At 61.0% G+C, this 51,432-nt stretch carries 50 protein-coding genes and 1 pseudogene (1 of these 51 cut by a window edge); 34 read left to right on the top strand and 17 right to left on the bottom strand.

Annotated features, from left to right (window positions below; all coding sequences use genetic code 11):
• From V6R85_RS23535 to V6R85_RS23505, 7 genes and pseudogenes are all read right to left on the bottom strand, one after another.
• A pseudogene (locus V6R85_RS23535) lies at window positions 1-143 on the bottom strand (sugar phosphate isomerase/epimerase); the annotation flags it as partial.
• 164 nt (window positions 144-307) lie between these two features.
• Window positions 308-1,237 carry a substrate-binding domain-containing protein gene (locus V6R85_RS23530; RefSeq protein ID WP_112295295.1) on the bottom strand — a complete coding sequence of 310 codons (930 nt, stop codon included), beginning with the start codon at window positions 1,235-1,237 and terminating at the stop codon, window positions 308-310.
• Between the two features lie 137 nt (window positions 1,238-1,374).
• Window positions 1,375-2,316, bottom strand: coding sequence for a sugar ABC transporter substrate-binding protein (locus tag V6R85_RS23525; RefSeq protein WP_112293959.1), 942 nt, complete (start codon window positions 2,314-2,316; stop codon window positions 1,375-1,377).
• A gap of 281 nt (window positions 2,317-2,597) precedes the next feature.
• Window positions 2,598-3,626: a LacI family DNA-binding transcriptional regulator gene (locus V6R85_RS23520; protein WP_003505520.1), complete on the bottom strand. Its 1,029-nt coding sequence runs from the start codon at window positions 3,624-3,626 to the stop codon at window positions 2,598-2,600.
• 434 nt (window positions 3,627-4,060) lie between these two features.
• Window positions 4,061-5,266, bottom strand: coding sequence for a 3-oxoadipyl-CoA thiolase (gene pcaF / locus V6R85_RS23515; RefSeq protein ID WP_020810194.1), 1,206 nt, complete (start codon window positions 5,264-5,266; stop codon window positions 4,061-4,063).
• A gap of 10 nt (window positions 5,267-5,276) precedes the next feature.
• On the bottom strand, window positions 5,277-5,972 hold the full coding sequence (locus V6R85_RS23510) for a CoA transferase subunit B (protein ID WP_003505518.1): 696 nt from the start codon (window positions 5,970-5,972) through the stop codon (window positions 5,277-5,279).
• Window positions 5,969-6,676: a 3-oxoacid CoA-transferase subunit A gene (locus V6R85_RS23505; protein WP_111791406.1), complete on the bottom strand. Its 708-nt coding sequence runs from the start codon at window positions 6,674-6,676 to the stop codon at window positions 5,969-5,971. Before V6R85_RS23505 ends, V6R85_RS23510 begins: the two co-directional genes overlap by 4 nt.
• A 136-nt stretch (window positions 6,677-6,812) precedes the next feature.
• On the opposite strand from V6R85_RS23505, the gene V6R85_RS23500 reads away from it, so the two are divergent.
• Window positions 6,813-7,574 carry an IclR family transcriptional regulator gene (locus V6R85_RS23500; RefSeq protein WP_003505516.1) on the top strand — a complete coding sequence of 254 codons (762 nt, stop codon included), beginning with the start codon at window positions 6,813-6,815 and terminating at the stop codon, window positions 7,572-7,574.
• Here V6R85_RS23500 and V6R85_RS23495 read toward each other — a convergent pair.
• Window positions 7,544-8,467: a helix-turn-helix domain-containing protein gene (locus tag V6R85_RS23495; RefSeq protein ID WP_003505515.1), complete on the bottom strand. Its 924-nt coding sequence runs from the start codon at window positions 8,465-8,467 to the stop codon at window positions 7,544-7,546. The genes V6R85_RS23500 and V6R85_RS23495 overlap by 31 nt on opposite strands.
• Before the next feature lie 117 nt (window positions 8,468-8,584).
• On the opposite strand from V6R85_RS23495, the gene pobA reads away from it, so the two are divergent.
• Window positions 8,585-9,757 carry a 4-hydroxybenzoate 3-monooxygenase gene (gene pobA / locus V6R85_RS23490; RefSeq protein ID WP_111791405.1) on the top strand — a complete coding sequence of 391 codons (1,173 nt, stop codon included), beginning with the start codon at window positions 8,585-8,587 and terminating at the stop codon, window positions 9,755-9,757.
• Window positions 9,758-9,885: 128 nt separating this feature from the next.
• On the opposite strand, the gene pcaQ is transcribed toward pobA, so the two are convergent.
• A complete protein-coding gene (gene pcaQ, locus V6R85_RS23485) occupies window positions 9,886-10,827 on the bottom strand; it encodes a pca operon transcription factor PcaQ (RefSeq protein ID WP_080864504.1) in 942 nt (313 codons plus the stop codon).
• A gap of 94 nt (window positions 10,828-10,921) precedes the next feature.
• Here pcaQ and pcaD point away from each other — a divergent pair, with 94 nt between their 5' ends.
• From pcaD to aroQ, 12 genes are all read left to right on the top strand, one after another.
• The gene (pcaD, locus tag V6R85_RS23480) at window positions 10,922-11,719 is read left to right on the top strand and encodes a 3-oxoadipate enol-lactonase (RefSeq protein ID WP_112207806.1); all 798 of its coding nucleotides are present in this window, start codon (window positions 10,922-10,924) and stop codon (window positions 11,717-11,719) included.
• 3 nt (window positions 11,720-11,722) lie between these two features.
• A complete protein-coding gene (gene pcaC / locus V6R85_RS23475; RefSeq protein WP_060724453.1) occupies window positions 11,723-12,142 on the top strand; it encodes a 4-carboxymuconolactone decarboxylase in 420 nt (139 codons plus the stop codon).
• Window positions 12,139-12,879 carry a protocatechuate 3,4-dioxygenase subunit beta gene (gene pcaH, locus V6R85_RS23470; protein WP_003505508.1) on the top strand — a complete coding sequence of 247 codons (741 nt, stop codon included), beginning with the start codon at window positions 12,139-12,141 and terminating at the stop codon, window positions 12,877-12,879. The genes pcaC and pcaH overlap by 4 nt, the downstream gene beginning before the upstream one ends.
• 2 nt (window positions 12,880-12,881) lie before the next feature.
• The gene (gene pcaG, locus V6R85_RS23465; RefSeq protein WP_111791791.1) at window positions 12,882-13,502 is read left to right on the top strand and encodes a protocatechuate 3,4-dioxygenase subunit alpha; all 621 of its coding nucleotides are present in this window, start codon (window positions 12,882-12,884) and stop codon (window positions 13,500-13,502) included.
• A gap of 12 nt (window positions 13,503-13,514) precedes the next feature.
• Window positions 13,515-14,576 (top strand): 3-carboxy-cis,cis-muconate cycloisomerase, encoded by a 1,062-nt coding sequence (locus V6R85_RS23460; RefSeq protein ID WP_111835009.1) that lies wholly within the window; start codon window positions 13,515-13,517, stop codon window positions 14,574-14,576.
• 364 nt (window positions 14,577-14,940) lie between these two features.
• Window positions 14,941-15,609, top strand: coding sequence for an amino acid ABC transporter permease (locus V6R85_RS23455; RefSeq protein ID WP_003505505.1), 669 nt, complete (start codon window positions 14,941-14,943; stop codon window positions 15,607-15,609).
• A 10-nt stretch (window positions 15,610-15,619) separates the two neighbouring features.
• On the top strand, window positions 15,620-16,270 hold the full coding sequence (locus tag V6R85_RS23450; RefSeq protein WP_020009039.1) for an amino acid ABC transporter permease: 651 nt from the start codon (window positions 15,620-15,622) through the stop codon (window positions 16,268-16,270).
• A gap of 40 nt (window positions 16,271-16,310) precedes the next feature.
• Entirely contained in the window at window positions 16,311-17,150 is an 840-nt protein-coding gene (locus tag V6R85_RS23445; protein ID WP_003505503.1) for a transporter substrate-binding domain-containing protein, read from the top strand.
• 30 nt (window positions 17,151-17,180) lie between these two features.
• Complete coding sequence (locus V6R85_RS23440) at window positions 17,181-18,020, top strand: transporter substrate-binding domain-containing protein (RefSeq protein ID WP_111791401.1); 840 nt, start codon at window positions 17,181-17,183, stop codon at window positions 18,018-18,020.
• A 29-nt stretch (window positions 18,021-18,049) separates the two neighbouring features.
• Window positions 18,050-18,808, top strand: coding sequence for an amino acid ABC transporter ATP-binding protein (locus tag V6R85_RS23435; RefSeq protein ID WP_026363367.1), 759 nt, complete (start codon window positions 18,050-18,052; stop codon window positions 18,806-18,808).
• 72 nt (window positions 18,809-18,880) lie between these two features.
• Window positions 18,881-19,750: a shikimate dehydrogenase gene (locus V6R85_RS23430; RefSeq protein ID WP_111829596.1), complete on the top strand. Its 870-nt coding sequence runs from the start codon at window positions 18,881-18,883 to the stop codon at window positions 19,748-19,750.
• Window positions 19,747-20,190, top strand: a complete 444-nt coding sequence (gene aroQ / locus V6R85_RS23425; RefSeq protein WP_080864508.1) for a type II 3-dehydroquinate dehydratase — start codon at window positions 19,747-19,749, stop codon at window positions 20,188-20,190. Before V6R85_RS23430 ends, aroQ begins: the two co-directional genes overlap by 4 nt.
• Here the strand turns inward: aroQ and V6R85_RS23420 are convergent.
• Window positions 20,162-20,857: a TetR/AcrR family transcriptional regulator gene (locus V6R85_RS23420; RefSeq protein WP_060724461.1), complete on the bottom strand. Its 696-nt coding sequence runs from the start codon at window positions 20,855-20,857 to the stop codon at window positions 20,162-20,164. The two genes, aroQ and V6R85_RS23420, sit on opposite strands and share 29 nt — an antisense overlap.
• A gap of 119 nt (window positions 20,858-20,976) precedes the next feature.
• On the opposite strand from V6R85_RS23420, the gene V6R85_RS23415 reads away from it, so the two are divergent.
• A complete protein-coding gene (locus tag V6R85_RS23415) occupies window positions 20,977-22,878 on the top strand; it encodes a bifunctional sugar phosphate isomerase/epimerase/4-hydroxyphenylpyruvate dioxygenase family protein (protein WP_111829595.1) in 1,902 nt (633 codons plus the stop codon).
• Window positions 22,879-22,941: 63 nt separating this feature from the next.
• Here V6R85_RS23415 and V6R85_RS23410 read toward each other — a convergent pair whose 3' ends face one another.
• Complete coding sequence (locus V6R85_RS23410; RefSeq protein ID WP_112207808.1) at window positions 22,942-23,244, bottom strand: putative quinol monooxygenase; 303 nt, start codon at window positions 23,242-23,244, stop codon at window positions 22,942-22,944.
• A 256-nt stretch (window positions 23,245-23,500) separates the two neighbouring features.
• Window positions 23,501-23,863, bottom strand: coding sequence for a hypothetical protein (locus tag V6R85_RS23405; RefSeq protein ID WP_162686954.1), 363 nt, complete (start codon window positions 23,861-23,863; stop codon window positions 23,501-23,503).
• Here V6R85_RS23405 and V6R85_RS23400 point away from each other — a divergent pair.
• From V6R85_RS23400 to V6R85_RS23380, 5 genes are all read left to right on the top strand, one after another.
• Window positions 23,849-25,669: an ABC transporter ATP-binding protein gene (locus V6R85_RS23400; protein ID WP_099087106.1), complete on the top strand. Its 1,821-nt coding sequence runs from the start codon at window positions 23,849-23,851 to the stop codon at window positions 25,667-25,669. The genes V6R85_RS23405 and V6R85_RS23400 overlap by 15 nt on opposite strands.
• A gap of 44 nt (window positions 25,670-25,713) precedes the next feature.
• Window positions 25,714-27,249, top strand: a complete 1,536-nt coding sequence (locus tag V6R85_RS23395; RefSeq protein ID WP_112207810.1) for an ABC transporter substrate-binding protein — start codon at window positions 25,714-25,716, stop codon at window positions 27,247-27,249.
• 89 nt (window positions 27,250-27,338) lie between these two features.
• Window positions 27,339-28,262, top strand: coding sequence for an ABC transporter permease (locus V6R85_RS23390; protein WP_162692644.1), 924 nt, complete (start codon window positions 27,339-27,341; stop codon window positions 28,260-28,262).
• Window positions 28,263-28,268: 6 nt separating this feature from the next.
• A complete protein-coding gene (locus V6R85_RS23385) occupies window positions 28,269-29,117 on the top strand; it encodes an ABC transporter permease (protein WP_003505486.1) in 849 nt (282 codons plus the stop codon).
• Window positions 29,118-29,122: 5 nt separating this feature from the next.
• Complete coding sequence (locus V6R85_RS23380) at window positions 29,123-30,856, top strand: M14 family metallopeptidase (RefSeq protein WP_112293962.1); 1,734 nt, start codon at window positions 29,123-29,125, stop codon at window positions 30,854-30,856.
• Between the two features lie 27 nt (window positions 30,857-30,883).
• Here the strand turns inward: V6R85_RS23380 and V6R85_RS23375 are convergent, their stop codons facing one another.
• Window positions 30,884-31,255, bottom strand: coding sequence for a hypothetical protein (locus V6R85_RS23375; protein WP_112951241.1), 372 nt, complete (start codon window positions 31,253-31,255; stop codon window positions 30,884-30,886).
• A 377-nt stretch (window positions 31,256-31,632) separates the two neighbouring features.
• Here V6R85_RS23375 and V6R85_RS23370 point away from each other — a divergent pair, with 377 nt between their 5' ends.
• The 11 genes from V6R85_RS23370 (at window position 31,633) to V6R85_RS23320 (ending at window position 44,552) form a co-directional block, all read left to right on the top strand.
• Complete coding sequence (locus V6R85_RS23370) at window positions 31,633-32,805, top strand: ABC transporter substrate-binding protein (RefSeq protein WP_060727298.1); 1,173 nt, start codon at window positions 31,633-31,635, stop codon at window positions 32,803-32,805.
• An 89-nt stretch (window positions 32,806-32,894) separates the two neighbouring features.
• Window positions 32,895-33,758, top strand: coding sequence for a branched-chain amino acid ABC transporter permease (locus V6R85_RS23365; protein ID WP_060727299.1), 864 nt, complete (start codon window positions 32,895-32,897; stop codon window positions 33,756-33,758).
• Window position 33,759: 1 nt separating this feature from the next.
• Entirely contained in the window at window positions 33,760-34,767 is a 1,008-nt protein-coding gene (locus V6R85_RS23360; RefSeq protein WP_111784734.1) for a branched-chain amino acid ABC transporter permease, read from the top strand.
• Window positions 34,764-35,528 carry an ABC transporter ATP-binding protein gene (locus V6R85_RS23355; RefSeq protein ID WP_112951240.1) on the top strand — a complete coding sequence of 255 codons (765 nt, stop codon included), beginning with the start codon at window positions 34,764-34,766 and terminating at the stop codon, window positions 35,526-35,528. The genes V6R85_RS23360 and V6R85_RS23355 overlap by 4 nt, the downstream gene beginning before the upstream one ends.
• Window positions 35,509-36,225, top strand: a complete 717-nt coding sequence (locus V6R85_RS23350; protein WP_003505478.1) for an ABC transporter ATP-binding protein — start codon at window positions 35,509-35,511, stop codon at window positions 36,223-36,225. Before V6R85_RS23355 ends, V6R85_RS23350 begins: the two co-directional genes overlap by 20 nt.
• A 274-nt stretch (window positions 36,226-36,499) precedes the next feature.
• Window positions 36,500-37,315 carry a MurR/RpiR family transcriptional regulator gene (locus V6R85_RS23345; protein WP_003505477.1) on the top strand — a complete coding sequence of 272 codons (816 nt, stop codon included), beginning with the start codon at window positions 36,500-36,502 and terminating at the stop codon, window positions 37,313-37,315.
• 203 nt (window positions 37,316-37,518) lie between these two features.
• A complete protein-coding gene (locus V6R85_RS23340; protein ID WP_003505476.1) occupies window positions 37,519-39,435 on the top strand; it encodes a bifunctional 5-dehydro-2-deoxygluconokinase/5-dehydro-2-deoxyphosphogluconate aldolase in 1,917 nt (638 codons plus the stop codon).
• On the top strand, window positions 39,432-41,258 hold the full coding sequence (gene iolD, locus V6R85_RS23335; RefSeq protein ID WP_336377227.1) for a 3D-(3,5/4)-trihydroxycyclohexane-1,2-dione acylhydrolase (decyclizing): 1,827 nt from the start codon (window positions 39,432-39,434) through the stop codon (window positions 41,256-41,258). Before V6R85_RS23340 ends, iolD begins: the two co-directional genes overlap by 4 nt.
• Before the next feature lies 1 nt (window position 41,259).
• A complete protein-coding gene (gene iolE / locus V6R85_RS23330) occupies window positions 41,260-42,168 on the top strand; it encodes a myo-inosose-2 dehydratase (protein ID WP_087746782.1) in 909 nt (302 codons plus the stop codon).
• Window positions 42,169-42,374: 206 nt separating this feature from the next.
• Entirely contained in the window at window positions 42,375-43,187 is an 813-nt protein-coding gene (gene iolB / locus V6R85_RS23325) for a 5-deoxy-glucuronate isomerase (RefSeq protein WP_087746780.1), read from the top strand.
• Between the two features lie 237 nt (window positions 43,188-43,424).
• The gene (locus V6R85_RS23320; RefSeq protein WP_112207819.1) at window positions 43,425-44,552 is read left to right on the top strand and encodes a Gfo/Idh/MocA family protein; all 1,128 of its coding nucleotides are present in this window, start codon (window positions 43,425-43,427) and stop codon (window positions 44,550-44,552) included.
• Between the two features lie 184 nt (window positions 44,553-44,736).
• On the opposite strand, the gene V6R85_RS23315 is transcribed toward V6R85_RS23320, so the two are convergent.
• The 3 genes from V6R85_RS23315 to V6R85_RS23305 form a co-directional block, all read right to left on the bottom strand.
• On the bottom strand, window positions 44,737-45,699 hold the full coding sequence (locus V6R85_RS23315; RefSeq protein WP_112207821.1) for a 2-hydroxyacid dehydrogenase: 963 nt from the start codon (window positions 45,697-45,699) through the stop codon (window positions 44,737-44,739).
• A 363-nt stretch (window positions 45,700-46,062) separates the two neighbouring features.
• Window positions 46,063-47,085 carry a LacI family DNA-binding transcriptional regulator gene (locus V6R85_RS23310; protein WP_003505469.1) on the bottom strand — a complete coding sequence of 341 codons (1,023 nt, stop codon included), beginning with the start codon at window positions 47,083-47,085 and terminating at the stop codon, window positions 46,063-46,065.
• 133 nt (window positions 47,086-47,218) lie between these two features.
• Window positions 47,219-47,728: a MarR family winged helix-turn-helix transcriptional regulator gene (locus tag V6R85_RS23305; RefSeq protein WP_060724477.1), complete on the bottom strand. Its 510-nt coding sequence runs from the start codon at window positions 47,726-47,728 to the stop codon at window positions 47,219-47,221.
• A 79-nt stretch (window positions 47,729-47,807) separates the two neighbouring features.
• Here V6R85_RS23305 and V6R85_RS23300 point away from each other — a divergent pair, with 79 nt between their 5' ends.
• The 3 genes from V6R85_RS23300 (at window position 47,808) to V6R85_RS23290 (ending at window position 51,216) form a co-directional block, all read left to right on the top strand.
• Window positions 47,808-48,608, top strand: a complete 801-nt coding sequence (locus tag V6R85_RS23300; protein ID WP_112207823.1) for a creatininase family protein — start codon at window positions 47,808-47,810, stop codon at window positions 48,606-48,608.
• Between the two features lie 113 nt (window positions 48,609-48,721).
• Window positions 48,722-49,816 (top strand): CobW family GTP-binding protein, encoded by a 1,095-nt coding sequence (locus V6R85_RS23295; protein WP_112292653.1) that lies wholly within the window; start codon window positions 48,722-48,724, stop codon window positions 49,814-49,816.
• A gap of 407 nt (window positions 49,817-50,223) precedes the next feature.
• Window positions 50,224-51,216 carry a WD40 repeat domain-containing protein gene (locus V6R85_RS23290; protein WP_003505463.1) on the top strand — a complete coding sequence of 331 codons (993 nt, stop codon included), beginning with the start codon at window positions 50,224-50,226 and terminating at the stop codon, window positions 51,214-51,216.
• Window positions 51,217-51,315: 99 nt separating this feature from the next.
• On the opposite strand, the gene V6R85_RS23285 is transcribed toward V6R85_RS23290, so the two are convergent.
• A protein-coding gene (locus tag V6R85_RS23285; RefSeq protein ID WP_162692489.1) for an MFS transporter crosses the window boundary here: on the bottom strand, window positions 51,316-51,432 show its 3' end. Its footprint extends 1,065 nt past the window's final position; only the last 117 of its 1,182 coding nucleotides appear in the window; its start codon lies off the right edge, out of view — the gene reads right to left on this strand; it ends in the stop codon at window positions 51,316-51,318.

Genomic DNA, 51,432 nt, shown 5'->3' with positions numbered 1-51,432 from the left:
AACACACGCGGCGCCTTGAACCATTCGAGGAAATCGGCGCGCGGGCTGAGCTCGATCCAGTCGAAGCCGAGTTCCTTTACTTTGGCCGGGAGGGCTTCGAGGCTGAGATGCCGGTGCATGAAAGGGTCGATGGCGATGCGCATATACGCTTCCTTCTCTTATTGTCTGTCGAAAGGCCCTTGCGGGCCGGTTATGCGAGGCCGCGGTCCGAGAGAGGAGACCGCGGCTTTTGGCCGGCTTTTTCGTGGGCGGCCATGTTTGTGCTCTGCTGACGGCATTCGGTCAGCATTCCGGCCAAAACTCCGGTTCAGTTCCGGGCCTGATAGTCCCCGAGGTTTTCGGGCATCACCAGTTCGAAGGGCACCCAGAGGGTCTTTTCGACTTTTTCACCGGCAGCGGCTTTCACCGCCGTCTGAACGGATACTTCGCCCTGCTTCGTTGCGTTCTGGTAGACGGTGATATCGAGATCACCCGTCTGCATGGCGGCAAGACCGTCAGGCGTGGCGTCGATGCCGGCGATGACGACGTCCTTCATGGAAACGCCCGCCGCCTTCAGCGCCTGCGCGGCCCCGATCGCCATTTCATCATTGTTGGCAATCACCGCATCAAACTGCACACCCGCCGTCAGCCAGGAGGAGACGAGATCCTGCGCCTGCGTGCGACTCCAGTTCGCCGTCTGCTTTTCGAGGATTTCGATCTTGCAGTCCGGCCGGGAAAACACCGTTTCCACATCCTTGGTGCGCACCAGCGCCGCATGGTTTTCCAATGGCCCCATCAGGATGACGGCCTTCCCCTTGCCGCCCATCAGCTTGCAGGCCGCTTCCGCCTCCATGGTGCCGGAATCGAGTTCGTTGGAGCCGACAAAGGCAGTACCATCAGGCAGGCCGGTTTCCAGTTCGGCCGGAGGATGATTGACATAAACGAGAGGGATTTTTGCGGCGGACGCGGCTTTGGTGATCGCCGCCGTGGCGTCACCGTCAACGGCATTGACGATGATCGCGTCGACGCCATTAGCGATAAAATTCTGCACCTGATTGAGCTGCTTCGAGGGATCGAGCTGGGCGTCTTCCACCAGAAGCTCGATATTTTTATCGCGCCCGGCCTCGGCCCTGATGCCGTTGAGCAGGATCGTCAGAAACGGGTTGTCGAAAGACGTCATCGAGACTGCGATGCGGGTATCGGCAAGGGCCGGCGTCGCGAAGATGCAGAGCGCCGTCGCCATCAGTAATTTTTTCAAGGTTTCCTCCCGCGGAAATCGCCGCTGGTTGCATCATTCTGTGTCGCCGGAGCCGGCCATTCCGCCGGCTCCGGCGCGTTCGGCCCGCCCGGCGGCGCTCCCCGGGAGCGGAGAAGCCGCCTGGGCGAGGCCATGGCTCAATTCTTGGCCTGATAGTTCTTGAGGTTCGCCGGCGTCACCAGTTCGAAGGGAACGAAGACCTTCTTGTCGACCGCATCGCCCTTGGCGAGTTTCAGCGCCGCATCCAGGGCACCCTTGCCCTGCCCGGCGGCATTCTGGAAAACGCTCACATCCAGATCACCCGCCGCCATGGCGGCAAGCGCGTCCTGCGTGGCGTCGATGCCGGCGATGATGACGCTGTCCATCGACCGGCCGGCCGCCTTCAGAGATTGAATAGCGCCGATGGCCATTTCGTCATTGTTGGAAATGACGGCATCGAACTGCACCCCGGCAGAGAGCCAGTTGGTCATCAGATCCGACCCTTGAGTACGCGACCAGTTGGCGGATTGTTCCTCGACAAGCTTGATGAAGCTGCAATCGGGGGTGGCCACCACATCCTTGATATCCTGCGTGCGCATGCGGGCCGCCTGGTTGGAAAGCTCGCCCATCATCACCACCGCCTTCGCTTCCGTCTTGCCGGCCGCCTTCAGCAAACGGCAGACTTCCTGCGTCTGCAGGGTGCCCGACTGTTTTTCATCGGAGGCAACGAAGGCCTGTTTTTCCGGCAGGCTGTCGAGATTGACCGGCTGGCGGTTGACATAGACGAGCGGAATGCCGGCGGCAGCGGCGGCCTGCGAAAGGGCCACGGTCGCATCCGTATCCACCGGGTTGACGATGATGGCGGCGACGCCGGCGGCGACGAAGTTCTGCACCTGGCTCAGCTGTTTGCCGACATCGTTCTGCGCATCCTCGATCTGCAGCGAAACGCCGCTCATGCCCTTGGAATAATCGACCATGCCATTGCGCAGCACGGTCAGGAAATTGTCATCGAACAGGGCCATCGAAACGCCGATGGTCTCAGCCGACGCGGTGGTCGCCAGCATGGTGGCAAGCGTTGCAATCGCTAAATGTCTTTTCATGTCGTTCTCCTCCAAAACCCTTGAAAAGAAGCCGGCCACGCAACCTTCGTCACATCGTGCTGCAACCGCGCACCGGCAAAGGAATACCGGTCACCGGAGACGGTCATCTGCGGCGTGCGGCAATCCTGAAACATCGTTGGTGTCGTGGACCAGCCTCCTGCCTGCTCCACATGCGGGCAAGATTTCCCAGTACGCGCCCGGCGTCAACGGGTCAGCGGCAGCCGAAACCATCAAGGCTGATAGAAAGAGACACGGAATTTATGATGGAATCTATCAAACCATCAAAGGCTTTCAGGAACCCACAGATGGGCGGGCACAAACCGCTGCCCCGGCGTTTCCGCCATGCCATGTTCTATGGTGTGCACCATGGTCGCGACAAGGTCAGTGCATAATTCGCGAAGCGGCGTCTGGAATATGCCGCTGATACGCTTTTCCAGCAGCGCCTGACGTGACTCGGGCGTCAGTTCGTTGACGAGACAGACAATGCTCTCCTGCCGGTTTTCCTGCTGCAGCGCCTCGATCACGCCTTCCATGCCGCCGCCGACGCAATAGATGCCGACCAGATCCTTGTGTTTGGCGATGGTGTCCATGACAAGCTCATAGGTCAGCCGCCGGGTTTCCAGCGTGATCAGCGCGTCCATCACCTCGAATTCCGGCGCATATTCGCGCATATAGCTGCGAAAGCCGGTTTCGCGCAGCGAATGGCCGTGAAAACGGTGACCGCCAAGTAGCAAAAGCACCTTGCCCCTGCTGCGCGCCAGCCGCGAGATCATCCAGGCCGCCGTGCGCCCCACTTTCATGTTGTTGGCGCCGAGATAGGCTTCCCGCACCCCCTGGGCGAAATCCGAAAGCAGCGAAAATGTAGGAATGCCCTTCGCCTTCAGGGCCTCGACGGCGGCAGTGACATCGTGATGGTCCGGCCCGGTGGCGGCGACGGCCTGCACGCGGCCCTTCATCCCCGTCAAAAGGGCTGCAAGCTCGCTCGGCTCGCCCGACTGGGCAAATTCGATGCGCAGATTGAGATGGCGATCCCGGACGTTGCGCGCCGCAAGCTCCAGCTCGTCGGCAAAGGTCTGGTAGAAGGCGTGCCGTTCCTTGCGCAGGATGATGCCGAGACTATAGGAAGGCAGATCGGCCAGCATGCGCTGGCGAATGATGTTGGTTGCGTGAAAACCGATCTTCTCCGCCGCGTCGAACACCCGCCGGGAGGTTTCCTCACGCACTGGCAGCCGACCGTTCAGCACGCGGTCAACGGTGGCGACGCTGACGCCTGCGGCCTTTGCCACATCTGTGATGGTCGGACGTTTCATGCGAGCACCCCATAGACGGAAAGATTCCTGTCATGTCTTGCAAAACATGTCACGGATGGTGATGGAATCCAACATGTGCGAAGGGATAAGGGCGTGGAGCACTTTATCAGGGAATAATCGACCGGGGCCTGCATCGCAGGGCCGGCTTGCTTGGCCCAGCACGCCTCCTCCCCTCATCTCTGTGCTTGTCACAGAGATCCAGCCAGCCCAAGTCCTTGGGCTGAAAGGAGTCCTTCCGCCGCGCAGACGCGCGTCGGCTGGATTCCTGTGACAAGCACAGGAATGAGGGGGCTGGGATGTGTCAGAGCGAAAAAATCACCTGCCGAGTAACCTGAATGGCCACTGTCACACGTAAGGAAGCTGCGGCAGCGAGCATTCGTACCGTTTTACGGCGGTATTCGTACCGTATCACGATGCCGAATGCCGCTATCCCGTCAGACCCGCTCCAGCGCCACGGCAATACCCTGCCCGACGCCGATGCACATGGTGGCGAGCGCAAGGCGCTTGCCGGTCAGCGAAAGTTCAAGCGCCGCGGTGCCGGCAATGCGCGCACCGGACATGCCGAGCGGATGGCCAAGCGCGATGGCGCCGCCATTCGCATTCACCCGTGCATCGTCATCCGCAATGCCGAGTTGCCTGAGCGTCGCAAGGCCCTGGCTGGCGAAAGCCTCGTTCAGCTCGATCACGTCAAGCTGTTCCTGCTTCAGCCCCAGCCGCGCCAAAAGCTTGGCCGAGGCCGGGGCCGGGCCGATGCCCATCACGCGCGGCGGCACGCCTGCGGCGGCACCGCCGAGAATGCGGGCAATCGGCGTCAGCCCGTATTTCTTCGCGGCTTCCGCCGATGCGACGATGAGTGCGGCCGCACCGTCATTGACGCCTGATGCATTGCCCGCCGTCACCGTCGCGCCTTCGCGCCTGTTGACCGGCTTCAGCTTCGCCAGCGATTCGAGGCTTGTGGCGCGCGGATGCTCATCCTTCGATACCACCAACGGATCGCCCTTGCGCTGCGGGATCGTCACGGGCACGATTTCCCTGTCAAGGCGGCCATTGGCCTGTGCGTCGGCCGCCTTCTGCTGGCTGCGAACGGCGAAGGCGTCCTGATCCTCGCGGGAGACCTGATAATCAATGGCGACGTTATCCCCGGTTTCCGGCATGGAATCGACGCCATATTGCGCCTTCATCAGCGGATTGACGAAGCGCCAGCCGATGGTGGTGTCATAGATTTCGGCATTGCGGGAAAAGGCGCTGTCCGCCTTGGGCAGAACGAAGGGCGCGCGGCTCATGCTTTCGACGCCGCCGGCGATCATCAGTTCCGCCTCGCCGGATTTCACGGCGCGCGCGGCCGCGATGAGGGCGTCCATGCCCGAACCGCAAAGGCGATTGATGGTGGTTCCGGTCACCGAAACCGGCAGGCCAGCCAAGAGCAACGACATGCGTGCAACGTTGCGGTTATCCTCACCCGCCTGGTTGGCGCAGCCGAAGATCACGTCTTCGACGGCTTCCCAGTCAACGGACGGGTTGCGCTCAACAAGCGCCTTCAGGGGAATTGCACCGAGATCGTCGGCCCGCACCGGGGAAAGCGCGCCGCCGAAGCGGCCGATCGGCGTGCGGATATAGTCGCAGATGAATGCATCGGTCATCGGTTTTTCCTCACAGTTCCGGGGCGACGAGATCAACGACCTCGCCATCGACCGCCAAAGGCGCGCCGGTCATGGCCTGCAATTCCTCAAACGTCATAGACGGCAGTTTTTCACGCAGCACGAAACGGCCATCCACCACGTCGATGACGGCATGGCTGGTATAAATGCGGGTGATGCAGCCGACGCCGGTCAGCGGGAAGGCGCATTTTTCAACGAGCTTCGGCTCGCCGTTCTTGGTCACATGTTCCGTAATGACGAAGACCTGCTTGGCGCCATGCACCAGATCCATCGCCCCGCCGACGGCCGGCACACCCTTGGAGCCGACACGCCAATTGGCGAGATCGCCATTCTGCGCCACCTGGTAGGCGCCGAGGATCGCCACATCCAGATGCCCGCCGCGCACCATGGCGAAGCTGTCGGCATGGTGGAAGAAGGCGGCGCCGGGCTTCAGCGTCACGGCCTTCTTGCCGGCATTGATGAGGTTCCAGTCCTCTTCGCCTTCCGGCGGCGCTTCGCCGAAATTCAGGATGCCGTTTTCAGTGTGGAAAATCGCCTGACGGCCGGGCGGCTGGTAACGCGCCACCATTTCCGGAAAGCCTATGCCGAGATTGACGTAAGCACCGTCCTCGATGTCCTGCGCCGCACGCCAGGCGATCTGGGCGTTGGAAAGCTTGATGTCTTCGCGGGTGTCGATGGTCGTGGTCATGCGTAGGCTACTCCGGCGCGAATGAGGACTTCTTCCTGTTGCGGATCGGGGATTTCCACGACGCCGTTCACGAAAATGCCGGGCGTGACGACCTGCTCCGGGTCGATCTCGCCGGCGGCGACGATCTTCGAGACCTGCGCGATGGTGGTCTTCGCGGCCATGCACATCAGCGGGTTAAAATTGCGGCCAGCCTTGTTGTAGGTGAGGTTGCCATAGGTATCGCCAAGCTCGGCCTTCACAATCGCGAAATCCGCCTTCAGCCAGCGCTCCTGTACGTAGGATCGCCCGTCGAACTCCGCGATGACCTTGCCTTCAGCCAGTTCCGTGCCGAAGCCGGTGGGGGTGTAGAAGGCCGGAATGCCGGCACCGCCGGCGCGGATGCGCTCGGCAAGCGTGCCCTGCGGCACCAGTTCCAGCTCGATTTCGCCTGCCAGATACCGGTCGGTAAAGGCGCGCGGATCGGACGAGCGCGGGAAGGAGCAGATCATCTTCCTGACCATGCCCGCGTCGATCATCGCGGCGATGCCGATGCGGCCGTTGCCGGCATTGTTGTTGATGACCGTCAGGTTCTTCGGCCCCTTGTCGATCAGCGCATGGATCAGCTCGATAGGCGCGCCGGAGCCGCCGAAACCGCCGATCATGATCGTCGCACCATCACCGATCCCGGAAAGCGCCTCTTCAGCGCTCGTGATTGTCTTGTCCATTAAAACCTCCATCCAGCCGGACGGATGGAACCCGCAAGGCTGCCTGACCGTGAGGTAAATCCGAAACCACCTCGACGGCAAGGATTTTGTGCGTTATATGATTTTTGTTCGTATATCGCACAAATGGAGCCGCGACATGGCCGTCAACGAAAGAGACATGATGGGCGGTCTCGCCAAGGGATTGCGGGTTATCGAGGCCTTCAGCGCCGAGCGGCCGCGCCTGTCGATTTCCGATGCCGCCGAGATTGCCGGACTGGACCGCGCCACGACGCGGCGTTGCCTGCTCACGCTTTCTGAACTCGGTTATGCGGCTTACGACGGCAAGTTCTTTACCGTGACGCCGAAGGTGCTGCGGCTCGGCACCGGCTGTCTTGCCACCATGCCGCTGCCGCGCATCGTGCAGCCGCTGCTCGACCGACTGTCGGAAGAGATCGGCCAGAGCACTTCCGTCTCCATTCTGGACGAGACCGAAATCGTTTATGTGGCCCGTGCCGCGCAGCAGCGGGTGATGTCGATTGCGCTGATGCCGGGTTCGCGCCTGCCCGCCTATTGCACCTCCATGGGCCGCGTTCTGCTTTCGGCGCAGACAGCCGAGCGGCAGCGCGACATTCTCGAAGCCTCCCGGCTGGTGGCGCGCACGGAAAAGACCATTACTGGCATGGACGCCCTGCTCGCCGAAATCGAGGCCACCGGCCATCGCGGTTATGCGCTGATCGATCAGGAGGTCGAGATCGGCCTTCGCTCCATCGCCGTGCCGCTGAAAAGCGTGCGCGGCCAGACGGTTGCCGCGCTCAATGTCGGGCTTGCCGCCTCGGTCGCCTCGATGGAGGATCTGGTGGAGCGATACCTGCCCGCCCTTCTTGCCGTTCAGCGCGAACTGGCAAGAATGCTGGTCTGAGACGGCACCTGCCGAACGCCGGAATCCCCCATTTTCCGCTGCTCCGCCAACCGCCAGGCACGCGGCGTCATGCCGGTCTCGCGCTTGAAGAACCGGTTGAAATAGGCCGGATCGGCAAAACCCAGTCCCTCCGCAATCATCTGCACGCTCGAGACCGTGAAGATCAGTTCCTGCTGGGCAATCTCGATCTGGCGTCTGGCGATCAGCCGCTGCAGGCTGAGGCCGGAAACGGAACGGACGAGGCGATTGAGATGTGTCTCGGAAAGACCGAGCTTCTTCGCATAAAACTCCGCTTTCTGCGGCTCGCGAATATGGCGCGCAATCAGTGACAGCAAAAGTTCGAAACGCTGCTCCGCAAGGCCTTCGCCGGTTCCTTCCAGGAGCGGCCGCGCCGCCCGCGCCAGAAGCGCTGTCACGATGGCGAACTGACCTTCGATGATGGCATCCCGGCCTGTTTCGCGGGTTTCATATTCGGCGGAAATCTGTTCGAACCCGCTGCGCAGGCGTTCACCATCGGTAAAATCCCGCAGGGGCAACAGGACCGGCCGCTGAAAATTCCGCAGCAACAGCGCCTGCACCGATGCCGGCAACGCGCCCGGCAGCACGGTGACGATCACCCCGCCAATATCACGAGAAAACCGGAAGCCGTGTTCGAAACCCGGCGGGACGACAATGGCGACCGGCGGGCGGATCGCCTCGATGCGGCCATCCAGCAGGGCATCGCCCTCACCGCCCCAAATGTACAAGATTTGTTGAAAGGCAGCGTGACGGTGCAGGCCGATTTCAAAGCGGTACAGGCTGCTTCTGGAAAAAAGCGTCTCGCAATGAAAGCGGAAATCAGTGCCTTGCACCGCTTCCTCGCCATACAAACCTTCGCTTGCAGCAAGCCGCATGTTCCTTCGCTCCTCCTCACAATGGTCGGATTGTGCAATTTGCGGATCAGAAAGTCCATTGAGCTTTCCGCATCCCCTCGGCAATTTCTTGATAGGAGACAAGTTCGGGAGGAAACAATGCGCACTCAGGTCGTCATCATCGGCTCCGGCCCGTCAGGGCTTCTGCTTGGCCAGCTTCTGGCCAGAGAAGGCGTCGAGACCGTCATTCTCGACCGGGTCAGCAAGGATTACATCCTCGGCCGTGTCCGCGCCGGCGTGCTGGAAGAAGGCACGGTGCAGCTCATGGAAAAGGTCGGCGCGGATAAGCGCCTGCGCCGCGAAGGCCTGCCGCATGACGGTTTTTCGCTGACCTTCGACGGCCGCGATCACCGTATCGATCTCTTCGACCTGACCGGCGGCAAGCGTGTAATGGTCTATGGCCAGACCGAGGTGACCCATGACCTGATGGATGTGCGCGAAGCGGCCGCCCTAGTCACCATTTACGATGCATCTGATGTCGAGCCGCATGATTTCGACGGAGAAAGCCCCTATGTCACCTATCAGAAAGATGGCGTAAGCCACCGGATCGATTGCGATTTCATCGCCGGCTGCGACGGTTTTCACGGGGTCAGCCGCAAATCGGTGCCTCAGGGTGCCATCAAGGAATTCGAGAAGGTCTACCCTTTCGGCTGGCTCGGCATTCTCGCTGACGTGCCCCCCGTCAACCACGAACTCATCTATGCCAACCACCCGCGTGGTTTTGCGCTCTGTTCCATGCGTTCGCACACGCGCAGCCGCTATTACATCCAATGTTCGCTGGATGACCGGCCGGAGGACTGGAGCGACGAGCGCTTCTGGGACGAAATCCGCCGCCGCCTGCCGGAAAATCATGCGGATGCCATGGTGACGGGCCCGTCCTTTGAAAAATCCATCGCGCCGCTCCGCTCCTTCGTCTGCGAACCGATGCGGTTCGGCCGACTGTTCCTTGCCGGAGACGCCGCCCACATCGTGCCGCCCACCGGCGCCAAGGGCCTCAACCTCGCCGCCAGCGACGTACATTATCTGAGCGAGGCGCTGATCGAATTTTACCGCGACCGGTCAGAGGCCGGCATCGACGGCTATTCGCAGAAGGCGCTGTCCCGCGTCTGGAAGGCCGTGCGTTTCTCGTGGTGGATGACGACGATGATGCATCGTTTCCCCGATACCGGAGATTTCGGCCAGCGCATACAGGAGGCGGAGCTGGATTACCTCGTGCAATCGCGCGCGGCGTCGACCGCGCTTGCGGAGAATTATGTCGGGCTTCCCTATTAGGAGGTCCACCAGACACGCGGCTTTTTATCTGCACCGTTTCCACACCCGTCACGCCGGGGCTGGATGCCGGATCAAGTCCGGCATGACGGAGGAAAGCTTCTCAGACTTTTCCACCCCCGCCCCTCGTATCAGGAACCAGCCTCCGGCCTCCCATCCAGCAACTCGCCCGCCGCCTCGCGGATGGCCTGCATCAGCAGCGAAAGCGGCAGCGTGGGCTGCGTATCGGCCCTCACCGTCAGCCCCACCGGGCCGCTGGTATCGCCGGTCTCAACAGGCAGGATTGCGAGAATACCATCCGCCACATCCGCCGCCACCACACCCTCCGAGATGATCCAGATCGCATCGCTGGTGCGCAGGAAGGCGCGGCCGAAGGCGTCCGATACGGTTTCGATGCGGATCGGCAGGGCCGGAACGCCGTTGGCGATCAGGAACTGCTCGACGACGGGGCCGATGACCGATTGCCGTGTCGGCATCAGCACCGGATATTCATGCAGGTGATCGAACACCGAAAGGCCGGGCGATAACAGCGGGTGGCCGGTGCGCACCACGAAGCGGACCTTTTCCGAATAGAGATGCTCAAAGGAAAAGCCCGCCATTTTCTGCGGCGCGGCCAGACGGCCGACAACAAGATCGAGATCGCCGACCCGCAACTGTTCCAGCAGCACGGCGTTTTCACCCGTGACGATCTTCACCGGGCTGCCGGTTTTCTCGGCCAGAAACCCGGCCATCGCCTTCGGCATGATTCGCACCGAAACCGTAGGCAGAGCGCCGACCCGCACCGGCGGACCGGCGCGCGCCGCCTCCTGCGATACGGAATCAACCGCCTGCCGCAGCGCCGTCATTGTCGCACCGGCATGGCGCAGGAAGACCTCGCCATAACGGCTGATGCGGATGCCGCGCCCCTCACGGTCGAACAGCGAGACACCGAGAATGTCTTCCAGCTCACGGATCGTCTTCGTCACCGCCGGCTGGCTGACATGCAGGATTTCCGCAGCGCGGATGACGCTTTTCTGCCGCGCCACCTCAACGAAAGTCTGCAGGTGGCGGAACTTGATACGCTGATCGACCATCGCTCATATAATCCACAGGTTATGATTTTCATCGATAATGTCATTTTACTTAACCGGAACACGCTTGCAATATCCTTGGCAGGAGGAGCACATCATGCATTTTCTGCGCTGCGGCGAGACCGTGATCCATTATCGCGCCAAGGGATTGGACACAGGCAAGCCGGTCATCGCCTTCATCAATTCGCTCGGCACCGATTTCCGCATCTGGGATGCGGTAATCGAAGCGCTTGGCGATGATTATGCCTATGTGCTGCATGACAAGCGCGGCCACGGGCTCTCGGATGTCGGGCATGCCCCCTATTCCATCGACGATCACGCCGGTGACCTGATCGCGCTACTCGATCATCTCGGCGTGAAAGGCGCAATCATCTGGGGTCTGTCCGTCGGCGGCCTGATCGCGCAGGGGCTTTATGCCCGCCGTCCCGATCTGGTGCGCGCGCTCATACTCAGCAACACCGCCCACAAGATCGGCACAGCCGAGATGTGGAATGCCCGCATCGACAAGATCGCCGCCGATGGCCTCGCCTCGCTGGTCGATCCCGTCATGGAGCGCTGGTTCACGCCCGCCTTCCGCCAGCCTGACAATGCCGCCTATGCCGGCGCGCGCAACATGCTCTCGCAGCAGCCGGAAGCCGGTTATAACGGCACCTGCGCCGCCATCCGCGATGCGGATTTTACCGAAGAGGCCGGGCGTATCGCCGTGCCGGCGCTTTGTATCGCGGGCGATCAGGACGGCTCGACACAGCCGGAACTGGTGCAATCGCTGGCGGGTCTCATTCCCGCAAGCCGCTTCGTCACCATCGCCGGCTGCGGCCACATTCCCTGCCTTGAGCAGCCGCTCGCTTACACGCAGGCAGCCACCATTTTTATCAAGACATTGCCGGAGCATTGACCGATGGCGGACCATATCGACAAGAACGCAAGATTCGAACAGGGCATGAAAACCCGCCGCTCCGTGCTCGGCGACGCCCATGTCGACCGGGCGCAGACCATGACGTCCGGCTTCGATCAGCCTTTCCAGCAGCTCATCACCGAAGCCGCCTGGGGAACGGTGTGGTCCGGCAACCACTGGACGAAGCGCGAGCGCTCGATGGTCACCATCGCCCTGCTCGCTGCGCTCGGTCAGGATGAGGAGCTGGCCATGCATGTGCGCGCCACCGCCAATACCGGCGCCACCGAGGCGGATATTCGCGAGGCGCTGCTGCATGTGGCGATCTATGCCGGCGTGCCCGCCGCCAACCACGCTTTCAAGATCGCCAAGCTTGCCCTGGCCGGTATGAAAGCCGATAGTTCCAGCGAGGAGGAGACGAAATGAGCAACCAGCCGCCCGAAACCGGGCCGTTCTTCGCACGCAACCGCGATATTCACCCGCTGGCCTATGCGCCCGGATACAAGACCTCCATCCTGCGTTCGCCGCAACGCGCGCTGATTTCGCTCGAGGGCACCAAGAGCGAAATCACCGGACCGGTCTTCGGCCATGGCATGCTGAACCCGCTGGATAACGATCTCATCCTCAATTATGCCCGCCCCGGCGAGATGCCCGTTGGCCCGCGCATTCTGGTGCACGGCCGGGTGCTGGACGAGCGCGGCCGCGGCGTGGATGGCGCACTGGTGGAATTCTGGCAGGCCAATGCCGGCGGTCGCTACCGCCACAAGAAGGAAAGCTATCTCGCCGCCATCGATCCGAATTTCGGCGGCGTCGGCCGCACGATCACGGACGAGAACGGTTATTATTGGTTCAAGACCATCCAGCCGGGTGCTTACCCCTGGCCGAACGGCGTCAATGACTGGCGGCCGGCCCATATTCACTTCTCCGTCTTCGGCCACGGTTTCGCCCAGCGCCTCATCACCCAGATGTATTTCGAAGGCGATCCGCTGATCTGGAAATGTCCGATCGTCAAGACCATTCCGGATGAGGATGCGATCAGAAGACTGATCGCGCCGCTGGACATGAATGCGACGCTGCCGATGGATATGCTGGCCTACAAGTTCGATATCGTCCTGCGCGGCCGCCGCTCGACCCTTTTCGAAAACCGCATGGAGGGCAACTGACCATGGTTCAGCCGCTCAACTATTTCAAGGAAACCGCCTCGCAGACGGCGGGGCCCTATGTGCATATCGGCTGTACGCCCAATTTTGTCGGCATCGAAGGCGTGTTCGAAAAGGATCTCGGTTCCGGCCCGCTTTATAACGACAAGGCACGCGGCGAACGCATCAGCGTGCGCGGCACGGTCTATGACGGTGCGGGAATGCCGCTGAAGGACGCGCTGATCGAAATCTGGCAGGCCGATACCGACGGTTATTATAACAGCCCCAGCGAAACGCGCGGCAAGGCCGACCCGAATTTCATCGGCTGGGGCCGCTCGCCCGGCGACATGGATACCGGCGAATTCGTTTTCGAGACGATCAAGCCGGGTAAGGTGCCGTTCCGCGACGGCCGGCCGATGGCGCCGCATATCACCTTCTGGATCGTCGCACGCGGCATCAATATCGCCCTGCAGACACGTATGTATTTCCCGGAAGAACAGGAGGCCAACGCCGCCGATCCGGTTCTTGCCCGTGTCGAGCAGAAGAGCCGGATCGCCACGCTTGTCGCCCAAAAGGAGGAAGGTAACGTCTATCGTTTCGATATCCGCCTTCAGGGCGAAGGCGAAACCGTGTTTTTCGATATCTGAGTGAGACGGAAGATGAGCCTTTCCCCCTTCGAGCATCCGTTCCTGTCCGGCCTTTTCGGCGATAGCGAAATCGTCGAGCTGTTTTCGACAAGAGCGGATATCGACGCCATGGTCCGTTTCGAGACGGGGCTGGCGCAGGCGGAAGCGGAGGCCGGCATCATCTCCGAGGATGTGACGGAAGCGATCGTCTCGGGGCTTTCCGACTTTGCCGCCGATATGACCGGGCTTCGCAACGGCGTCGCAAAGGACGGCGTTGTGGTTCCCGAACTCATCCGGCAGATGCGGGCCGCGGTCGCTGGTCAGGCGGCGGACAAGGTGCATTTCGGTGCAACGAGCCAGGATGTCATCGATACCAGCCTGATGCTGCGGCTGAAAATGGCGGCGGAAATCATTACTGCCCGGCTCGGTCACCTCATCGATACGCTGGGAGATCTCGCCTCCCGCGACGGCCATAACCCGTTGACGGGCTATACCCGCATGCAGGCCGCCATCGGCATCACCGTGGCCGACCGGGCGGCAAGCTGGATCGCGCCGCTGGAACGTCACCTGCTGCGTCTGGAAACCTTCACGCAGGGCGGTTTTTCCCTGCAGTTCGGCGGGGCTGCCGGCACGCTGGAAAAGCTCGGCGACAGTGCCGCAGCCGTGCGCGCCGATCTTGCAAAACGGCTCGGCCTTGCCGACAGACAGCAATGGCAAAGCCAGCGCGACGGCATCGCCGAATTCGGCAATATTCTCTCGCTTATCACCGGTACGCTCGGCAAGTTCGGGCAAGATATCGCGCTGATGGCCGAACTCGGTGGGGAAATCCTTCTCTCCGGCGGCGGCGGCTCCTCTGCCATGCCGCACAAACAGAACCCGGTCAATGCCGAAACGCTGGTGACGCTCGCACGCTTTAATGCCGTGCAGATATCGGCGCTGCACCAGTCGCTGGTGCACGAACAGGAAAGGTCGGGCGCAGGCTGGATGCTGGAATGGCTGTCGCTTCCGCAAATGGTGACGGCAACGGGCGCCTCGCTGCTGATCGCCGAGCGATTGGCGGGGCAGATAGACAGGCTGGGCGCAGGCAAAAACTAGCCGCAAGGCGGTCGATTTGGTGTGCAGACAGGGCTTCCGGGCGCTGCCGAACGGCAGGCCGGAGGCGGCGCGACGACGCGTGGAAAGCGCTTGCGCTTTTTCGCATTAGTCATTGATAAAAAAGACTTTATTCAGAAATACAGAGAATGAAAAAACAGCGCGGAAGCTGCTTTTTAACCGGACATATCGCTTGACACAAAAATGAACTAACTGGTACAAACATTAAGATTAAGAGGACGCCGCCGACAACGGTTTGAAGCCTGCAGCGGCACCGACAAATGGAGGGCTTTGGCACCGTAAGGTTTCCAAAGCGATGCGGACAAGGCGAAACGCCTGTCCGGACCCGAACGGGTTGGGAGGAAGAATGTCTTACAGTCTCGATTTTTCGGCGGTCATAGACCGCCTGCCCGAGCTGCTTTTGGCGTGTCTGGCGACGATCGGCCTTGCGATTGCGGGCATGTCACTCGCCACCGTCATCGGCGTTCTGGGCGTCGTTGCCCGCCGTTCGCGGTTCAAGCTGCTGCGCGGGCTCGTCATCGGCTTTGTGGAAGCCATCCGCAACACGCCGTTTCTGGTGCAGATATTCTTCATCTTCTTCGCCCTGCCGCAGATCGGTATCAAGCTCAACCCGACGGTGACGGCCATCATCGCGCTGGCTCTGAACGGCGGCGCCTATGCGATTGAAATCATTCGCGGCGGTGTCGATTCCATTCCCAAGGGCCAGGTTGAAGCGGGACTGGCGCTCGGTCTTCACCGCACGCAGATCTTCCGCCATATCATCCTGAAGCCGGCGCTGCGGGCAGTCTACCCGTCGCTCACCAGCCAGTTCATCATGCTGACGCTGACCACCTCGGTCTGCACCTCGATCGCGGCTTACGAACTGACCTCGGTGGCGCAGAAGATCGAGGCGGATACGTTCCGGTCCTTCGAGGTCTATTTCTCGATCACGCTGCTTTATCTGGTCATTTCCTCGCTGATGATGGGCATTTTCTCGCTCATCTCCCGTGCATCCTTCAGCTATCCGGTCAAGTGAGGAAAAGACAATGGCATCCATCGGCCCCAACGAACTCTTCTTCCTGCTGCAAGGCCTGAAATGGACGCTTGCGCTGACCATCATCGGCTTTATCGGCGGCGGCGTTTTCGGCCTTTGCGTGGCGCTTGCCCGCGTCGCCGACAGCCCGGCAATCCAGCGCGCCAGCACCGGTTACATCGCCGTTTTCCAGGGCACGCCGCTCCTGATGCAGCTTTTCGTGGTTTATTACGGCGTGGCGCTTGCGGGCTTTAATGTCGATGCCTGGATTGCGGTCGCCATCGCATTCACGCTGCATGCCAGCGCCTTTCTTGGCGAAATCTGGCGCGGCGGCATCCAGGCGGTGCCGAAGGGCCAGACGGAAGCCGCCAATGCGCTTGGCCTGCATTATATATCGCGCATGAAGGACGTGGTCCTGCCGCAGGCATTCAAGATTTCGCTGCCGGCCACCATCGGTTTCCTCGTGCAGCTCATCAAGGGCACCTCGCTTGCGGCCATTGTCGGCTTCGTCGAGCTGTCGCGTGCCGGCCAGATCGTCTCCAACCAGACGTTCCGCCCGCTCACCGTCTTCGCCCTCGTCGGCATCATCTATTTCCTGATCTGCTGGCCGCTTTCCCTGTGGGGCGCCAGCGTTGAAAAGCGGCTGCAGACCGCAACCCGCTAAGTCGTGAAGAACTCATCAGCTTTGTAAGGAGGAGCCAAAGATGAAAACCACCAGCATGAAACTCTCTCGTCGCGCCCTGCTCGCGCTCGCCGCGGCAACGGTTGCCCTGCCCTTCGTCGTACCGGTCGATGCTTTCGCCGGCACGGTGGAAGAGGCCAAGGCCAAGGGCAAGGTCGTCATCGGCATTCAGGGCGACAACTCGCCGTGGGGCTTCGTCAATTCCAGCGGCGTGCAGGACGGCCTCGATGCCGATATCGGCAAGGCCTTTGCCGACTATCTCGGCGTCAAGGTGGAATTCGTGCCGCTCGCCGTGGCCAACCGCATTCCCGCACTTCTGACCGGCAAGGTCGACCTCCTGTTTGCGACCATGGGCATGACGGCAGAACGCGCCAAGACCATTCAATATTCCAAGCCCTATGCCGGCAACGTGCTCTCCGTCTACGGCCCCAAGGACAAGAAAATCGGCGGCTATGACGATCTGACCGGTATTGACGTCGGCGTGCCGAAATCCAGCGCCATGGATACGGCGATTACCGCCGGCGCCGGCTCCAAGGCCAATATCCTGCGCTTCGATGATGACGCCGCCAATATTCAGGCGCTGATTTCAGGCCAGGTCGAGGTCGTCGGCGGCAACCAGTTCTACGGCGACCGCCTGAACAAGGCTGCCGAAGGCAAATACGAACCGAAGTTCGACCTGACGACGCTTTACAACGGCGCCGGCACCCGCCCGGGTGAAAAGGACTGGAACGAAACCGTCAACGCCTTCCTCGACAAGATCAAGTCCGACGGCCAGCTCGCCAAGATCTACGACAAGTGGATGAAGCGCGAAGTTCCGGCCTTCCCGGACAGCCTGCCCGATATCCCATTCACCGTGAAGTAACGGCTGTCTGGATTTGGGAGGAGAAAAGCAATGAGGATCTTGAAAGCCCTCACGGGTTGGCGAGCAACCGTTGCGGCGGGACTGGCGGCAGCTTTGCTGCCGGTTCTGACGCCCGCAGCGGCGGATGCCAGAACCCTTGACGAGGCAAAAGCCAGCGGCAAGGTCGTAATCGGTATCCAGGGCGATAATTCGCCCTGGGGTTTCATCAATTCCACCGGCGTTCAGGAAGGCTATGATGCCGATCTGGCGAGGGGGTTTGCAGATTATCTGGGGCTGAAGGTGGAATTCGTGCCGCTCGCAGTCGCCAACCGCATTCCTTCGCTGCGCACCGGCAAGGTCGACGCCCTGTTCGCATCGATGGGGATGACGCCGGAGCGCGCGAAGAACGTGCAATATGCGCAGCCTTACGCGCATAATGTCATGTCGGTCTATGCCACCAAGGACAAGAAGATCGCCAGTTTCGACGACCTGACGGGCATGACCGTCGGTGCGCCGAAATCCAGCCCGATGGACACGGCCTTGACCGCCGGCGCGGGTTCGAAAGCGAATATCCTTCGTTTCGATGACGACGCCGCCACCATTCAGGCGATCCTGTCGGGCCAGATCGAGGCGATCGGTGGCAACCAGTTCTATGGCGACCGGCTTTCGGCCGCCGGCGGGAAGGATTACGAGGTGAAGTTCGACCTCGTGACCCTCTATAACAGCGCCGCCACGCGCCCCGGCGAAAAGGACTGGAACGAAGCGCTGAACGCCTATCTGGACAAGATCAAGGCCAATGGCGACCTCGCGAAAGTCTACGCCAAATGGATGAAGCGCCCGGTGCCGCAGTTTCCGGCCTCGCTTCCCGACATTCCCTACACCGTCAACTAAAACTGATGCCAAGCATGAAGGAAAGTTCCATGCCGCAATCCGCCGCTCAGGCTCCGCTGATCGCCCTTGAAGGGGTAGGAAAGTGGTATGGAGCCTTCCACGCGCTTAAAAGCGTCAATATGACGGTGCGCAAAGGCGAAAAAATCGTCCTTTGCGGCCCGTCCGGTTCGGGTAAATCCACGCTCATCCGCTGTATCAACCATCTGGAGGAGATCCAGGAGGGCAAGATCACGGTCGAGGGAACGACGCTGTCGGATTCCAGCCGCGCCATCGATGCGGTTCGCCGCGAAGTGGGCATGGTGTTCCAGAGCTTCAATCTCTTTCCGCACAAGACCATCATGGAAAACTGCACGCTGGCACCCATGCGGGTGAAGGGTCTTTCCAAGGCCGATGCGGAGGCGACGGCGCGCAAATATCTGGAACGCGTTCGCATTCTCAACCAGGCCGACAAGTACCCGGCCCAGCTTTCCGGCGGCCAGCAGCAGCGCGCGGCAATCGCCCGGGCGCTGTGCATGGAACCGAAGGCCATGCTGTTCGATGAGCCGACCTCGGCGCTCGACCCGGAAATGGTGAAAGAAGTGCTCGACACCATGATCGGCCTTGCCCGCGACGGCATGACGATGATCTGCGTGACCCATGAAATGGGCTTCGCACGGCAGGTGGCCGATCGGGTGATCTTCATGTCGGAAGGAGAGATCATCGAGGAAGGCCCGCCGGAGGAATTCTTCCGCGATCCCAAGCACCAGCGCACGCGCACGTTCCTCGGCGAAATTCTCGCCCACCACTGAGGTTCGCGCGCTCTTAAGGCGGGCGGGAATAATCCCGCCTCTCCCACACCGTCCGATGAGCGACACGTGATCATGACAGAGAAAAAATCCTTCAAGGTCGGCCTGATAGGCGCCGATATACAGCTTTCCAAATCGCCCGCGCTGCACATGCGCGAAGGGGCGGCCCATGGTCTCGACTATTCCTACGAGCTTGTCGATGTCACCGCCCGCAAGCTGCCGACCAGCGCGCTTCCCGACCTGCTGGACGAGCTGGAGGCGCGCGGTTTTGCCGGCACCAACATTACCCATCCCTTCAAGCAGGCCGTCATTCCGCATCTGCACGAACTGTCGGACGATGCCCGTATGCTGGGCGCGGTCAACACCGTCGTCTTTAAGGACGGACGCCGCATCGGCCACAATACCGACTGGTACGGCTTTTATGAAAGCTTCGTTCGCGGACTGCCGGATGCGAAGCGTGACCGGGCGCTTCTGGTCGGCGCCGGTGGCGCGGGTGTCGCGGTCGCCCATGCCGCATTGAAGCTCGATATTATCAGTCTCGACATTTTCGACCGGGATTTCCCGCGGGCGGAACAACTGGCCCGGGAACTCAACGCCCGCTTCGGCGAGGGCCGCGCGCATGCCGTGAACGATCCCGCCGCCTCGCTGCCCTTTGCCGATGGCCTGATCCATGCCACGCCGATGGGCATGCCCGCCCATCCCGGCATGCCGGTCGCGGCCGATCTCATCGAACAGCGGCACTGGGTGGCCGATATCGTCTATATGCCGCTCGTCACCGAACTGCTGGCGACGTCGGCGAAAAAGGGCTGTCGCACCCTGCCCGGCGGCGGCATGACGGTGTTTCAGGCCGTCGGTGCGTTCCGCCTCTTCTGCGGTCGCGAACCGGATGCCGGGCGCATGACCGCGCATTTCACCGAGCTTTGCATGGCGGAGGGGGTTGCGTGAGCCTTTTCACCATCCTCAACGGCCCAAACCTCAATCTGCTCGGCCAGCGCCAGCCGGAAATCTACGGCTACGAGACGCTCGCGGATATCGAGGCCAACTGCCGCAGTATCGCCGAAGCCGCCGGTCACACGCTGTTTTTTGCCCAGAGCAATCGGGAATATGAGCTGATCGACTGGATTCATGAAGCCCGCGGCAAGTCCGCGGGCATTGTCATCAATCCCGGGGCCTTCACCCACACTTCGGTGGCCATCCTCGATGCGCTCAATGCCTTTGAGGGGCCGGTGATCGAGGTTCACATTTCCAACATCCACAAACGCGAGGTCTTCCGGCACCATTCCTATATCTCGACCCGCGCCGAAGGCGTGATCGCCGGTCTCGGCATCGAAGGTTATGACGTGGCGCTGCGCCACCTCATCGGCCGTCTTTCGCATCCGTCGTGATATGGCCGGGCGTCAGCACATAACGCAACACCATGTCGCTGACATGCCGCGACAATGTCTCCTGACCCTTGTCCGTATAAAGGCTGTCGCCGAAGATGAACGAGAAGGTCGCGACGTTCGACACGTTGAAAAAGGACAGCGCGCTGATCTGCCAGTGCAGTTCCAGCGCATCGATTCCCTCACGAAAGATGCCGCGCTTCTGGCCGCGCAGCAGCACGCCTTCCAGCGCAACGATGGCCGGGCGGTTCAACTGGCGGATCGTTTCAGAAGACTGCATATGCCGGCCGTGATGGATGTTCTCGATCATCACCATGCGGATGAAGGCCGGATTACGCCTGTGGTGATCGAAGGTGAACCGACAGAGCTTGTCGAGCGCCGCCGCCGGTTCCAGATCGTCCAGCTCCAGATCGCTTTCGCCGCCGCGCACCTTGGCATAAGCCTCCTCCAGCACGCGCTGGTAAAGGCTCTCCTTGTCGCTGAAATAATAATAGATCATGCGCTTGGAGGTTCGCGTGCGGGCCGCGATCTCGTCAATGCGCGCGCCCGACAGGCCGTTTTGCGAAAACTCTTCCATCGCGACCGAAAGAATGTCCCGGCGCACCCCTTCCGGGTCACGCTTCGCCTGCCGGGTATCGCGGGCGCCGCTCAAGGTCGTGCTTTTGCTCATGCTTCATTCCCTGGACGGGGCTGCCATCCGGCGGCGTCCCCTTTATTAACCAATTAGTACATAAGGCTGAAAAGGAAGGCAATATGGCGAGCTATGACACAACAGGACACGGCATGCCAATGCGCACATCCATCGCAACCGTGTCGATCAGCGGAGAGTTCCCGGAAAAACTGGCGGCCATCGCCAAGGCCGGCTTTTCCGGCGTGGAGATTTTCGAAAATGATTTCCTGGCCTATGACGCCTCGCCGCGCGAGGTGAAGGCGCTGGCCGCCGATCACGGGCTGGATATCACCCTTTTCCAGCCTTTCCGCGATTTCGAGGGCATGCCGGAACCACACCGCGCCCGCGCCTTCGAGAGAGCACAGCGCAAGTTCGATATCATGGGCGAACTCGGCACCGATCTGATGCTGATCTGCTCGAATGTCTCGCCGGTCTCGCTCGGCGGCATCGACCGCGCCGCCGCCGATTTCCATCAACTGGGGGAGCTTGCGGCAAAACATGGCGTGCGCGTCGGTTACGAGGCGCTGGCCTGGGGCCGCCATATCAGCGATCACCGCGATGCCTGGGAAGTGGTGCGCCGCGCCGACCACGCCAATGTCGGCATCATCCTCGACAGTTTCCATACGCTGTCGCGCAAGATCGACCCGAATTCGATCCGCTCCATTCCCGGCGACAAGATCTTCATCGTGCAGCTGGCCGATGCGCCGCTGATCGACATGGACCTGCTCTATTGGAGCCGCCATTTCCGCAACATGCCGGGCGAAGGCGATCTGCCGGTCGTGGACTTCATGCGCGCCGTCGCCGCAACCGGTTATAGCGGCCCGCTGTCGCTCGAAATCTTCAACGACCAGTTCCGCGGCGGCTCGGCCCGCCTGCTCGCCGAAGACGGTCACCGCTCGCTCATCAACCTCATGGATCAGGTGCGGCGTCTCGAACCGGATATCCGCATCGATGTGCCCGCCATGCCGGAACGGGTTGAGACGCAGGGCGTGGAGTTCGTGGAATTCACCACCGCGCCGGAAGAAAAGGCCAATCTGGAGGCCCTGCTTGCCACGCTTGGTTTTGAGAAAACCGCAAGGCACCGCAACCGCAATGTCGATCTTTATACGCAGGGTGACATCCGCATCGTCATCAATACCAGCGATGACGGCGACAGTTTCGCCGGGGCGTCCTATTCCATCCACGGCACCAATGCCTATGCCTTCGGACTGAAGGTGGATGATGCCGGGGCGGCGCTTGCCCGGGCCGAAGCGCTCGGCGCACCCACCTTCGCTGAGCCGCGCAAATCAGGCGAAGTCGCCGTTCCCGCCATTCAGGGTGTGGGCAACGGCGTCATCTATTTCCTTGATGCTTCGCCGGCGCTCGCCTCCATCTGGGGCAAGGAATTCGTCTCCACGGGCATCCCGGAAGGGGAAAGCGATGCCGGATTAACGCGCATCGATCATCTCGCGCAAACAACGCATTATGATGAAATGCTGACCTGGCTTCTGTTTTACACCTCGCTGTTTTCCACCCGCCGCACACCGATGGTCGATGTGGTCGATCCGGGCGGGCTGGTGCGCAGCCAGGCCATCGAAAGCGTTCCCTCGCCGCATTTCCGCCTGACCATGAACGGTGCGGACAATCGCAAGACCTTCGCCGGCAAATTTCTGGCCGAAGGTTTCGGCACCAGCATCCAGCACATCGCCTTCGCCACCGACGATATTTTCGCGACGGCCAAGGCGATGCAGGCGCGCGGTTTCCACGCCCTGCCGATCTCGCGCAATTATTACGACGATCTGGAAGCCCGTTTCGGGCTGGAGCCGGAGTTTTCCGATGCGCTGCGGGCCGCGAGCATTCTTTATGACCGCGACGACAATGGCGAATATTTCCAGATCTACAGCCGCACCTTCGGCGAGGGTTTCTTCTTCGAAATCATCGAAAGGCGTGGGGCCTATGGCGGTTATGGCGCGATGAACGCACCCTTCCGTATTGCCGCGCAACGGCGGCTTGCGCCTCCGGTCGGCATGCCGAAGGAATAAGTCTCGGCACCGAAATCCGAACAGGCCGCAGCCGGCAGGAACGCCGCTGCGGCCTGATCTCATTCACGCCAGTGTCGTTATCTCGTAGTCGCGTGGAATGGCGGAAGTCACTGTGAACCACTCCGACGCCCGCGTCCGCTGCTGATGAAAATCGAAGGCGGCACGATCGGCAAAAAGCTCCTCCACCTGCCAGATCAGGGGATCGTCTGTCTCGGACACCTCGAAAGAAATACAACCGGGTTCCGCTCTGGTCAGGCGAAGATGTTCGGGAAGATGACGCCGGACGAGTTCAATATCATCCGTGGACAAGCACCGTAGAAAGCCCCTCAGCCTGACTGCGCCTGCCTTATTGTTCATGCCCGGCATTCCATTCTCCGTTGCTCTTCATCCATTTTATCAGCAGCGCCCCGCCTGTCACGACCGGCCAGGACAGCGCGCGAATACCGCCACGCGTCCCCAGCTTTGCAAGCTCACTATAAATTTATCCGCCTGACTGCGCCTGGCCAGACGGTTTTTAACGACAATAATCGTGGAATACACGCTTCATTGCGAAGCATTCTTCAGGAACCCGCGCTCAAAATCGGTGCAGCTGCGTATTTGTAGAGCAGTACACAAAAATTGTTCAACACTCTGGACATGATTGTTCGGTTTTGTTAGCTTTTTCGGCAAAACAAGGGTGGGGAATTAGAGTTACATGCGCATCGTCGAATCTGCGGCCGACGCAAATCATCCGGCCGACATTGATGAGGTTGCCTGCGGCGCTTCGATGAAATCGAATCTGCCGTGCGTGCGGGCGATAGCCAATGCGCATTCCGCCGACAAAACGGCCTGAAGACATGCAGTTCTTCGCGACATCCCCTTCCTTGCCCATGGCGTCGCCCAGCACGCGCCTGCCCGAGACATTTTCCCCTTCCCCATTTTCAGATGGCCGCGCCAGCTTTGCCGCGTGCGCCACGCCGGAGACGCTGACATGACTGCCGCACACGCAAACGCCCTCCTCTCGGTCGAAGGCCTGAGCGTCGAGTTCGGCAATAGCCGCGTCGTGGACGATATCTCCTTCAGCGTCGAGGCCGGCCGGACGGTCGCGGTCGTCGGCGAATCCGGATCGGGAAAATCGGTCACTTCGCTTTCCACCATGCGCCTTGCGGACATGATGGGTGCGACCTACCCCACCGGCAAAATCCTGTTTGAAGGCAGGGACTTGCTGAAGGTTTCGCAGAAAGAGATGCGCTCGATCCGCGGCAAGGAGATCGCCATGATCTTCCAGGAGCCGATGACCTCGCTCAACCCCGTCTTCACCATCGGCGACCAGATCTGCGAAGTGCTTGTCCTGCACGAAAAGATGGGTAAACAGGCGGCGCTGGCTGAAGCACAGAAGCTGCTCGAAATGGTGCGCCTGCCCGATGCAGCCGAGCTTCTGAAACGGTATCCGCACCAGCTTTCCGGCGGCATGCGCCAGCGCGTGATGATTGCCATGGCGCTCGCCTGCCGGCCGAAGCTTCTGATAGCCGACGAGCCGACCACGGCGCTTGACGTCACCATTCAGGCGCAGATCCTCAACATCATGCGCGACCTGCAGAAGAAGCTCGGCATGGGCATGGTCTTCATCACCCATGATATGGGCGTGGTGGCGGAAATGGCCGATGACGTCGTCGTCATGTGGAAGGGCAAGAAGGTCGAGGAAGGCCCGGTCAAGGATATCTTCGCCAATCCGCAGCACCCTTACACGCGCGCCCTGCTTTCCGCCGTTCCGCGCCTCGGCAGCATGGAAGGCGAAGAGTTTCCGAAGCGCCTGCCGCTTACCGTGCTGCAGGATGGCCAGCCGGTCGTGATCGGCGAGGAACGCGTGCAAAACACCGCGAAATATGACGCCAAGCCGCTGCTGTCGGTGAAGGACCTGTTCGTGCGTTTCGATATCCGCAAGAACCTGTTCGGCAAGGCGACCCACCGTTGCAGCGCCGTGCAGAAGGTCAGCTTTGATATTCATGCCGGCGAAACACTGGCGCTGGTGGGCGAATCCGGTTCCGGCAAATCCACCATCGGCCGCACCATCCAGCAGCTGCAGACGGCGATATCAGGCGAAATTGCCTTCAATGGCCGCAGCTATTCGCAGATGTCGGCGGCGGAGCGCTTCCGCATGCGCCAGGAAGTGCAATATATCTTCCAGGATCCCTTCGCCTCGCTCGATCCGCGCAAGACGGTCGGTTTTTCGATTGCCGAGCCGATCAACACCCACGGTTTGATCAACGATCAGAAGGCTGTACGGCGGCGGGTGGATGAGTTGCTGGAACGCGTGGGGCTCAGCTCCGAACATGCCGCCAGGTATCCGCACGAGTTTTCCGGCGGCCAGCGGCAGCGCGTCTGCATTGCCCGCGCGCTCGCCTCCGATCCGAAACTCATCATCGCCGACGAAGCGCTGTCGGCGCTGGACGTCTCCATCCAGGCGCAGATCATCAATCTGTTCATGGATCTGCAGGCGGAACGGGGTCTCGCTTACCTGTTCATCAGCCATGACATGGCTGTCGTGGAAAAGATGAGTCACCGCGTCGCCGTGCTCTATCTCGGCCAGATCATGGAAATGGGCAGCCGCCGGCAGGTGTTCGAAACGCCGACGCATGATTATACCCGCCGCCTGCTTTCGGCCGTGCCGGTCGCCGATCCGACCATCGAGCGCCGCATCGCCATGATCGAGGGCGAAATACCCAATCCCGTGCGCCGTGTCGGCGACGAGCCGGCCATTCTCGCCCATGAGGAAATCAATCCGGGCCACTTCATCGCGAAGAGCGCCTGAATAACAGCCAGAACCGCAACAACCATCTGAAGAGGAACAGGTAGATGACAATAATCAAGAAGGGGATGACGACAACGTTCGTCGCACTTGCCATGGCCGCCACGGCCTTTACCACCGCACCGGCTCTTGCCGCCGGCAAGATGACCATTTCCAGCCCGCAGGATCCGGGCAGCTGGGATCCAATCGACACCTTCCTCGTGCAATGGGCGGCTGTCGCCACCAACATCTTCGACGGCCTGACCTATCGCGGCCCGGACCTGAAGGTCGTGCCCGGCCTTGCCGAATCCTGGGAAGAGCTGGATGAAGGCAAGCGCATCCGCTTCAAGCTGCGCCAGAACGTCAAGTTCCACAATGGCGAGCCCTTCAACGCCGCCGCCGTCAAGTTCACCTTCGAGCGCCTTCTCGGCGAACAGGGTGCCAAGGGCCCGCAACGCTCCAACTATGTCGCCATCGAAAGTGTCGATGTCATCGACGACTACACCGTCGACATGAAGCTGAAGGCGCCCGATCCGGTGCTGCTGACCAAGCTTGCCGGTTATGGCGGCATGATCGTGCCACCTGCCTATATCAAGGAAAAGGGCGAGGACAATTTCAACCTCAACCCAGTCGGCACCGGCGCATTCAAATTCGTGTCCTACGCACCGAAGACCAACATCAAGCTGGAAGCCAACCCGGATTACTGGGGCGGTGCGCCAAAGCTTTCCGAACTGGAGTACCGCTTCATCGCCGAGCCGGCGACCGCCGTTGCCGAACTGCAGGCCGGCCGCGTCGATCTCGTCATTCCGCCCACCATTCCGATCGGCATGATCCCGGTTATCGAGGGCGATTCCAAGCTTGAAATCGTCAGCGTGCCCGGCCCGACGGTCGATGCGCTGCGTTTCAACACCCGTGACGGCATCACCGCCGATCCGAAGGTGCGCAAGGCCATCATCATGGCCGTTGACCGCGGCACCATCGTCAAGTCGATCCTTGCCGGCCAGGCATCGGAGATCGCAAGCTTCCAGAGCGCGCTGTCCTTCGGTTACGATCCGGAGCTGAAGCCGCTGCCTTACGATCCCGAAGGTGCGAAAAAGCTGCTCGCGGAAGCCGGCGTCAAGCCGGGTGCTGCGCTGCAGATCGATATCCGCGGCAATGACGCGACGATGAACGAGGTGGCGCAGGTCATTTCCAGCTACCTCTCCATGGTCGGCATCACCGCCACCATCAAGCCCTATGAAACCAACGTGCTGCTGAACGACATCATCCCGCAGGGCAAGACCGGCGCGATGTTCCAGCAGAAATGGGGCGGCTGGACCTTCGATTACGATAACACGGCCTATTCCATGTACCACTCGGGTGAAAAGTGGAACCCCTATGACAAGGACGAGAAGCTGGACAAGCTGCTGGAATCGCAGCGTCCGCTGACCGACCGTGCCGAGCGCGAAAAAATCCTCAAGGAAATCGGCAGCTATACCGCCGAACGCGCGCTGGAAATCCCGCTTTACAACACCAATGCCATTTACGGCATCAACAAGCGGGTCAAGGGTTTTGTCGCACCGCCGGATAACCGCCTGAAGCTTACCGACGTGACCGTCGAATAAGCGGGTTGATCCTCTGACACGCCGCCTTGTCCGCCTCTCGCGGGCAAGGCGGGATTTCTCTTCCCCCGTTTCCTCGCAAGGTAAAAAACGTGGCCGGTTTCCTCATCAAGCGATTGCTGCAGGCGATTTTTGTCGTCATCGCCATCACCCTTCTCGTTTCCTTCGCCATTCGCCTGACGGGCGATCCGGCTGTCACCATGTTCCAGGGCGGCGGCAGCATGACGGAAGACGATCTGGCGCGCATTCGTGCGGCGCTTGGAACCGACCGGCCGTTCTTCGTGCAATATTTCAGCTTCCTGAAAGGCCTGGTTACGCTCGATTTCGGCCGCAGCTTCACCGGCAGCACGCCGGTATCACGCCTCATCGCCGATGCCCTGCCCGCGACGCTGCTGCTCGCCTTCATCTCCATGGCGGTGTCGATTGCGCTTTCCATCCCGCTCGGCATCAAGGCCGCGACCTCGCGCGGCAAGACGGCCGATCAGGTGATCCGCATCTTCTCGCTCGTCGGCCTGTCCTTCCCGAATTTTTGGCTCGCCACCATGCTGGTGCTGCTGTTCTCCATCACGCTCGGCTGGCTGCCGCCCAGCGGCATGGGCGGTTTTGCAAGCTACATCATGCCGTCAGTCACCATGGGCGTGATCCTGACAGCCACCAATGTGCGTCTGGTGCGCACGGCCATGCTCGATACGCTGCGCTCGCAATATGTCATGGTGGCGCGCGCCAAGGGCCTGAGCGAAAGCAAGGTTCTCTACAAACACGCGCTGCGCAACTGCTCCATTCCGCTCATCACCTATTTCGGCCTGCAATTCGGCGGGCTGCTCGGCGGCATCGTCGTCATTGAACGTGTCTTCAACTGGCCGGGCCTCGGCACGCTTGCCTTCGATGCGGTGGGCGCGCGCGACTATCCCGTGCTTCAGGCCGTCATCACCGTGCTGTCGCTGATGATCGTCGGCATCAACCTTCTGGTCGATATCGCCTATGGGCTTGTCGATCCGCGCATCCGCACGGAGTAAGTGACGATGGCTGCCAAAACCTCGCGCCTGTCGCGCTTCACCAATCTCGAATTCATCCTCGGCGCGTCGCTCACGGCAGTCATCTGCCTTGCGGTCGTGTTTTCCGACGTGCTGTTTCCCGGCGGCGCGGACAAGATCGACCTGATGGCGCGTCTTGCCAAGCCCTTCGCCAATGCCGCCCATCCGCTCGGCACCGATCCGCTCGGGCGTGACGTGCTCGCCCGCGTCGTCGCCGGCGGCAAGATTTCGCTGCTGGTCGGTTTCACCTCGGTCATCGGCGCGGTCATCTTCGGCGTCGCGGTCGGTCTGGTCGCCGGTTATTATCGCGGCTTCTGGGATATGCTGGTCATGCGCTTTGCCGATATCCAGCTCGCCATGCCCTTCATTCTGCTTGCCATCACCTTCATCGCCATTGTCGGCGGCAGCCTCACCAACACCATCATCCTGCTGATCGTCTCGCAATGGGTGCAATATGCCCGTCTCGTGCGCGGCTCGGTGCTGACGCTGCGGGAGCGGGAATTCATTCTCTCCGCCCGCGCCATCGGCGTGAAGGACTGGCGCATCATTCTCCAGCACCTGCTGCCGAACCTTATCGGCCCTGTCATCGTGCTGATGACGCTCAATGTCGCCAACAATATCCTGCTTGAAAGCAGCCTCACCTTCCTCGGCCTCGGCGTCGATCCGACCATTCCGAGCTGGGGCGGCATGCTGGCGGATGGCCGCACCTATCTGCAGACGGCATGGTGGGTCAGCGTTTTCCCCGGCCTCGCCATTCTGCTCACCGTGCTTGGCCTCAACCTTCTCGGCGACTGGCTGCGCGACAGCCTCGATCCCACCGGCAGAACCTCGAGGTAACAACGATGAGCCAGATTTTCGACCAGACCTTCGAGCGCACTCTGGATGCTCTCGTCGCCAATGCCGAGCCCGGCCAGTCCTTCGAAGCATGGACCTTCGATGACGCCAAAAGCCGTCGCGATGCCGAAAACAGGCTGAAGAAAAAAGGCGTCAGCGCCCGCATCCGAAGCGCCTACAAGCCGCTCCTCTTCACCTTTCTGGAAGAGATCAATCTGGATGGCGTCGACACCATCGAGGTGCGTTACCCGGTGCACGCCAATGCACCGGCCAACCGCTTCCGGCTGGAAGCCTATCCGCTGGCGGCTCTGGTGGGCGATACGAAGATCGACTTCATCGCCCGCGAGGACGACGCGTTCCATTATGATGTTACGCTGAGCCGCAACGGCAAGAAGGAAACCCTGAAGGTTCTGGCCCCAAACCGGGTTCACACCGATATCGTCGGCGAAACCAATGTCTCGCCAACCGGCTGGTTCCGGCTTGCGGGCGACACGGCCGGCAAGCGGCTGGAAACGGATTACGAGCGGCTTTTCGAAGCGGCGATCAATGCCGTCGCCAACCACGGCTGGGGCGATGAAGAACCCTATTTCGAAGAGCTGAACATCCGTGTCGCGCATCCGGCCGAAGATCTGGCGCTTTCCGTCGGCGATGAGGTCATCAGCCTGCGTGAAGCGCTGCATGAGGATTTCTATTTCTCGCTGCTGGAATTCTTCCAGAAAAAGTCCGGCCGGCCGCTGGGTGACCGGGGCCTGAAGCCCGGCCAGATCGTACCGGAAATCGTCAAAAGCGAAGGCGAAGTCTCCGTGCGCATCGAGACCCGCGCGCTGACCACCGCCTTCCTCGATGGTGGCGAGCAGCGGATCGATGAGGCCCGCGAACCGGTCGCCGCAGGCCAGCTCGCGACGCTACTGACAGAGATCGGCGGCGAGGCCTTCGAGGCCCGCTCCCGCTCCGGTCGCATTCTTGCCGCCCGTTACGTGGCAGGCAGCGATGCCGCCGTCATGATCAGCGGCGGTCAACACCCCAACGAGACGACAGGCATCGTTGGCGCCATCCGCGCGGCCCGCAGGCTTGCAGAGCGCAAGGGCGCGCATTTCACCATTTCGCCGCTGGAAAACCCCGACGGTTACGCCCTGCACCAGCGCCTGCGCGTCGATAATCCCCGCCATATGCACCATGCGGCGCGTTACACGGCGCTTGGCGATGATCTCGAATATCGCACGCCGGAAAATTCCGGCAGGCATATCAACGAGAAGGAAATCCGCTTCAAGGCGCAGGAGATGAGCGGCGCCAGCCTGCATGTGAACCTGCACGGTTATCCCTCGCATGAATGGACCCGGCCACTATCAGGTTATGTGCCGCGCAATTTCGCCATGTGGACGCTGCCGAAAGGCTTCTTCCTCATCATCCGCCACCATGCGGACTGGGAAAGCCAGGCCGAAGCCCTGCTCGACCGGGTGACCCGCCATCTTGGCGCCATTCCCGGCCTGCTCGATTACAACAACCGCCAGATCGCACTTTACGAGACCCATGCCGGCGAAACCGGTTTCCGCATCATCAACGGCTTTCCGTGCCTGTCCTCCATCGACGACCGCCACACCGTGCCGATGACGCTGATCACCGAATATCCCGATGAAACGATCTATGGCGACGATTTCATCACCGGCCACACGGCACAGATGGAAACGGTTCTCTCCGCCTATGAGGCGTGGCAGGAGATTCTCGTCGGGGAAGTGGCCTGATATTGCAGGCCGCCCTCGATGGGCGGCCTATTTTCCCGCCGTGCCGGCGAGTTTTTGGTCCCGCTGCTTCTGCAAAAGCCTCTTGCCCTTGCGCAGAATATGCAAATTAGCGGCGTCAAGCTTGTTGTACCCGGCCTGAATAATATCAAGATCGGCAACGTGACCGATTGCTGCCAGTTCATGCATCACGTCGCCAATAGCGACATCGACACTCGGCTTTTGCAGGTTGACCACATCCTCCACCGCAGCGTGCATGCCTTGCGCGTCTCCGCCCATGACGTGATACAGCGCCAGCGCCTTGCGAAGAAATGCTTCGCGGCGCTCGATCTTATTGCTGAGTATACTTTCGCCAACGCGATCTCGCATCAACTCAACAACTCTATTTTGATATTCGCCCATCAGACACCAAATAAAGTTCACAATATGCTTCGCGAGGCTACAAACAATCCCCTTAGAACTGGTTAAGGCACGAGGCTTGCGCGGGTATGACCGTCATTTTCGAAACATGTCACAAGCGCTGGTTTTCATGACGAAGCATTTCGATACCACCTGCCGCAAAAACACCGGTCGTGATGGCTGCGGCGGCGCTATACATTGAGAATCACGGGATGATCACTATTGTGCGATCTCGCATGAGACAAACCCGGTGAGACGGGTATTGATAACCGTCAGGTTATTTATCACCCCCCTTATTTCATTTTACTTTGGCCACCGCACTCATCAATCTGGCAGTCTGGATCGGTGGATGGGAGCCACGGATCAATTGGGAGGAAGTTATGAAACTACGGATCACCGCCGCCATCGCGGCCATTTGTTTTAGTTCCGTTGCCTATGCCGATACGATCAAGGTGGGCGTGGTCGGTCCGTTCTCCGGCCCCTTCGCGCTGCAGGGCAAGAACTTCAAGGCCGGCATAGACGCCTGGTTTGCGCTTCACGGCAACAAGATCGGCAACGACACGGTCGAAGTCGTTTATCGCGATGTGCCGCAGGCCGATCCGGCGCAATCCAAGGCGCTGGCGCAGGAACTGGTGGTCAAGGAAGGCGTGCAATATCTCGCCGGCTTCTATTTCACCCCCGACGCCATGGCCGTTACTCCGCTTCTGAAGCAGGGCAATGTGCCGATGGTCATCATGAATGCCGCGACATCGGCCATCGTGACCAAGAGCCCCTATGTGGTGCGCACTTCATTTACCACCTGGCAGACCTCCACACCCATCGCCAAAGTGGCGTTTGATGGCGGCGTGAAGAAGGTCATTTCGCTGGTCAGCGATTACGGCCCGGGCGTCGATGCCGAAAATGCCTTCAAGGCCGCCTTTACGGCCGCTGGCGGCGAGGTGGTGGAAACCATCCGCATGCCGCTTTCCACCAATGATTTCAGCCCGATCATGCAGCGCGTGAAGGATTCCGGCGCTCAAGGCGTCTTCGCCTTCCTGCCGTCGGGCCCGACGACACTCGGTTTCGTCAAGGCCTTCAACGATAACGGCCTGAAATCTTCAGGCGTCAAGCTCTTCGCACCGGGTGATCTGACGCAGGAATCCGACCTGCCGGCGCTTGGCGAAGCCGCACTCGGCATGCAGACGACGTTCCATTACGCCGTCTCGCATGATTCGCCTGAAAACAAGACCTTCGTGGAAGCCGCCACCAAGGCGATCGGCAATCCGAAGGAGCTGTCCTTCCCTTCCGTCGGCGCCTTTGACGGCATGTATGTCATCAGCAAGATGATCGAGGCCACCGGCGGCAAACAGGATGCGGAAAAGGCTGTCGATGCGGTGAAGGGTCTTTCCTGGACAAGCCCGCGCGGCCCTGTCAGCATCGATCCGGAAAGCCGCCACATCACGCAGAACATCTATCTGCGCGAAGTGGCGAAGGCCGATGACGGCGCCTATTACAACAAGGAAGTCCAGACCTTCGAAAAACAGGGCGATCCGGGCCTCGCCGCCGCGAAGTAAACGACAGCTTTGACGACGTTGTCGGGCCGCCAGTAGCGGCCCGTCTCCGGCCCGGATGGGCATTGCAGCACCGGGAGGAGTTTTTCAACATGCAGACGGTCTTCAGCATCCTCATCGATGCGCTTGCCTATGGCATGGTCCTGTTCATCATCTCCATCGGCCTCTCGGTCACGATGGGGTTGATGCGGGTGGTCAATCTGGCGCATGGCGCCTTCGCCATGATCGGCGGTTATCTCGCCTCTTATGCCGCCCACGGCCTCGGTCTCGGTTATGCGGTGGCGATCCTCGTCGCCATTGTCGGCACCATCGTCATCGCCATTCCGCTCGAACGTTTCCTCTATCGCCGCATCTATGGCGCGCCGGAGCTGACACAGGTGCTGATGACCATAGGCATCACCTTCTGCATCATTGGTATCGCCAATTTCGTTTTCGGCCCGACGCTGAAGACCATCCCGCTGCCGCAGCAGCTGGCCGGCCCCACCGATCTCGGTTTCCGCACCATTGCCACGCACCGCATCTTCGCCATTGCCTGTGGGCTGGCCGTGGCCGGCGCATTGTGGTTCACCTTCGAAAAGACGGCCTTCGGCATCAAGCTGCGCGCGGCCGTCGATAATGCCGCCATGGCGGCCGCACTCGGCGTGCGCACCGAAATCATCTATGCCGTCAGCTTCGCCATCGCCGTCGGCCTTGCCGCCATGGGCGGTGTCATCGGTGCGGAACTGCTGCCGGTCGAACCCTATTATGCGCTGCGCTACATGGTCACCTTCCTGGTGGTGGTCTCGGTGGGCGGTGCGGGCTCCATTCCCGGCGCACTGATCGCCTGTCTGCTGCTCGGCGCGATCGATACGACCGGACGGTATCTTGCCCCCGAATATGGCGAATTCTTCTTTTACCTGGCGGTCATCGTGATCATCACGCTGTTCCCGCGCGGCCTTCTCGGAAGGGCGAAATGAGATGGCGGTGCTCATGAACGACGTGACTGAAACGGCAGAAATCCCGAAGACGCGTTCGCCGCTGCGCGCGCTCGCAGGGCCGCTCCTCATCATTGCCGCCGCTGTCGTCGGTTATTATCTGTTTCCGGATAATCTGGCGCTGCTCACCCGCATCATCGCCATCGCGCTTCTGGTGCTGTCGATCGATCTCGTCACCGGCTATTGCGGCGTCGCGACACTTGGCCATGCCGCCCTCTTTGGCGCAGGCGCCTATGCCGCCGGCATTGCCGCCGCCCATTTCGAGATCACCGATCCGCTTCTGATGACCGCCATCGGCGCGGCTGCGGGCGGCGTTGCCGGGCTGATCTCCGGCACGGTTCTGCTGCGCGCCCACGGCCTGCCGCAGCTCGTTCTCTCCATCGCCGTCATTCACCTGTTCCACGAGGCCGCCAACAAGGCATCCGGCTGGACCGGCGGCAGCGACGGGCTATCGGGCGTCTCCCCCGACGCCCTGTTCGGCACTTTCGAATTCGATCTTTTCGGCCGCACCGCCTATATCTATGGCGTCTGTCTGCTGCTCCTCGTCTTCCTCGCCCTCAAGGTGGTGGTCAATTCGCCCTTCGGCATGTTGTGCCGCGGCGTCAAGCAGGACAGCATCCGCATCCAGGCCATGGGCGGTTCGGTCAACGGCACTATTTTGAAGATGTTCGTCATATCAGGCATCGTGGCCGGTATCGGCGGCGCGCTGAACGCCATCTCCACCCAGGTCGTCGGTCTCGACAGCCTCAGCTTCACACTCTCTGCCGAGGGGCTGGTCATGCTGGTGCTCGGCGGCGCGGGTTCGCTTTACGGCGCGCTGATCGGCACCGTCACCTTCATGTGGTTCGAGGATGTGGTTTCCGCTGCCAACCCGTTCCACTGGCTCACCATTGTCGGCCTGCTGCTGATTGCCGTCGTGCTTTTTGCGCCGCGCGGGCTTTATGGCGCGGGTGAGCAGATCATCACGCGCATCCGCGGAGGCCGCAAATGAGTGCCATTTTCGAAGTCTCCGGCCTGCAGAAGAATTTCGGCGGCCTCGTCGTTACCAATAATGTGTCGCTGTCGCTTTCGCCGGGAGACCGCACGGTGCTGATCGGCCCCAATGGCGCCGGCAAGACCACCTTCGTCAATCTCGTCACCGGCAACCTCAAGCCCTCGGCCGGCACAGTACGCATCGCCGGTAAGGACGTGACCGGCCTCAGTTCCAGCCAGCGGGTGAAGCGCGGCCTCGTCCGCTCCTTCCAGGTCACCCGGCTGTTTCAGGACATGACGCCGGAGGAACATGTGGCCCTCGCTATTCTCCAGCGTGAAGGCAAGACGGGCCGGATCTTCGGCCGATACCGCGCCATGCCCTCGGTGATGAGCGAAGCACGCGACATTCTCGGCACGCTGGGCCTCCTTGGCCTTGCCGAAACCCGGGTTCGCGAAATCGCCTATGGTCAGCAGCGGCTGATCGAGATCGCGCTCGCCATGGCGCTCCGCCCGAAAATCCTGCTGCTGGACGAACCGGCCGCCGGCGTGCCTTCCACGGAAACGGCGCGCATCGAACAGGCGCTCGATCGGCTGCCGGCCGACCTCGCCATCCTGATGATCGAACACGACATGGATCTGGTCTTCCGTTTCGCCAAACGTGTGGTGGTGCTCGCCGCAGGCGCGGTGATCTTCGACGGTTCGCCGGATGAAGTGACCAGCAATGCCGAAGTCCGCCAAGCCTATCTGGGAAGTTACGCCGATGCCCGCAGCGCCGCTTGAAATCACCAACCTCACCGCCGGTTACGGCCCGACAAGGGTCATCGAGGGCCTGTCGCTTTCCGTGCCATCGGGCTCGCGTTTTGCCGTACTGGGCCGCAACGGCGTCGGCAAGACCAGCCTCTTCGCCACGCTGGCCGGCCAGACGAAACGATTTGCAGGCGACATCCGCCTCGGCGGACAGGACATCGCCACCCTGCCGAGCGCTGCCCGCGCCAAAGCCGGTCTCGGTTACGTGCCGCAGACGCGGGATGTCTTCCCCACACTGACCGTTGAGGAAAACCTCTTCGTCGGCCTCAAAGGCAGGCCGAAATCGGCCATCGAGGAAGCCTACACGCTGTTTCCACGCCTGAAGGAGCGCCGCCGCAATCTCGGCTCGCAACTTTCCGGCGGCGAGCAGCAGATGCTCTCCACCGCCCGCACCATTCTCGGCCAGCCGCGCGTGCTGCTGCTTGATGAACCGCTCGAAGGCCTCGCCCCCGTCATCTGCGAAGAACTGATGGCGGCCTTCTCCAAACTGGCGCAATCCGGCGAAATGACCATTCTTCTTGTCGAACAGCGTATCCAGATGGCCATCGACTTCGCCGACCACGCCATCATCATGGAACGCGGACGCATCGTCTGGGAAGGGCCATCCAGCGAACTGGTGGAGAACCCTGGTATTATCGATACGCATCTTGGGGTTGGCGGGTTGCACTAACCCAACGCATCGCCGTTGCGCGTTCATATATACAATCTCCGTCATACCGGCCTTGAGCCGGTATCCAGCCACCCCAAGTCCTTGGGGTGAAAAGACTCTTCGCGTCGCGCAGACGCGCGCCGGCTGCATTCCGGCTCAAGGCCGGAATGACGGACGCTGACCGATCACACAAAGCGCCCACCGCCCATTTCCCCGCCCCTTAAAAAACCCAATGGAATAAAAATTCCACTGCAGTTAAAGTGCACACGATTTCAGTCTGCACAAAGGAACGACAATGACGGCAATCGAGGCGCCAGACTCCGTAAAGGCTTTTGAGGAGCGGCTGCTCCAGGTCGCGGAGGGTTTGCCGAAACGATTGCGGCAATGCGCCGATTATGTCGCTTCCAATCAGGATCGCATCGCCGTTTCCACCGTTGCCGAAATGGCCGAAGGCGCCGGCGTGCAGCCTTCGGCCTTCATGCGCTTCTGCCAGATCATGGGTTTTTCCGGTTTTTCGGAAATGCAGCGCCTGTTCCGTGATTCCTATGTCGGCGGCTGGCCGGATTATGCCACGCGGCTCGACCATCTGCGTGAGAAAGGCGATGAAAGCGCCTCCGGCCTGCTTGCGGAATTCGTGGAGGCCGGCCGTTCCTCTTTGGAAATGCTGCTGAAATCGGTCGATACGCGGCAGCTTGACGAGGCGGTTGCAGCGCTGGCAAAGGCGCGCACCGTGCATATCATCGGTTTGCGGCGCTCTTTCCCCATTGCCAGCTATCTGGCCTACGCCTTCGAGAAGATGAAGGTGCCGGCGGTTCTGCACAGCGCCGTCGGCGGGCTCGGCAATATCAGCGCCATTTCCCGCGACGACGCCCTGATCGCGATCACCTTTTCCCCCTACTCCGCGGAAACGCTGGAACTTGCGGAAAATGCCCGCGCTAACGGCATTCCGGTCGTGGCGCTTTCGGATTCCGCCGTCAATCCGCTCCGGAAGTCAGGCGCGACGCTGCTGACCGTCACGGAGATCGATTTCGGCGCGTTCCGCTCGCTTTCCGCCACGCTCTGTCTCGCCATCACGCTGGCGGTTGCTGTGGGAACACGCAAGACGGCCTGAATATTTTTATTGAAAACGGAAAAAATAGAATTTATGATCCAAATCCATGAAACGGGCGTTCCATAATCGTCCGTCTCGTGACGGGATATGTGAGCGGAGGAGGCTCACCGAAACGGGATGGCGATAGGTGGCGGCATGATTGCCTGATCCGCCCGACACCATGAGGCACACCGCGCAAAAGCGCGGTGCTAAGGAGGAAGCTTTTGAAAAAACTTGATCTTATCACGATCGGGCGCTCGTCTGTCGATCTGTACGGCTCGCAGGTCGGCGGCCGTCTGGAGGACATGGCCTCCTTTGCCAAATATATCGGCGGCTCTCCCACCAATATCGCCGCCGGCGCTGCGCGCCTGGGGCTCAACAGCGCCGTCATCACCCGTGTCGGCGACGAGCATATGGGCCGCTTCATCCGCGAACAGCTGGTGCGTGAAGGCGTCGACGTGCGCGGCGTGAAGACGGACCCGGAGCGGTTGACCGCGCTGGTGCTGCTCGGCATTCGCGACCAGAACCAGTTCCCGTTGATCTTCTATCGTGAAAACTGTGCCGACATGGCGCTCAGCGAAGACGATATCGATCCCGCTTTCATCGCCGAGGCAGGCTGCATCTGCGCCACCGGCACGCATCTGTCGCATCCGAAAACGGAAGCGGCGGTGCTGAAAGCACTGAAACTTGCCCGCGAAAATGGCGCAAAGACCGCGCTCGATATCGATTACCGCCCCAATCTCTGGGGTGTGGCCGGCCATGGCGATGGCGAAAGCCGTTTCGTGGAATCGCAGAAGGTTACCGCCAAGCTGCAATCCACCCTACATCTGTTCGACCTGATCGTCGGCACGGAAGAGGAATTCCACATCGCCGGCGGCTCCACCGATACGCTCACGGCACTCAACGCCGTGCGCAAGGTCTCGAATGCGACGCTGGTGTGCAAGCGCGGACCGATGGGCGCCGTCGTCTTCACCGGCGCTATTCCCGATAGCCTCGATGATGGCGAGACGGGCGAAGGTTTCCCGATCGAGGTCTTCAACGTTCTGGGTGCGGGTGACGGCTTCATGGCCGGGCTGTTCCGCGGCTGGCTACGCGGCGAAGACTGGCCGACGACGCTGAAATACGCCAATGCCTGCGGTGCTTTCGCCGTCTCCCGTCATGGCTGCACCCCGGCCTATCCGAGCTGGGAAGAGCTGCAATATTTCTTCAAGGCCGGCATTCGCAACAGGGCGCTGCGCAAGGACGAGGCGCTGGAGCAGGTGCACTGGTCCACCAACCGCAAGGGCGACTGGGAGACGATGCGCGTCTTCGCCTTCGATCATCGCATGCAGCTGGAGGCCATCGCCGACGAGCTTGGCGTCAAGCACGAGCAGATCGGCGCCTTCAAGAAGCTCTGCCTTCAGGCAGCGCAGAAAGTTTCCGGTGGCGAGGCGGGTTATGGCATTCTCTGCGATGGCCGCCTTGGCCGCGACGCGCTGTTTGCCGCCAGCGGCTCCGGCCTGTGGATTGGCCGTCCGGTGGAATGGCCGGGCTCGCGCCCGCTGACGCTGGAACCGGATCTCGGCAAGGATTTCGGCGGCCTGTCGGAATGGCCGCTTGAAAACGTCGTCAAGGTTCTGTGTTTCTATCACCCCGATGACACCGAAGAAATGCGCGCCACGCAGGAAGAGACCGTGATGCGCCTGTTCGAGGCGGCGCGTCGCAATCGGCTGGAAATGTTGCTGGAGGTCATCCCCTCCAAGGTTGGCCCGACCGACGATTTGACCGCCGCCCGCATCATCGAGCGCTTTTACGAGATCGGCGTTTACCCCGACTGGTGGAAGCTGGAGCCGATGAAGACCCGCGCCGCGTGGAAGAACGCCTGCGACGCCGTGCATCGCAACGATCCTTACGTGCGGGGCATCGTCGTTCTCGGTCTCGATGCACCGCAAAGCGAGCTGGAAGAAAGCTTCCGCCTTGCGGCCGGTTTCGATCTGGTCAAAGGTTTCGCCGTTGGCCGCACGATATTTGCCGACGCCGCCCGCGGCTGGCTTTCCGGCAAGATGACCGACGAGGATGCGGTCAGGGATATGGCGCAGCGTTACACCAGCCTGTGCCGTATTTGGGATGAGGCGCGCGCCAAAAAGGGAGAGGCAGCGTGAAGACAATCAGATTGACGGCTGCGCAGGCCATGGTTCGTTACCTGGCGGCGCAGATGAATGAACATGGCGAAACTTATATCGCCGGCATGTGGGCCATTTTCGGCCATGGCAATGTCGCCGGCATCGGCGAAGCGCTTTATGGCATCAGGGACGAACTGCCGACCTATCGCGGCCAGAACGAGCAATCCATGGCGCATGCAGCAATTGCCTATTCCAAGCAGCTGCGCCGCCGCCGCGCCATGGCGGTCACTTCCTCCATCGGCCCGGGTGCGGCAAACATGGTGACGGCGGCAGCGCTCGCTCATGTCAACCGCCTGCCGGTGCTCTTGATCCCCGGCGATGTCTTCGCCAATCGCGGCCCCGACCCCGTGCTGCAACAGCTCGAGGATTTCGGCGACGGCACCATGACGGTGAATGACTGCTTCCGTCCGGTCAGCCGTTATTTCGACCGCATCATGCGGCCGGAACAGTTGCTGACAGCCCTGCCCCGCGCCATGCGCACCATGACGGACCCGGCCGATTGCGGCCCGGTCACGCTGGCCTTCTGCCAGGATGTGCAGGCGGAAGCCTATGATTACCCTGAAAGTTTCTTCGAAAAGCGGGTCTGGCGCCAGCGCCGTCCTGAGCCGGATGTCGTGGAATTCGAAGAGGCAGTCGCCGCCCTGAAGGCGGCGAAGAACCCCATCATCGTTGCCGGCGGCGGCGTGCATTTTGCCGGCGCAACCGAGACACTGAAACGCTTTGCCGAAACCCACTTCATTCCCGTCGTTGAAACGCAGGCCGGCAAATCGGCGATTGCGTGGGACCACGACCTCAATTTCGGTCCCGTCGGCGTCACCGGTGCGGAAAGCGCCAACATCATCAGCGAGAAGGCCGATCTGGTCTTCGGCGTCGGCACGCGTTTTCAGGATTTCACCACCGGTTCCTGGGCGCTGTTCAAGAACCCCAACCGCAAGATCCTGGCGCTCAACGTTCAGCCCTATGACAGCGCCAAGCACGATGCGATCAGCCTGACGGCGGATGCGAAAATCGGGCTTGAAAAGCTCTCCGCCGCCCTCGGCAGCCACCGTTTTGCAGCGCCGGATGCCCGCCTCAAGGCTGCATGGTTCGAAAAGGCCGATGCCGATACGGCAGCGCCGGGCGAGGACAACGCCAACAGCCTGCCCACCGATATGCAGGTGATCGGCGCGGTGCAGCGCCAGTCGCGTGACAACACCGTCGTCATGTGCGCGGCCGGCACCATGCCGGGCGAGCTTCACCAGCTGTGGAAATCCAAGCTGCCGCTCTCCTATCACATGGAATACGGCTTCTCCTGCATGGGTTATGAGGTGGCCGGCGGCCTCGGCATCAAGATGGCGGAACCGGACCGGGACGTGATCGTCATGGTCGGCGACGGCTCCTATATGATGATGAATTCCGAGCTTGCGACATCGGTTGCCATGGGCGTGAAGATCACGCTCGTCATTACCGACAACAGGGGTTACGGCTGCATCAACCGACTGCAGATGGAAACCGGCGGCGCGGAGTTCAACAATCTCTACGCCCACACCAACGTCAACCCGATCGCCATCGATTTCGTGGCCCATGCCGGCTCGATGGGGGCGGATGCTCGCAAGGTCTCCACCATTTCCGAGCTGGAAGCAGCGCTCGCCAGCGCCCGGGAATCCACCCACACGACCGTGATCGTCATCGATACCGACCCCTATCCGACGCCGCAAGCCGGCGGTCACTGGTGGGATGTCGCGGTGCCCGAAGTGTCCGACCGCGACGAAATCGGCCCGGCACGCGCCCGTTATGAAAACCATGTCAAGGAAAGACAGTAAGATGATCCGTTACGGAACCAACCCGATCGCCTGGTCGAACGACGACGACCGCACGCTGGGTGCGCATATCAGCCTTGAACAGTGCCTTGATGAAACCGCCAAGATCGGCTTCGACGGCATCGAGAAGGGCCACAAGTTCCCGACCGACCCGGAAGGCCTGAAGGGCGTGCTTTCGCCGCGCGGCCTCTCCTTCGTCTCCGGCTGGCATTCGCTGAACCTTCTGACCGACGACATCGAATCCGAAAAAAAGGCCATGCAGCCGGCGCTTGATCTCTTGAAGGCCATGGGCTCGAAGGTCATCATCGTCTGCGAAACCTCCAACGCCATCCACGGCGATGACAGCAAGGCGCTGGTCGACCGTCCGCGCCTTGCGGCCGAGGACTGGGCGTCGTTCGGTGCCGGTGTCGAAGCGCTGGCCGCCTTTGCCGCCGAACAGGGCATCACCCTCGTTTATCATCACCACATGGGAACGGTGGTGGAGAGCGAAGAGGAGATCGACCTGTTGATGAAACACACGGGGCCGAAGACTCACCTGCTGCTCGATACCGGCCATTGCCTGTTCGGCGGCGGCGATCCCGTCCGCGTCGCGCAGAAATACATGGGTCGCGTTGGCCATATCCATGCCAAGAACGTGCGCCCTGCCATTGCCGATCAGGTACGGGGCGAGCGGCTCTCCTTCCTCGAAGGCGTTCGCCGCGGCGTGTTCACCGTGCCCGGCGACAGCGAGGGCGGCGTGAATTTTCCGCCGGTGCTGAAAGTGGCGGCCGAACATAATTACAGCGGCTGGCTGGTGATCGAAGCCGAGCAGGATCCTGATCTGCGTAATCCGTTCGAGTATCAGAGCCTCGGGCTGAAATCGCTGAAGGCTTTTGCGCGTGAGGCCGGACTGGACAAAGCTCAGGCTGCCTGAACCGAACCACGGAAGGCGGGGCGGCCTACTCCACCCGTCATACCGGCCTTGAGCCGGTATCCAGCCAGCCCAAGTCTTTGGGCTGAAAAGAGTCTTCCCGCCGCGCGGACGCGCGTCGGCTGGATTCCGGCTCAAGGCCGGAATGACGGTGGTACGCGAAACTACCGAATGACATGTTTGTGCTACTCACGAAAAGGAACACCACCATGACCTCACTTCTGCGCAAGCCGGTCGCGACAAGCGGCAAGGTGCACGATATCACGCCCCAAAGCGCGGATTGGGGTTATGTCGGTTTCGGCCTCTACCGCCTGAAGCCGGGCGAGACGGCGGCGGAAAAGACCGGCGATACGGAAGTCATCCTCGTGCTGGTCGAAGGCAAGGCGACGATTTCCGCTGATGGCAAGGATTTCGGCGAACTTGGCGACCGCATGAACGTGTTCGAGCGCAAGCCGCCCCATTGCGTTTATGTTCCCGCCGGCTCTGACTGGTCGCTGACGGCCACGACCGACTGCACCGTCGGCGTCTGCACCGCACCCGGCGAAAAAGGCAGCCGCGAGGCGCAGCAGATCGGCCCCGCCGGCGTGCAGCTGACCGAACGCGGCAAGGGCGCCAATACGCGTTACATCTTCCCCATCGCCATGGAAGAGCGCGACGTGGCCGACAGCCTGCTGGTAACGGAGGTCTTCACGCCGTCAGGCAACTGGTCGTCCTATCCGCCGCACCGGCATGACGAGGATAACTACCCCGACATGACCTATCTGGAAGAGACCTATTATCACCGGCTGAACCCGGCGCAGGGTTTCGGCTTCCAGCGCGTCTTCACCGAAGACGGCTCGCTGGACGAGACCATGGCGGTTTCGGATGGCGATGTCGTGCTGGTCCCGAAGGGCCATCACCCCTGCGGCGCGCCCTATGGTTACGAGATGTATTATCTGAACGTGATGGCGGGGCCGATGCGTAAATGGCGCTTCAAGAACCACCCGGATCACGACTGGATTTTCAAGCGGGATAATCCGTAAGGCATTTCAGGCAAAAACCGCAACCTCCTCATCCCTGTGCCTGTCACAGGGATCCAGCCAGCCCAGGTCCTTGGGCTGAAAGGAGTCTTTCCGTCGCGCAGACGCGCGTCGGCTGGATTCCTGTGACAGGCACAGGAATGAGGGAGTGCGCGAAGATACGTCTTGAGACTGTCTCGGCACACGACAAACGCAATTAACGAATTGAATTAATTAATATAATTTCGGGAGGAAAATACCATGGCCGCTCTTGGCGTGGGCCTTATCGGCACGGGATACATGGGCAAATGCCACGCGCTCGCGTGGAACAATGTCACCAGCGTCTTCGGCGATGTGGAGCGCCCGCGCCTCGTGACGCTGGCGGAAGTCAATCCCGAACTGGCAGCAAAAAAGGCGGCCGAGTTCGGTTTTGCCCGCTCGACCGGCAACTGGCGCGATCTGCTGTCCGATCCCGAGATCGACGTCATCTCGGTCACCACGCCGAATGCGTTCCATCCGGACATGGCCATTGCCGCCCTTGAGGCCGGCAAGCATGTCTGGTGCGAAAAGCCGATGGCGCCCGCCTTTACTGACGCGGTGAAGATGCGCGATGCGGCCCGCCGGTCGGGCAAGGCGGCGGCGATGGGCTACAACTACATCCAGAACCCAATGATCCGCCACATGCGCCGCCTGATCGACGAAGGCGCGATCGGCAAGGTCTACCATGTCCGCGCCGAGATGGATGAGGACTTCATGGCCGATGCCACCCAGCCCTTCTACTGGAAGAGCGAGGCGTCCTCCGGTTACGGCGCGCTGGATGATTTCGCCGTTCACCCGCTGTCGCTGCTTTTTGCCCTGTTCGGCCATGCACAAAGCGCCATCACCGATATGGTGAAACCCTATGAGACCCGCCCGCTTGCCGGCGGCGGCGAGCGCGCCGTCGAGACGCATGATCTTGCCAGCGTTCTCTTGAAGCTTGAGGGCGGCATTTCCGCCGTGCTCATCGCCAACCGCTCCGCCTGGGGCCGCAAGGGCCGCATCGCCATCCAGATTTATGGCTCCACCGGCTCGATCCTGTTCGACCAGGAGCGGATGAACGAGTTCCAGCTCTACACCACGGATGGACGCCCCGAGGAGCAGGGTTTCAGAACCATCCTCGCCGCCCCCCACCACAAGCCCTATGACCGCTTCATCCCCGCCCCCGGCCACGGCCTCGGCTTCAATGATCTGAAGGTGATCGAATGCCGCGAACTGATAGCGGCGATCGAGGGAAAGAAGGCCCATATCATCGATTTCGAGGAAGGGCTGAGGATCGAGCGCAGCATCCACGCCATGGCCCGTTCGTTTGCCGAAGGGCGCTGGGTGACGGCGGAGGAGATTGCGGAATAGGGGTTGGCGTAAAAGCGTCCTAGCTGACGCCGAGCCCTCTCTCTGTTCTCGGACATGACCATTGAACCTTTTGCACTCGACGTCATCCTCGGGCTTGACCCGAGGATGACGGATGAGAGGTTGGCGCATTCTTAGAAACCTGGATGGGCTGTCTCCCGCAGCCCATCATAGTATCGCCGGAACCTCACCCCTTCACCGGCGTTTCCGGCACCGGCGTCAGCACCTTGCCATCCCTGAACCAGCCGAGAATATTATCCGCAACCAGATCGGCCATCGCATTGCGCGTCGGAACCGAGGCGGAGGCGACGTGCGGCAGCAGGGAGACATTCGGCAGCGACAGGAAGGCTTCCGGCACCTTCGGCTCGGCATAGAACACGTCGAGACCGGCAGCCCCCAAAGCACCGTTTTTAAGCGCCTCAAGCAGCGCATCCTCATCGACGCTGGAGCCGCGCCCGACATTGATGAACACGCCCTCAGGCCCAAGCGCCGTCAGGATTTCGGCGTTGATCGCCTTATGCGTTTCCGGCGTACCGGGCACGATGCAGATCAGGATGTCGACAGCTTCCGCCATCTCCTTCAGCGAACCGTAATAGGTATAGGAGAGGCCATCCCGCTTGCTGCGGGTGTGGTAGCCGATCTCCACCTTGAAGGGCTCCAGCCGCTTGGCGATTTCCTGGCCGATGCGGCCCATGCCGAAGAGACCCACCTTGCGGCCGCGAAGCGAGAAGGGAGAGAGGGCAAACGGCCCTTCGCCAACCCATTTGCCGTCACGCAGCCAGGTTTCGGCCTGATAGAGCCGGCGCACGGTGTTGATCAACAGCGCAATCGTCGTATCGGCCACCTCGTCGTTCAGCACATCAGGCGTATTCGTCACCACGATGCCGCGCGTGGCGGCATGTTTGGCATCCACGCCATCATAACCCACACCGAAATTGGCGATGATCTCCAGCTTCGGCAACGCATCGATCCATTTGGCGTTGACGACGCCGGAAACGGCGACGGCATTGATGCGCTCCGCCGCACCCTCAGGCAGAACCGGCTCGGCGCCGGCAGGCACTGTCACGATCTCGACCTTGCCTTCGAGGCGTTCAAGAACGCGCGGGTTGATCTTGCCGGGAACGAGAACGACGGCCTTTTTGTCAGACATGAGCGGATATTCCTCCTGATAACATTCCGATATCAGGAGTGGGTTTCAGGCGAACCGCTCGCCATCCCACTCCTATGGGCGGCGATCTTTTCAAACAACGGCGGCCGTGAAAAGGGCAATAAGGGGATGCTATGGGGGCAGACGGAAGTTTCATGCCGATTTTTTTGCGGCGTCGCTATATAGCTTCGTCATTCCGGCCTTGAGCCGGAATCCAGCCGACGCGCCTCTGCGCGGCGAAAACAATCCTTTCAGCCCAAGGACTTGGGTTGGCTGGATACCGGCTCAAGGCCGGTATGACGGGGGAAGGAAACGCCGACGACGACTATGGGCGCGCGGTCAGCGGGCTCAGAGTCGCAAACGAGCTCACACCCGCGGCCGCACCGGCCCTGTCGATTGGCGGATGCGCATTTCCGGCTTGATGAGGTGAATGCCGTCAGGCTCATGGCTGCCCGCCAGCCTGTCCAGCAGCGCGCGCGCCGCTAAGCGCCCCACCTCGGCCTGGCCGTTGGAAACGGTGGTCAGCGCCGGCGTGGCGATCGCGGCTTCTTCCAGATCGTCGTAGCCGGTTACCGAGATATCGACACCCGGCACCAGACCGGCGCGGGAAATGCCGTTCATCAGACCGATGGCGACGAGATCGTTCCAGCAGACGGCGGCGGTCGGCTTCTGCGGCAGCGACAGGAAATGCACCGCCGCTTCAAACCCGCCCTGCTTGGAGCGGGGGCCGGGAATGCGCAGGTTCGGATCAACCTCGATGCCGGCCTTGCGCAGCGCATTGACGTAACCCTGGTAACGGTCACGGCCGGTCGAAGTCTGGTCGGTGCCGCCAACCATGGCGATGGTGCGGTGGCCGAGGCTGATCAGGTGGTTGGTGGCAAGCGAAATGCCGTAGCTGTCATCGCCACGATAGGTCGGCATATCGACACCGTCCATGGAACGGGCGACCAGAATGGCAGGCATGCCGTTTTCTTCGGCCAGCGTCATGTCCTCGATCGGCGTACCGATGGCGGGCGACATGATGATGCCGTCCGAGCCGAGCTGCAGCAGCGTCTCGATGAAGGTGCGCTGTTTTTCCACCGAATCATAATGGTTGGAAAGAATGAAGGTCTGGCGGCTGCGATCCAGCTCGCTTTCGATGGCTTTGAGAATTTCCCCGTAAAACGGGTTCATCACATCATGGAATACCACGCCGACAATGCCAGAGCGCGAGGTGCGCAGGCTGGCGGCGCGGCGGTTATAGATATAACCCAGCGCCCGCGCCTGTTCCTTGATCTTGTCCCGCGTATCGGCAGCGACCAGCGGGCTATCGCGCAACGCAAGGGAAATGGTGGCGGTCGAAAGACCGAGGCTTTCGGCAATCGTAGACAGTTTGACCTTTTGGGCCACGGCATTCCTCCCCAAACGCGTGTCACTGACGGATGTCTCCGTTTAAATTGCAATTAAACAATTTAAACAAAATCCGCAACCCGTTTAAGGAATAGCCACAAAACAGATGGTTCTTTTAAAAATTTCAACAAAATTATTGAAGATTGGCGTCGATTGCCTTGAGAAGTTTAACAACGTTGCGAATATCCTTGGCCGAAAGCCCCTCTATCGCCCTTGCTCCGCAATCCGCTATCGAGGTGTTGATGTGGTCGACGCTTTTCAGGCCCGTTTCCGTCAGCTTCACCAGCGTCACGCGGCCATCCTCGTCGTCGCCGCTGCGTTCCACGAAACCCTGGGCTTCCATGCGGCCGATGGTGCGCGTCATGGTGGGCGCCTTGACGCCGAGTTTCTGGGCGATCTGGCCCGGTGTCAGGCTGCCTTCCTGCGCCAGCGCCAGGATAACGCCGTCCTGCCCGGCATAAAGCCCGCTTTCGGCAAGGCTGTGGCTCAGCGCCGTGCGCATGGAGCGGGCGGCCTGGGTAATGGATTGCGCCAGTTCCTCGGGGTTGAAGTTCTCATCCCTCTTTTTGGCGTCCTTTACCTTCTTGCTGCCCTTTTCCTTCTTGGCGCCTTTGTCCTTATGCCCGGATTTGTCCTTGCTCATATGCGAGTGCCTTTTACCCTGTGGCGGAACCGATATATGTTGCTGGAAATCCTTACCGAATACACGCGCGGACTGCCAGATGCCAAACTCATACACGCATTATCACGACGAAAACGTAACAGACCCTCATCTTCGCGCAACAGGTGCAATTTCCGTGCTGCCGCTCGGCGCGCATGAACAGCACGGGCCTCACCTGCCCTTCGAGACCGATACGCTGGTTGCCGAAGGCATTGTCACCCGTCTCGCCGCCGCCCTGCCCGGCCATCTGCCCGTCTCCTTCCTGCCGGTGGAACCGGTCGGATATTCCATCGAACACATGAATGTGCCGGGCACCAAGACCTTGCGTTACGATGAGGCCATCGAGCGCTGGCTCGGCATCGCAGAAGCGGAATATAAAAAGGGCGTGCGCAAATTCGTGATGCTGAACGCCCATGGCGGCAATTCACCGCTGATGACCATTGTCGCCACCGAGGCCCGCGCCCGTTTCGGCATGCTGGCGGTCGCCACAAGCTGGACCCGTTTCGGCGTGCCGGCCGATATCGTGAAGCCGGAGGACAAGGCGATCGATATTCACGGCGGCGATATCGAGACATCCGTCATGCTAGCGCTTCACCCCGAGCGGGTGGCGATGCAAAAGGCCGCCAGCTTCGCCTCCCGCCAGAGCGATTTCGCCAGCCGCTTCAAACACCTGCGCGCCTATGGCCCACACGCCTTCGGCTGGCTGATGAGCGATCTCAACCCTGACGGGGCTGCCGGAAACGCCGCCGCCGCGACAGCGGAAAAGGGCGAAAGGCTGATTTCCCACGCTGTGAATGGCCTTGTCGAACTGCTTGAAGATATCCACGCTTTTGACATAACGTTATTTCATAACAAAATTTGAGTGACATGGCCGAATTCGGCCAAAATCTCTTTGAACTGCCAGGGCGTCGCGCCTATATGGACGACGACACATCTTCCTGAGGCTTGATAGCCTCTCTCCACGCGGGGTTTTCCATGACCGAAACAGCACCAGCCAAGCCCATTCCAGTCACCGTCCTGACGGGATATCTCGGCGCCGGCAAAACGACGCTTCTCAACCGCATTCTCTCCGAGAACCACGGCAAGAAATACGCTGTCATCGTCAATGAATTCGGCGAGATCGGCATCGACAACGATCTGATCGTCGAGTCTGATGAAGAAATCTACGAAATGAACAATGGCTGCGTGTGCTGCACGGTGCGCGGCGATTTGATCCGCGTCGTGGAAGGCCTGATGCGCCGGCCCGGCCGTTTCGACGGCATCATCGTCGAAACGACAGGCCTTGCCGATCCGGTGCCCGTCGCCCAGACCTTCTTCATGGATGACGATGTGCGCGCCAAGACCGAGCTTGACGCCGTTGTGGCGCTGGTCGATGCCAAGCACCTGCCGCTGCGCCTGAAGGACAGCCGCGAGGCTGAAGACCAGATCGCCTTTGCCGATGTCGTCGTCGTCAACAAGACCGACCTCGTTTCGCCTGAGGAAGTGGCCCGCATCGAGGATATCGTCCGCGCCATCAACCCGTCCGCGCGCATCTACAAGACCACCCGTTCCGGTGTTGATCTTGCCCGGGTTCTCGATCAGGGCGCCTTCAATCTGGAGCGCGCGCTGGAAAACGATCCGCATTTCCTCGAGCACGGCCATGAGGATCATGCCTGCGGCCCCGATTGCGATCATCATCACCACGACCACCATCATCATGACCACGATCACGGGCATCACGACCATGGGCACGATCACCACCACCATGGCGCGGCCTCCCCGATCCATGACGTGACGGTGCAGTCGGTCTCGCTGCGCGGCGGCGAGATGAACCCCGAGCGGTTCTTCCCGTGGATCCAGAAAGTCACCCAGACAGACGGCCCCAACATTCTGCGCCTCAAGGGCATCATCGCCTTCAAGGGTGATGCGGAGCGTTACGTGGTGCAGGGCGTGCACATGATCATCGAGGGCGACCACCAGCGCCCGTGGAAGGAAGACGAAAAGCGCGAAAGCCGCCTCGTCTTCATCGGCCGCGAACTGGACCGCGAGAAGCTGGAAAAGAGCTTCAACGCCTGCCTCGCCACGGCCTGATCCTCTCTCTTCGTCACCCCGGCGTTGCGCCGGGGTGACGCCGCCTCCTTCATTCGGATGCGCTCACCGCCCCTCATCCCTGTGCTTGTCACAGGGATCCAGCCAGCCCAAGTCCTTGGGCTGAGAGGAGTCTTTCGCCGCGCAGACGCGCGTCGGCTGGATTCCTGTGACATCCTCGGGCTTGTCTCGGGGAACAGGAATGAGGGACAGGGAGATGCACGTCCTGTAAAATCATGGTGCCATATGCCGTGGATTCCTCGACGACAAAGCGGTCTATCTCCTTGATTTCACGAATCGTGCGAACGTAAAAGCGGTTCCGCTTTTGCCGGAAATGCTCTAGAACCATGCCTGCCGCCGGGGTCGACATCGTCGCCCCACCAGACACAGATACGAAAGACCGATGCCCCATGCCGACTGTTGCCCCGCTTGATATCGAAGGCCACGTGGTCTCGACCCATTTCCTCGGCGACATTCCCCTGTTTGCCACCGCCGCCGGCACCATTCACCGCCTGGATGGCGGCGAGAAGGTGACGCAGGCGCATGACGGGCTTCTGACCTGCATTCGCGATCCCTACAGCGCCACGCTGCTTTCCGGCGGCGAAGACGGCCGTGTGCTGCGCATCGGCCATGATGGCAGCATCAGCGAGCTCGCCAATGTGCCGCGCAAATGGGTCGGCGTCGTTGCCGGCGGGCCGCAGAAGGCGGTGGCTTATGGCGTCGGCAAGTCCAGCTTCGTGCGGCTATCCGACGGTACGGTCAAGGAATTCAAGGAAGAGCGCACAGTGGAGGCCATCGCGTTTGCGCCCAAGGGCCTGCGCATTGCCGTTGCCCGTTATAACGGCGTGACACTGCATTGGGTGGCAAGTGCGGGCGATCCGGTCGATCTGGAATGGAAGGGCGCGCATACCGGCGTCACCTTCTCGCCCGATGGCAAGTTCCTCGTCACCACCATGCAGGAAAATGCCCTGCATGGCTGGAAGATGGAAGCGACCAAGGGCGGCATGGAAGCCCGCCACATGCGCATGACCGGTTATCCCGCCAAGGTGAAATCCATCTCCTGGTCGGCAAAGGGCAAATGGCTCGCCTCATCAGGTGCGCCCGCCGCCATTGTCTGGCCATTCGCCGGCAAGGACGGCCCGATGGGCAAGGCTCCGGAAGAACTCGGCAGCCGCGCCAACATCATGGTCACCAATGTCGCCTTCCACCCCGTGGAAGACGTGCTCGCCATCGGCTTCATCGACGGTATGATTCTTGGTGTGCGCCTGGCCGACGGCAAGGAAGCCCTGCTTCGCCGCCCCGGCAAGGGCGCCATTACAGCCATGGACTGGAGCGCCACCGGCAAGCTGCTCGCCTTCGCCTCGGAAGCGGGCGATTGCGGGATCATCGATATTTCGGCGTGAGGGCCAACACCCTGCCCCTCATTCCTGTGCTTGTCACAGGAATGAGGGATGATCGGGCCGCAAGGCCAGATGAAATCCTCCCTACCCCCGCCGAACACCCTAATCCGCCACCTGCCGCCGTGTCAGAAACAAGAGCAGCAGCGCAGCACCCGCACCGACCGAAGCAAGCCGGATCGAGGTGCCGAAGCTTGCATATTGCGACACGAGCCCCATCAG

Origin of the sequence: Agrobacterium sp. CCNWLW32, assembly GCF_037083425.1 — a bacterium.
Classification (GTDB): Bacteria; Pseudomonadota; Alphaproteobacteria; order Rhizobiales; family Rhizobiaceae; genus Agrobacterium; species Agrobacterium radiobacter.
This window is presented reverse-complemented; position numbering and strand designations above follow the sequence as displayed.

Bases quoted from the DNA above. Each gene is read 5' to 3' on its own strand.
- iolB (WP_087746780.1), top strand. From the start codon at position 42,375: ATGACCTCACTTCTGCGCAAGCCGGTCGCGACAAGCGGCAAGGTGCAC.
- V6R85_RS23295 (WP_112292653.1), top strand. From the start codon at position 48,722: ATGACCGAAACAGCACCAGCCAAGCCCATTCCAGTCACCGTCCTGACG.
- V6R85_RS23420 (WP_060724461.1), bottom strand. From the start codon at position 20,857: ATGAGCAAAAGCACGACCTTGAGCGGCGCCCGCGATACCCGGCAGGCG.
- V6R85_RS23350 (WP_003505478.1), top strand. From the start codon at position 35,509: ATGCCCGCAGCGCCGCTTGAAATCACCAACCTCACCGCCGGTTACGGC.
- V6R85_RS23450 (WP_020009039.1), top strand. From the start codon at position 15,620: ATGGCATCCATCGGCCCCAACGAACTCTTCTTCCTGCTGCAAGGCCTG.
- V6R85_RS23300 (WP_112207823.1), top strand. From the start codon at position 47,808: ATGCCAAACTCATACACGCATTATCACGACGAAAACGTAACAGACCCT.
- iolE (WP_087746782.1), top strand. From the start codon at position 41,260: ATGATCCGTTACGGAACCAACCCGATCGCCTGGTCGAACGACGACGAC.
- pcaQ (WP_080864504.1), bottom strand. From the start codon at position 10,827: ATGGTCGATCAGCGTATCAAGTTCCGCCACCTGCAGACTTTCGTTGAG.
- pcaH (WP_003505508.1), top strand. From the start codon at position 12,139: ATGAGCAACCAGCCGCCCGAAACCGGGCCGTTCTTCGCACGCAACCGC.
- V6R85_RS23495 (WP_003505515.1), bottom strand. From the start codon at position 8,467: ATGCGGCTTGCTGCAAGCGAAGGTTTGTATGGCGAGGAAGCGGTGCAA.
- V6R85_RS23360 (WP_111784734.1), top strand. From the start codon at position 33,760: ATGGCGGTGCTCATGAACGACGTGACTGAAACGGCAGAAATCCCGAAG.
- V6R85_RS23440 (WP_111791401.1), top strand. From the start codon at position 17,181: ATGAGGATCTTGAAAGCCCTCACGGGTTGGCGAGCAACCGTTGCGGCG.
- V6R85_RS23525 (WP_112293959.1), bottom strand. From the start codon at position 2,316: ATGAAAAGACATTTAGCGATTGCAACGCTTGCCACCATGCTGGCGACC.
- V6R85_RS23400 (WP_099087106.1), top strand. From the start codon at position 23,849: ATGACTGCCGCACACGCAAACGCCCTCCTCTCGGTCGAAGGCCTGAGC.
- V6R85_RS23365 (WP_060727299.1), top strand. From the start codon at position 32,895: ATGCAGACGGTCTTCAGCATCCTCATCGATGCGCTTGCCTATGGCATG.
- V6R85_RS23395 (WP_112207810.1), top strand. From the start codon at position 25,714: ATGACAATAATCAAGAAGGGGATGACGACAACGTTCGTCGCACTTGCC.
- V6R85_RS23375 (WP_112951241.1), bottom strand. From the start codon at position 31,255: ATGGGCGAATATCAAAATAGAGTTGTTGAGTTGATGCGAGATCGCGTT.
- V6R85_RS23435 (WP_026363367.1), top strand. From the start codon at position 18,050: ATGCCGCAATCCGCCGCTCAGGCTCCGCTGATCGCCCTTGAAGGGGTA.
- V6R85_RS23510 (WP_003505518.1), bottom strand. From the start codon at position 5,972: ATGACCACGACCATCGACACCCGCGAAGACATCAAGCTTTCCAACGCC.
- V6R85_RS23460 (WP_111835009.1), top strand. From the start codon at position 13,515: ATGAGCCTTTCCCCCTTCGAGCATCCGTTCCTGTCCGGCCTTTTCGGC.
- V6R85_RS23315 (WP_112207821.1), bottom strand. From the start codon at position 45,699: ATGTCTGACAAAAAGGCCGTCGTTCTCGTTCCCGGCAAGATCAACCCG.
- pcaF (WP_020810194.1), bottom strand. From the start codon at position 5,266: ATGACCGATGCATTCATCTGCGACTATATCCGCACGCCGATCGGCCGC.
- V6R85_RS23415 (WP_111829595.1), top strand. From the start codon at position 20,977: ATGCGCACATCCATCGCAACCGTGTCGATCAGCGGAGAGTTCCCGGAA.
- V6R85_RS23290 (WP_003505463.1), top strand. From the start codon at position 50,224: ATGCCGACTGTTGCCCCGCTTGATATCGAAGGCCACGTGGTCTCGACC.
- V6R85_RS23380 (WP_112293962.1), top strand. From the start codon at position 29,123: ATGAGCCAGATTTTCGACCAGACCTTCGAGCGCACTCTGGATGCTCTC.
- V6R85_RS23520 (WP_003505520.1), bottom strand. From the start codon at position 3,626: ATGAAACGTCCGACCATCACAGATGTGGCAAAGGCCGCAGGCGTCAGC.
- V6R85_RS23430 (WP_111829596.1), top strand. From the start codon at position 18,881: ATGACAGAGAAAAAATCCTTCAAGGTCGGCCTGATAGGCGCCGATATA.
- pcaC (WP_060724453.1), top strand. From the start codon at position 11,723: ATGGCGGACCATATCGACAAGAACGCAAGATTCGAACAGGGCATGAAA.
- V6R85_RS23345 (WP_003505477.1), top strand. From the start codon at position 36,500: ATGACGGCAATCGAGGCGCCAGACTCCGTAAAGGCTTTTGAGGAGCGG.
- V6R85_RS23455 (WP_003505505.1), top strand. From the start codon at position 14,941: ATGTCTTACAGTCTCGATTTTTCGGCGGTCATAGACCGCCTGCCCGAG.
- pcaG (WP_111791791.1), top strand. From the start codon at position 12,882: ATGGTTCAGCCGCTCAACTATTTCAAGGAAACCGCCTCGCAGACGGCG.
- V6R85_RS23305 (WP_060724477.1), bottom strand. From the start codon at position 47,728: ATGAGCAAGGACAAATCCGGGCATAAGGACAAAGGCGCCAAGAAGGAA.
- V6R85_RS23385 (WP_003505486.1), top strand. From the start codon at position 28,269: ATGGCTGCCAAAACCTCGCGCCTGTCGCGCTTCACCAATCTCGAATTC.
- V6R85_RS23410 (WP_112207808.1), bottom strand. From the start codon at position 23,244: ATGCCGGGCATGAACAATAAGGCAGGCGCAGTCAGGCTGAGGGGCTTT.
- V6R85_RS23500 (WP_003505516.1), top strand. From the start codon at position 6,813: ATGGCCGTCAACGAAAGAGACATGATGGGCGGTCTCGCCAAGGGATTG.
- V6R85_RS23370 (WP_060727298.1), top strand. From the start codon at position 31,633: ATGAAACTACGGATCACCGCCGCCATCGCGGCCATTTGTTTTAGTTCC.
- V6R85_RS23505 (WP_111791406.1), bottom strand. From the start codon at position 6,676: ATGGACAAGACAATCACGAGCGCTGAAGAGGCGCTTTCCGGGATCGGT.
- V6R85_RS23320 (WP_112207819.1), top strand. From the start codon at position 43,425: ATGGCCGCTCTTGGCGTGGGCCTTATCGGCACGGGATACATGGGCAAA.
- V6R85_RS23445 (WP_003505503.1), top strand. From the start codon at position 16,311: ATGAAAACCACCAGCATGAAACTCTCTCGTCGCGCCCTGCTCGCGCTC.
- V6R85_RS23355 (WP_112951240.1), top strand. From the start codon at position 34,764: ATGAGTGCCATTTTCGAAGTCTCCGGCCTGCAGAAGAATTTCGGCGGC.
- pcaD (WP_112207806.1), top strand. From the start codon at position 10,922: ATGCATTTTCTGCGCTGCGGCGAGACCGTGATCCATTATCGCGCCAAG.
- pobA (WP_111791405.1), top strand. From the start codon at position 8,585: ATGCGCACTCAGGTCGTCATCATCGGCTCCGGCCCGTCAGGGCTTCTG.